Origin of the sequence: Micromonospora sp. NPDC052213 (assembly GCF_040679695.1) — a bacterium.
In the GTDB taxonomy this organism is placed as follows: Bacteria; Actinomycetota; Actinomycetes; order Mycobacteriales; family Micromonosporaceae; genus Micromonospora.
Window position 1 is genome coordinate 42,091 of record NZ_JBFAVI010000006.1, and the last position, 54,994, is coordinate 97,084.

52 protein-coding genes and 1 pseudogene are annotated in these 54,994 nt (G+C 72.8%); 28 read left to right on the forward strand and 25 right to left on the reverse strand.

The genetic code is table 11. The features are described 5' to 3' along the window. Nucleotides 1-91 precede the first annotated feature (91 nt). Nucleotides 92-1,348 (reverse strand): serine hydrolase, encoded by a 1,257-nt coding sequence (locus AB0L34_RS03195; RefSeq protein WP_363701434.1) that lies wholly within the window; start codon nt 1,346-1,348, stop codon nt 92-94. Between the two features lie 77 nt (nt 1,349-1,425). Continuing rightward, nucleotides 1,426-2,961, reverse strand: coding sequence for a gluconokinase (locus AB0L34_RS03200; RefSeq protein WP_363701436.1), 1,536 nt, complete (start codon nt 2,959-2,961; stop codon nt 1,426-1,428). A 183-nt stretch (nt 2,962-3,144) separates the two neighbouring features. Between AB0L34_RS03200 and AB0L34_RS03205 the strand changes: the two genes are divergently transcribed. After that, on the forward strand, nt 3,145-5,523 hold the full coding sequence (locus AB0L34_RS03205) for an acylase (protein ID WP_363701438.1): 2,379 nt from the start codon (nt 3,145-3,147) through the stop codon (nt 5,521-5,523). Nucleotides 5,524-5,763: 240 nt separating this feature from the next. Further along, nucleotides 5,764-6,909 carry a hypothetical protein gene (locus AB0L34_RS03210; protein WP_363701440.1) on the forward strand — a complete coding sequence of 382 codons (1,146 nt, stop codon included), beginning with the start codon at nt 5,764-5,766 and terminating at the stop codon, nt 6,907-6,909. Nucleotides 6,910-7,018: 109 nt separating this feature from the next. Here AB0L34_RS03210 and AB0L34_RS03215 read toward each other — a convergent pair whose 3' ends face one another. Beyond that, a complete protein-coding gene (locus tag AB0L34_RS03215) occupies nt 7,019-7,339 on the reverse strand; it encodes a hypothetical protein (RefSeq protein WP_363701442.1) in 321 nt (106 codons plus the stop codon). A 114-nt stretch (nt 7,340-7,453) separates the two neighbouring features. On the opposite strand from AB0L34_RS03215, the gene yidD reads away from it, so the two are divergent. Beyond that, the gene (yidD, locus tag AB0L34_RS03220; RefSeq protein ID WP_363701444.1) at nt 7,454-7,909 is read left to right on the forward strand and encodes a membrane protein insertion efficiency factor YidD; all 456 of its coding nucleotides are present in this window, start codon (nt 7,454-7,456) and stop codon (nt 7,907-7,909) included. Nucleotides 7,910-7,977: 68 nt separating this feature from the next. Then, nucleotides 7,978-8,469: a hypothetical protein gene (locus AB0L34_RS03225; protein ID WP_357454997.1), complete on the forward strand. Its 492-nt coding sequence runs from the start codon at nt 7,978-7,980 to the stop codon at nt 8,467-8,469. Between the two features lie 79 nt (nt 8,470-8,548). On the opposite strand, the gene AB0L34_RS03230 is transcribed toward AB0L34_RS03225, so the two are convergent. The 5 genes and pseudogenes from AB0L34_RS03230 to AB0L34_RS03250 all read right to left on the reverse strand — a co-directional run bounded on the left by AB0L34_RS03230 (nt 8,549) and on the right by AB0L34_RS03250 (nt 11,470). Further along, nucleotides 8,549-9,001: a SitI3 family protein gene (locus AB0L34_RS03230; protein ID WP_363701446.1), complete on the reverse strand. Its 453-nt coding sequence runs from the start codon at nt 8,999-9,001 to the stop codon at nt 8,549-8,551. A 16-nt stretch (nt 9,002-9,017) separates the two neighbouring features. Next, nucleotides 9,018-9,440: a hypothetical protein gene (locus AB0L34_RS03235; protein WP_363701515.1), complete on the reverse strand. Its 423-nt coding sequence runs from the start codon at nt 9,438-9,440 to the stop codon at nt 9,018-9,020. A 180-nt stretch (nt 9,441-9,620) separates the two neighbouring features. Next, a pseudogene (locus AB0L34_RS03240) lies at nt 9,621-10,145 on the reverse strand (DUF6244 family protein); the annotation flags it as partial. 74 nt (nt 10,146-10,219) lie between these two features. Continuing rightward, nucleotides 10,220-10,756 (reverse strand): VOC family protein, encoded by a 537-nt coding sequence (locus AB0L34_RS03245; RefSeq protein ID WP_363701448.1) that lies wholly within the window; start codon nt 10,754-10,756, stop codon nt 10,220-10,222. Nucleotides 10,757-10,921: 165 nt separating this feature from the next. Beyond that, nucleotides 10,922-11,470, reverse strand: coding sequence for a heme-binding protein (locus AB0L34_RS03250; RefSeq protein ID WP_357454982.1), 549 nt, complete (start codon nt 11,468-11,470; stop codon nt 10,922-10,924). A gap of 173 nt (nt 11,471-11,643) precedes the next feature. Between AB0L34_RS03250 and AB0L34_RS03255 the strand changes: the two genes are divergently transcribed. The 3 genes from AB0L34_RS03255 to AB0L34_RS03265 are packed head-to-tail and all read left to right on the forward strand — an operon-like array spanning nt 11,644 to nt 14,083. Continuing rightward, nucleotides 11,644-12,774 carry a sensor histidine kinase gene (locus tag AB0L34_RS03255; protein ID WP_363701450.1) on the forward strand — a complete coding sequence of 377 codons (1,131 nt, stop codon included), beginning with the start codon at nt 11,644-11,646 and terminating at the stop codon, nt 12,772-12,774. Further along, nucleotides 12,771-13,403, forward strand: a complete 633-nt coding sequence (locus AB0L34_RS03260) for a response regulator transcription factor (protein ID WP_357454977.1) — start codon at nt 12,771-12,773, stop codon at nt 13,401-13,403. The genes AB0L34_RS03255 and AB0L34_RS03260 overlap by 4 nt, the downstream gene beginning before the upstream one ends. Next, a complete protein-coding gene (locus tag AB0L34_RS03265; RefSeq protein WP_363701452.1) occupies nt 13,400-14,083 on the forward strand; it encodes an ankyrin repeat domain-containing protein in 684 nt (227 codons plus the stop codon). The genes AB0L34_RS03260 and AB0L34_RS03265 overlap by 4 nt, the downstream gene beginning before the upstream one ends. Before the next feature lie 166 nt (nt 14,084-14,249). Here the strand turns inward: AB0L34_RS03265 and AB0L34_RS03270 are convergent, their stop codons facing one another. Then, nucleotides 14,250-14,639, reverse strand: a complete 390-nt coding sequence (locus AB0L34_RS03270) for a hypothetical protein (protein WP_363701454.1) — start codon at nt 14,637-14,639, stop codon at nt 14,250-14,252. 132 nt (nt 14,640-14,771) lie between these two features. Here AB0L34_RS03270 and AB0L34_RS03275 point away from each other — a divergent pair, with 132 nt between their 5' ends. Both AB0L34_RS03275 and AB0L34_RS03280 read left to right on the forward strand, forming a co-directional pair. Next, nucleotides 14,772-15,977, forward strand: coding sequence for a histidine kinase (locus AB0L34_RS03275; protein ID WP_363701456.1), 1,206 nt, complete (start codon nt 14,772-14,774; stop codon nt 15,975-15,977). Further along, nucleotides 15,974-16,735: a response regulator transcription factor gene (locus AB0L34_RS03280; protein WP_363701458.1), complete on the forward strand. Its 762-nt coding sequence runs from the start codon at nt 15,974-15,976 to the stop codon at nt 16,733-16,735. Before AB0L34_RS03275 ends, AB0L34_RS03280 begins: the two co-directional genes overlap by 4 nt. Before the next feature lie 126 nt (nt 16,736-16,861). Here AB0L34_RS03280 and AB0L34_RS03285 read toward each other — a convergent pair whose 3' ends face one another. From AB0L34_RS03285 to AB0L34_RS03300, 4 genes are all read right to left on the reverse strand, one after another. Beyond that, nucleotides 16,862-19,012 carry a peptidase domain-containing ABC transporter gene (locus tag AB0L34_RS03285; protein ID WP_363701460.1) on the reverse strand — a complete coding sequence of 717 codons (2,151 nt, stop codon included), beginning with the start codon at nt 19,010-19,012 and terminating at the stop codon, nt 16,862-16,864. Beyond that, nucleotides 19,012-20,070 (reverse strand): TIGR04500 family putative peptide maturation system protein, encoded by a 1,059-nt coding sequence (locus tag AB0L34_RS03290; RefSeq protein WP_363701462.1) that lies wholly within the window; start codon nt 20,068-20,070, stop codon nt 19,012-19,014. Before AB0L34_RS03290 ends, AB0L34_RS03285 begins: the two co-directional genes overlap by 1 nt. Next, nucleotides 20,067-21,047 carry an MvdC/MvdD family ATP grasp protein gene (locus AB0L34_RS03295; RefSeq protein ID WP_363701464.1) on the reverse strand — a complete coding sequence of 327 codons (981 nt, stop codon included), beginning with the start codon at nt 21,045-21,047 and terminating at the stop codon, nt 20,067-20,069. Before AB0L34_RS03295 ends, AB0L34_RS03290 begins: the two co-directional genes overlap by 4 nt. Nucleotides 21,048-21,208: 161 nt before the next feature. Continuing rightward, nucleotides 21,209-21,370, reverse strand: coding sequence for a putative ATP-grasp target RiPP (locus AB0L34_RS03300; RefSeq protein WP_357454953.1), 162 nt, complete (start codon nt 21,368-21,370; stop codon nt 21,209-21,211). A 451-nt stretch (nt 21,371-21,821) separates the two neighbouring features. Between AB0L34_RS03300 and AB0L34_RS03305 the strand changes: the two genes are divergently transcribed. Further along, the gene (locus AB0L34_RS03305; protein ID WP_363701466.1) at nt 21,822-23,003 is read left to right on the forward strand and encodes an aminoglycoside phosphotransferase family protein; all 1,182 of its coding nucleotides are present in this window, start codon (nt 21,822-21,824) and stop codon (nt 23,001-23,003) included. A 37-nt stretch (nt 23,004-23,040) separates the two neighbouring features. Here the strand turns inward: AB0L34_RS03305 and AB0L34_RS03310 are convergent, their stop codons facing one another. Then, nucleotides 23,041-23,250, reverse strand: coding sequence for a DivIVA domain-containing protein (locus AB0L34_RS03310; RefSeq protein ID WP_363701468.1), 210 nt, complete (start codon nt 23,248-23,250; stop codon nt 23,041-23,043). Between the two features lie 35 nt (nt 23,251-23,285). On the opposite strand from AB0L34_RS03310, the gene AB0L34_RS03315 reads away from it, so the two are divergent. From AB0L34_RS03315 to AB0L34_RS03325, 3 genes are all read left to right on the forward strand, one after another. Beyond that, complete coding sequence (locus AB0L34_RS03315) at nt 23,286-23,639, forward strand: VOC family protein (RefSeq protein ID WP_363701470.1); 354 nt, start codon at nt 23,286-23,288, stop codon at nt 23,637-23,639. A 53-nt stretch (nt 23,640-23,692) separates the two neighbouring features. Then, entirely contained in the window at nt 23,693-24,637 is a 945-nt protein-coding gene (gene sigJ, locus AB0L34_RS03320; protein WP_363701472.1) for an RNA polymerase sigma factor SigJ, read from the forward strand. A gap of 93 nt (nt 24,638-24,730) precedes the next feature. Next, the gene (locus tag AB0L34_RS03325; RefSeq protein ID WP_363701517.1) at nt 24,731-25,924 is read left to right on the forward strand and encodes an FAD-dependent oxidoreductase; all 1,194 of its coding nucleotides are present in this window, start codon (nt 24,731-24,733) and stop codon (nt 25,922-25,924) included. A gap of 309 nt (nt 25,925-26,233) precedes the next feature. Here AB0L34_RS03325 and AB0L34_RS03330 read toward each other — a convergent pair whose 3' ends face one another. From AB0L34_RS03330 to AB0L34_RS03360, 7 genes are all read right to left on the reverse strand, one after another. Next, nucleotides 26,234-28,225 carry a hypothetical protein gene (locus AB0L34_RS03330; RefSeq protein ID WP_363701474.1) on the reverse strand — a complete coding sequence of 664 codons (1,992 nt, stop codon included), beginning with the start codon at nt 28,223-28,225 and terminating at the stop codon, nt 26,234-26,236. 64 nt (nt 28,226-28,289) lie between these two features. Further along, complete coding sequence (locus AB0L34_RS03335; RefSeq protein ID WP_363701476.1) at nt 28,290-29,075, reverse strand: 5'-methylthioadenosine/S-adenosylhomocysteine nucleosidase; 786 nt, start codon at nt 29,073-29,075, stop codon at nt 28,290-28,292. Then, nucleotides 29,072-29,800: an NUDIX domain-containing protein gene (locus AB0L34_RS03340; protein WP_363701478.1), complete on the reverse strand. Its 729-nt coding sequence runs from the start codon at nt 29,798-29,800 to the stop codon at nt 29,072-29,074. Before AB0L34_RS03340 ends, AB0L34_RS03335 begins: the two co-directional genes overlap by 4 nt. Nucleotides 29,801-30,260: 460 nt before the next feature. After that, nucleotides 30,261-31,157 (reverse strand): phosphorothioated DNA-binding restriction endonuclease, encoded by an 897-nt coding sequence (locus AB0L34_RS03345; RefSeq protein WP_363701480.1) that lies wholly within the window; start codon nt 31,155-31,157, stop codon nt 30,261-30,263. Beyond that, nucleotides 31,154-34,228: a DUF3427 domain-containing protein gene (locus AB0L34_RS03350; RefSeq protein ID WP_363701482.1), complete on the reverse strand. Its 3,075-nt coding sequence runs from the start codon at nt 34,226-34,228 to the stop codon at nt 31,154-31,156. The genes AB0L34_RS03345 and AB0L34_RS03350 overlap by 4 nt, the downstream gene beginning before the upstream one ends. Nucleotides 34,229-34,298: 70 nt before the next feature. After that, nucleotides 34,299-35,057, reverse strand: a complete 759-nt coding sequence (locus AB0L34_RS03355; protein WP_363701484.1) for an inositol monophosphatase family protein — start codon at nt 35,055-35,057, stop codon at nt 34,299-34,301. Further along, complete coding sequence (locus AB0L34_RS03360; protein WP_363701486.1) at nt 34,987-36,156, reverse strand: DUF5919 domain-containing protein; 1,170 nt, start codon at nt 36,154-36,156, stop codon at nt 34,987-34,989. The genes AB0L34_RS03355 and AB0L34_RS03360 overlap by 71 nt, the downstream gene beginning before the upstream one ends. 196 nt (nt 36,157-36,352) lie before the next feature. On the opposite strand from AB0L34_RS03360, the gene AB0L34_RS03365 reads away from it, so the two are divergent. From AB0L34_RS03365 to AB0L34_RS03390, 6 genes are all read left to right on the forward strand, one after another. Further along, nucleotides 36,353-36,592: a hypothetical protein gene (locus tag AB0L34_RS03365; protein WP_363701488.1), complete on the forward strand. Its 240-nt coding sequence runs from the start codon at nt 36,353-36,355 to the stop codon at nt 36,590-36,592. Beyond that, on the forward strand, nt 36,589-36,882 hold the full coding sequence (locus AB0L34_RS03370) for a hypothetical protein (protein WP_363701490.1): 294 nt from the start codon (nt 36,589-36,591) through the stop codon (nt 36,880-36,882). Before AB0L34_RS03365 ends, AB0L34_RS03370 begins: the two co-directional genes overlap by 4 nt. Beyond that, on the forward strand, nt 36,879-37,949 hold the full coding sequence (locus AB0L34_RS03375) for an FAD-binding oxidoreductase (protein WP_363701492.1): 1,071 nt from the start codon (nt 36,879-36,881) through the stop codon (nt 37,947-37,949). The genes AB0L34_RS03370 and AB0L34_RS03375 overlap by 4 nt, the downstream gene beginning before the upstream one ends. Beyond that, nucleotides 37,949-38,221 carry a DivIVA domain-containing protein gene (locus AB0L34_RS03380; protein ID WP_363701494.1) on the forward strand — a complete coding sequence of 91 codons (273 nt, stop codon included), beginning with the start codon at nt 37,949-37,951 and terminating at the stop codon, nt 38,219-38,221. The genes AB0L34_RS03375 and AB0L34_RS03380 overlap by 1 nt, the downstream gene beginning before the upstream one ends. A 55-nt stretch (nt 38,222-38,276) precedes the next feature. Next, nucleotides 38,277-39,503 (forward strand): HNH endonuclease, encoded by a 1,227-nt coding sequence (locus AB0L34_RS03385; protein WP_363701496.1) that lies wholly within the window; start codon nt 38,277-38,279, stop codon nt 39,501-39,503. Between the two features lie 78 nt (nt 39,504-39,581). After that, nucleotides 39,582-40,244 carry a hypothetical protein gene (locus tag AB0L34_RS03390; protein WP_363701498.1) on the forward strand — a complete coding sequence of 221 codons (663 nt, stop codon included), beginning with the start codon at nt 39,582-39,584 and terminating at the stop codon, nt 40,242-40,244. Nucleotides 40,245-40,319: 75 nt separating this feature from the next. Here AB0L34_RS03390 and AB0L34_RS03395 read toward each other — a convergent pair whose 3' ends face one another. After that, on the reverse strand, nt 40,320-40,775 hold the full coding sequence (locus AB0L34_RS03395) for a hypothetical protein (protein ID WP_363701500.1): 456 nt from the start codon (nt 40,773-40,775) through the stop codon (nt 40,320-40,322). A gap of 141 nt (nt 40,776-40,916) precedes the next feature. Here AB0L34_RS03395 and AB0L34_RS03400 point away from each other — a divergent pair, with 141 nt between their 5' ends. Next, the gene (locus AB0L34_RS03400) at nt 40,917-41,159 is read left to right on the forward strand and encodes a hypothetical protein (protein ID WP_350703024.1); all 243 of its coding nucleotides are present in this window, start codon (nt 40,917-40,919) and stop codon (nt 41,157-41,159) included. A 58-nt stretch (nt 41,160-41,217) separates the two neighbouring features. On the opposite strand, the gene AB0L34_RS03405 is transcribed toward AB0L34_RS03400, so the two are convergent. Further along, nucleotides 41,218-44,511 carry an NACHT domain-containing protein gene (locus AB0L34_RS03405; protein ID WP_363701502.1) on the reverse strand — a complete coding sequence of 1,098 codons (3,294 nt, stop codon included), beginning with the start codon at nt 44,509-44,511 and terminating at the stop codon, nt 41,218-41,220. Between the two features lie 183 nt (nt 44,512-44,694). On the opposite strand from AB0L34_RS03405, the gene AB0L34_RS03410 reads away from it, so the two are divergent. Then, a complete protein-coding gene (locus AB0L34_RS03410) occupies nt 44,695-46,035 on the forward strand; it encodes an AAA domain-containing protein (protein ID WP_363701504.1) in 1,341 nt (446 codons plus the stop codon). 57 nt (nt 46,036-46,092) lie between these two features. On the opposite strand, the gene AB0L34_RS03415 is transcribed toward AB0L34_RS03410, so the two are convergent. Beyond that, nucleotides 46,093-46,314, reverse strand: coding sequence for a hypothetical protein (locus tag AB0L34_RS03415; RefSeq protein ID WP_357454803.1), 222 nt, complete (start codon nt 46,312-46,314; stop codon nt 46,093-46,095). Nucleotides 46,315-46,864: 550 nt separating this feature from the next. Between AB0L34_RS03415 and AB0L34_RS03420 the strand changes: the two genes are divergently transcribed. From AB0L34_RS03420 to AB0L34_RS03430, 3 genes are read left to right on the forward strand one after another with little or no spacing between them, the layout of a single operon-like run. Then, nucleotides 46,865-47,272, forward strand: a complete 408-nt coding sequence (locus AB0L34_RS03420; protein WP_363701506.1) for a hypothetical protein — start codon at nt 46,865-46,867, stop codon at nt 47,270-47,272. A 17-nt stretch (nt 47,273-47,289) separates the two neighbouring features. Continuing rightward, the gene (locus AB0L34_RS03425; protein WP_350703007.1) at nt 47,290-47,550 is read left to right on the forward strand and encodes a hypothetical protein; all 261 of its coding nucleotides are present in this window, start codon (nt 47,290-47,292) and stop codon (nt 47,548-47,550) included. Beyond that, nucleotides 47,547-47,948 carry a hypothetical protein gene (locus AB0L34_RS03430; protein ID WP_357454796.1) on the forward strand — a complete coding sequence of 134 codons (402 nt, stop codon included), beginning with the start codon at nt 47,547-47,549 and terminating at the stop codon, nt 47,946-47,948. The genes AB0L34_RS03425 and AB0L34_RS03430 overlap by 4 nt, the downstream gene beginning before the upstream one ends. Before the next feature lie 61 nt (nt 47,949-48,009). Here the strand turns inward: AB0L34_RS03430 and AB0L34_RS03435 are convergent, their stop codons facing one another. After that, complete coding sequence (locus tag AB0L34_RS03435) at nt 48,010-48,738, reverse strand: DUF981 domain-containing protein (RefSeq protein WP_357454793.1); 729 nt, start codon at nt 48,736-48,738, stop codon at nt 48,010-48,012. 210 nt (nt 48,739-48,948) lie between these two features. Here AB0L34_RS03435 and AB0L34_RS03440 point away from each other — a divergent pair, with 210 nt between their 5' ends. The 4 genes from AB0L34_RS03440 to AB0L34_RS03455 all read left to right on the forward strand — a co-directional run bounded on the left by AB0L34_RS03440 (nt 48,949) and on the right by AB0L34_RS03455 (nt 54,973). Next, on the forward strand, nt 48,949-49,644 hold the full coding sequence (locus AB0L34_RS03440) for a hypothetical protein (RefSeq protein WP_363701509.1): 696 nt from the start codon (nt 48,949-48,951) through the stop codon (nt 49,642-49,644). Between the two features lie 72 nt (nt 49,645-49,716). Beyond that, nucleotides 49,717-53,055: an AAA family ATPase gene (locus AB0L34_RS03445; protein WP_363701511.1), complete on the forward strand. Its 3,339-nt coding sequence runs from the start codon at nt 49,717-49,719 to the stop codon at nt 53,053-53,055. 86 nt (nt 53,056-53,141) lie between these two features. Then, the gene (locus AB0L34_RS03450) at nt 53,142-53,666 is read left to right on the forward strand and encodes a SigE family RNA polymerase sigma factor (protein ID WP_350702999.1); all 525 of its coding nucleotides are present in this window, start codon (nt 53,142-53,144) and stop codon (nt 53,664-53,666) included. Beyond that, nucleotides 53,663-54,973: a hypothetical protein gene (locus AB0L34_RS03455; RefSeq protein WP_363701513.1), complete on the forward strand. Its 1,311-nt coding sequence runs from the start codon at nt 53,663-53,665 to the stop codon at nt 54,971-54,973. The genes AB0L34_RS03450 and AB0L34_RS03455 overlap by 4 nt, the downstream gene beginning before the upstream one ends. Nucleotides 54,974-54,994 lie beyond the last annotated feature (21 nt).

Genomic DNA, 54,994 nt, shown 5'->3' on the forward strand with positions numbered 1-54,994 from the left:
GCGGCCCCCTCCCGGGCCCCCCCCGGGCGCCTTCGCGCCCGCCCGGCCCCGGATCCCCGGCGAGCACCCTGGAGCCGCCGGCCTGAGCCGCTCACCGTCCATCGGTGACGTGGTCGTAGACGGTGCGGGCGAGGCGGCGGACCACCTCGTCGCCGGTGGCGATCGGGCCGGAGGTGAGGAACGCGACCGCGACCTCGGAGCCGGGGATCAGGTAGTACCCCACGTCGTGGGAGGCGTCCGGCAGGTCGCCGGTCTTGTGGGCGACCGGGACGCCGGGCGGCAGCGCGGCGGGGATCTTGGTGTTCAGGGTCTGCCGCCGCATGAAGTCGATCAGCAGGTCCCGGGAGCCGGGCGTGAGGATCTGCGCGTCCCAGACCGCGCCGAGCAGCGAGACGACGTCGTCCGGGCTGGTGTAGTTCTCCTCGCCCCGCCGGGCGGCGTCCTCGTCGAGGAACTTGCGGGCCAGGACGGTCTGCCACTGGTTCATCGAGTCCGCCAGGGCGTTGACCGGCCCGAACCCGCGCAGGTGGCCGATCAGCACGTTCGCGGCGGTGTTGTCGCTGTAGACGATCGTGTACTCGGCGAGCCGACGCAGGCTCACCACCTGCGGGAACGTCTCGTGCTGGAGCTCGCCCGTGCCGTCGACCACGTCGGCCGGGGTGACCAGCACGCCCTCGTCCAGCGACACCTGGCCGCAGTCGACCCGGCGCAGCAGCTCCACGAGGATCCACAGCTTGATCACGCTGGCCGCCTTCGGCCGGAACGTGCCGTTCACCGCGACCTGCTGGTCGCCGTACCGGCCGGAGAGATCGCGGACCGCGACGCCGGCCGGGTTGGTGCCGGCCGTGGCGTCGACCACCTGCCGGAGCCGGTCGGTCAGCGGCAGCAGCCGGCGGCCGGCGACCGGGTCGGTGGGCGGCGGGGGGTCGGTGACCACCGGGCCGGCCAGCCGCTGCGGCCGGGCGCCGGGGCGGGCCACCTCCAGGATGCCCCACCGGCGGCCGACGAGCGGGACGTCGTAGGCGTAGGTCGTACCGTCGAGGGTCAGCGTGCCGCGCGCGGACCGGCCGACGACCCGCATGTCCGGGTCGGTGGCGCGGCCGGTGTCGCCGTCGCAGGCCCGGTAGCGCACGGTGCGCGTGCCGGTGTCCACCGAGAACGCCCCGCCGGGGAAGGGCAGCCAGGCCGCCGTGCTGGCCGGCGCGCGCCCGGGCCCGGGCCCGGGCTCCGGTCCGCCGCCGTCCGCCGCCGCCGGCCCCGCCGCCAGCGCCAGCAGGGTGACGACCGCCAGCGGTACGCGCACCGCGCCCCGCCAGGAAGATGAGCGCCTCTTGTCGGTTTTCCTCACGTTTGTACGATATGGAGGCGGGCGGGGCGCCCGGCATCGTGCCCAGCGGTGTCACCCGTCCGGGGCGCGGGCGGCGGCTACCGCGGCGGCGGTTCCGGCGGCAGGCCCGGGGCGAGCCGGCGCAGCGAGGTGAACGTGGGGACCAGCGCGTTGTACAGCTCGGAGAACAGCGGCAGCAGGGCGGCGTACGTGGCGGCGGCGGCCGGATCGGGGCGGACGGTCTCCTCGATGTGCACCAGGTCGGCGGCGACGTCGACGGAGGCGACCAACCCCAGCGCCTCCATGCCGAGCAGCGCCGCCCCGAAGCTGGAGCCCTCGCGCTCGACGGGAAAGCGCACCGGCATGCCGAGCACGTCGGCGAGCATCTGCCGCCACAGCGGGCTGCGGGCGAACCCGCCGCTGGCCCGGATCTCCCGCACCTCGTTGCCGGCGGCCCGCACCGAGGCCAGCACCAGCGCCAACTGCTGGCAGACCCCCTCCAGCCCGGCCCGCACCAGGTGCGCGCGGCGGTGTCCGTGGGTCAGCCCCACGTACGCGCCGCGCGGCAGCGCGCTCCAGTGCGGCGCCCGCTCGCTCAACAGGTACGGCAGCATGATCAACCCGCCGGAGCCGACCGGGGCCTCGGCGGCCACCGCCAGCAGCTCCTGCTCGGCGTGCTCGCCCAGCTCCGGGGCGAGCGCGTCGCCGGCCCAGTCGAGCACGAGGCCGCCGTTGTTGATCGCGCCGCCGACCACCCAGCGCTGCTCGGTCAGCGCGTAGCAGAACACCCCGCCGAGCGGGTCCACGCCAGGGCGTTCCACCATCACCCGCATCGCGCCGCTGGTGCCGATCGTGCAGGCCATGACGCCCGGGGCGACCGCGCCGAGCCCGAGGTTGGCCAGCGGGCCGTCCCCCGCGCCGACGACCACCTTCGTGTCGGGCGGCAGTCCGGTCGCGGCGGCCGCCTCGGCGGTGAGCCCCGGCAGCACGGTGGTGGTGGGCACCAGTTCGGGCAGTTGCTCCTCGGTGATCCCGGCGATGCCGAGCGCCTCGGAGTCCCAGGAGAGCTGCTGGATGTCCATCAGGCCGGTGGCGGAGGCGACCGAGTGGTCGGTCACCAGCGCCTCGCACAGCCGCAGCATGATCCAGTCCTTGATGCCCACCCAGTACGCCACCCGCCCGAACAGCTGCGGATCCTGCTCGGCCAACCAGAGCAGCTTGGGCAGGGGCGCCATCGGGTGGACCGGGGTGCCGGTGCGGCGGTGCAGCGCCAGCCCGGACGGGACCCCGCGCAGCCGCTCGGCCTGCCGGCTGGCCCGCGAGTCGGCCCAGGTGAGCGACGGGGTGAGCGGGTTGCCGTCGGCGTCCAGCCCGATCAGGCTGTGCATGGCCGTGCTGAACGCCAGGCCGGCGATCGGCCGGCCCAGCTCCGCCACGACCGCGCGGATCGACTCCAGGACCGCCGTGTGGATGCGGCGCGGATCCTGCTCGGCCCAGCCGGGGTGCGGCTCGTCGAGCGGGTAGCCGACCGAGCGGTGCAGGAGTTGCCTGCCGTCGACGTCGTACGCGACCGCCTTGGTGCTGGTGGTGCCGATGTCGACGCCGACCACGACGGCGCGGAGCGGCTCGCTCACCGACTCCACCCCCTCGCCGTGCGCACAGTGACACCGGCTGCCGCTGACGTTACCGAGCGTCCCGACGCGCCGCAGGGGGAACAGGCAGTCCACGATCAGCCCTTCCCCGGGCCGCCCCCGCGGCACCAGAATGCCGATCAGCGTGAATGTTCTGCACGTTCACTCCGACGGGGAGGAAACAGGATGAGGCTGAAGCCGGCCGGCGCGGTGCTCACCGCACTCGCCACGGTCCTCACCACGGTGGTCACCGGCGTCCCGCCGGCCGCCGCGCAGCACGGCGACGGCGGCTACTCGGCGGAGATCCGCCGGGCGTCGTACGGCGTCCCGCACATCACCGCCCACGACTTCGCCTCCCTCGGCTTCGGCGTCGGATACGCGCAGGCCGAGGACAACATCTGCGTCATCGCCGAGAAGATGGTCACGGTCAGCGCCGAGCGGTCCCGCTTCTTCGGCGCGACCGGCCCGACGGACGCGAACGTGCGCAGCGACCTGTTCTTCCGCAAGGCCATCGACGAGCGCACCGCCGAGCGGCTGCTCCAGGGGCCGCGCGACGGCGTGCACTCCCCGTCGGACGAGGTCCGCGACCAGATCCGCGGCTTCGTCGCCGGCTACAACCACTACCTGCGCCGCACCGGCGCGGCGAACCTCACCGACCCGGCGTGCCGGGCGAAGCCGTGGGTGCGCCCGCTGACCGAGCTGGACGTCTGGCGTGCGAGCTGGGCCAGCATGGTCCGGGCCAGCTCGCGGGCGGTGCTCGACGGGATCGTCGCCGCCGCCCCGCCGACGGCGACCGGCCCGGCCGCCGCCCTGGACGCGCCGGGCGCGGCGGCGGTGGTCGCCTCCGTCGACGGCGCGCCCGCCGGGGTGGGCAGCAACGCGTACGGGCTGGGCGCGCAGGCCACCACGCACGGCGGCGGGATGGTGCTGGCCAACCCGCACTTCCCGTGGGAGGGCGCCGAGCGCTTCTACCGGATGCACCTCAAGGTCCCCGGCCGCTACGACGTGGAGGGCGCGGCGCTGGTCGGCGACCCGATCGTCGAGATCGGGCACAACCGCACCCTCGCCTGGAGCCACACCGTCTCCACCGCCCGCCGCTTCGTCTGGCACCGGCTCGCGCTGGTCCCCGGCGACCCCACCTCGTACTACGTGGACGGTCGGCCCCGGAAGATGACCACCCGCACCGTCACCGTGCGGGTGCCCGGCCCGGGCGGCGGGACGGTGCCGGTCAGCCGCACCTTCCACGACACCCACTTCGGCCCGGTGGTCGTGGTCCCCGGCACGTTCGACTGGACCGCCACCAGCGCGTACGCGATCACCGACGCCAACGCGACCAACAACCGCGCGTTCGACGGCTGGCTCCAGACGGGCCGGGCGAAGACGGTGCGGGAGCTGAAGCAGGTGCTCGACCGGCACCAGTTCCTGCCCTGGGTGAACGTGATCGCCGCCGACGCCCGCGGCGAGGCGCTCTACGCCGACCACTCGGTGGTGCCCCGGGTCACCCACGAGCTGGCCGCCGCCTGCATCCCCGCGCCGTTCCAGCCGCTCTACGCCGCCAGCGGCCAGGCCGTCCTCGACGGCTCCCGGTCGGCCTGCGCGCTCGGCCGGGACCCCGACGCGGCCGTGCCCGGCATCCTCGGCCCGGCCGACCTGCCGGTCCGCATCCGCGCCGACTACGTGACCAACTCCAACGACAGCCACTGGCTGGCCAACCCGGAGGCGCCGCTGGAGGGCTACCCGCGCATCATCGGCAACGAGCGCACCGAGCGCAGCCTGCGCACCCGGCTCGGCGTGGAGCAGGTGCGGGGGCGGCTCGCCGGCACCGACGGGCTGCCGGGGCGGGGCTACACCACGTCCCGGCTCTGGCAGACCGTCTTCGGCAACCGCGCGTACGGCGGCGAACTCGTCCGCGACGACCTGGTGGCGCTGTGCACCGCGCGCCCGACCGCGACCGCCTCGGACGGGACCACGGTCGACCTGCGCGACGCCTGCGCGGCGCTGAAGGGCTGGGACCTGCGCGTCGACCTGGACAGCCGGGGTGCGCACCTGTTCACCGAGTTCGCCCTGTCCGGCGGCATCCGCTTCGCCGACGCGTTCGACGCCGCCGACCCGGTGCGTACGCCGAGCCGGCTGAACACCGCCGACCCGCGCGTGCTCACCGCGCTCGCCGACGCGGTCCGCAGGCTCGCCGGCGTCCCGCTCCACGCGCGCCTCGGCGACGTCCAGACCGAGCCGCGCGGCGACGGGCGCATCCCGATCCACGGCGGGCGCGCCGAGGCCGGCGTCTTCAACATGATCATCAGCCCGCTGGCGCCCGGCGTCGGCTACCCCAAGGTGGTGCACGGTTCGTCGTTCGTGATGGCGGTCGAGCTGGGCCGGAACGGCCCGTCCGGGCGGCAGATCCTCACCTACTCGCAGTCGAGCAACCCGAACTCCCCCTGGTACGGCGACCAGACCCGGCTCTACTCGGGCAAGGGCTGGGACACCATCAAGTACACGGAGGCGCAGATCAAGGCCGACCCCAACCTGCGCACCTACCGGGTGGGGGAGGGCCACCGACACTGACCCGTCCCCGCGCCGCGCCTGCCGGATCACGCGGATCCGGCGGGCGCGTGGCCGGGTGTCGGCCGCGCCCGTCCGGCGACACGCCCGACGGGTGCGGTTCGGCCCGGCGAAACCCGCCTATCGTCCGATTTGGTCCGTCGATCGGCCATTTTGCGCCGTTGCGTCGTGTCCGCGCCGGCCGTTATCACCGTTGACACCGGTGACACCCCGGTTGGTGGCCTGCGCGGCGAAGGAGTCGGCGTGGCAAGGACTGAATCGACGGGTTCCACGTGGCGGTACCGGTGGGCGCACCGGCAGAACGAACGACTGCGGCGCGAGTTCCGCGGCGCCGAGCAGGCATGGCGACGACGCGACGACGAACTGCGCCGCCTGCGTACCCTCGCCGAGGAGTTCCACGGCTCGACCGCCGCGGGCGCGGGGCTGCCCCTGGAACTGGCCCCCGACGAGGTGGTCTTCTGGGTGCTGCCGGCCGCGCAACTGGTGGAGGTCCGGCACACCGCCGTGCTGCCCGCGCCGGACCTGACAATCGCCCCGGAGACCGCCCCGCTGCGCGCTCGCAGGCCCGACGGCGTCCGCGTCGCCGACGCCGGGATGGCGGTGATCACCAACCGCCGGCTCGTGCTGCTCGGCGGGCGCGGCCGGCGCGACTGGGCGTACGGGAAGATGACCGGCCTGGCCCACGACCCGCACGCGCCGGTCACCCTGATGCAGGTGCTGGACCGGCGGCGCACCTCCGGGCTGATGCTCCCCGCCGACGTCGCCGCCGACTTCCGGTTCAAGCTGGCGCTCGCCTTCGCCGACGCCATCGAGCAGCGCGGCGCGGTGCTCGACCAGCTCGACGAGGCGATCGCCGAGCACGCGCAGCTCAAGCCGTTCCCGCCGACGGTCGCCACCCCCGGGCAGGCCCGGCCCTTCGCGTTCGTGCCCGGCGGCCGGCGCACCGTGGCCGTCGCCGCCGGCATCGCCCTGCTGGTGCCCGCCGCGCTGCTCGACACCGACCCCGCCGACCCGACCGGCTCCGAGGTCGCCGTCGCGGCCACCCCGGCGCCCAGCGGCACCGCCGCCCCGAAGACCGCGCCGCCCGTCGCCCCGCCGAAGGCGGCGAGGGTGTCCGCGCCGCGCCGCGACACCACGTCGCCCTCGCCGACGCCCGCCCGGGAGCGGCGGTGCGGCGCCCCCGCCAACCCGATGGGGTACGACTTCTGCGGCGGCAACCGCATCCGCAAGCCGGCGGTGGGCATCTGCGACTGGTTCGACTGCGTCCCCGAGTTCTGGGCCGGGCGGGGCTACCTGGTGCAGTGCCGCGACGGCTCGGTCAGCCTCACCGGCGGGCGGCGCGACGCCTGCGCCGAGCACGACGGGGTGCGCCGCACGGTCTGGAGCTGACCCCGGCGGCGGGTTCGGCCCCGCCGCTCAGCTCAGGTGCCGCAGGGGAAAACAGGCCGGAGGAGGGCCGCTCAGCGCAGGCGTTGCAGGGGGAGCAGGCCGGCGAGGATCACCGCGGCTGCGAGGGGCAGCAGGTCCAGGTCCACGCGGCCACCCCGACCAGCCCCAGCACGGCCGCCGCCTCGGTGAGGACCCGTTGCCGGGGCGCGACGGCCAGCAGCAGCCGGCGCAGCCCGACGACCAGCGCGCCGAACAGCAGGATCCCGACGAGGAAGAAGGTGTGGCCGACGTTCCACGCCCAGCCGTCGCCCCGGTCGCCGTCGAGGCCGTCGACCAGGCGGAGCAGACCGTAGAGCAGCAGGAGTGCCGGGCCGCCGACGGCGGCCGCCGGCACGAGTCTCGTCGACGTCCGCGCATCGGTGTCAGTCATCCACCCAGCGTCGCGGCCTGACCGGGCGCGCTCCATCCGGGACTTCCCGCGTCGGTCCCCGACCCGCCACCCCGAGCGCCGCCCGAGGGTCCGGGGTGGCGCGCCCTTCGCATGATGTTCCCCGTGATCAACGACAAGCACGACCGGCGCCGCAAGAAGAAGCGCGACTACTGTGGCGGATGCAGTTGCGACGTGCCCAACTGCGACGTGCCCAGCTGTAACTTCGGGCTCTTCTCCACGCTGCTCACCCTCGGCGCGCTGCTCGCCCGGCTCGTCGCGCCCGGTCGGCCGTCGGCACCCACGGCCGCTCCCGCCGGGCGGGCACCGCTGGCCGCTGTCCCCGGGCGGGCGCCGATGGTGGACCGGGCCGGCCGGGCCGCGATCCTCGGCTACCGGCGCTGGCTGTCGCACCGCTGGCCGGGGCAGTGCCGCTACACCCCCACATGCAGCGCGTACGGGCTGGCCGCCGTGGAGCGGTACGGGCTGGCCGTCGGCGGGCGGATGGCCGCCGACCGGGTGCGCCGCTGCCGTCCCGACGTGCCGCGCGGCACCCACGACCCGGTGCGCTGACCCGGGGATGCCCCTGACCTGCGGAATATCTGGCCCGCCCGCGCTCCCGGTTCGGCCATGATGGGGCCATGGAGATCCGCTCCGACGACGGCGCCCGGGTGAGGATCCGGCCGGTCGGCTACCAGCCGGGGGTCGAGCCGCCGGACGACCCGGACGAGGCGGCGGACTGGGACGACTGGCTGCTCGTCGAGACCGACGCCCGCACCGCCGACGGGCAGGCGTGGTCGCACTACACGCCCTGCCTGACGGTGTCCGAGGCGTACGCGCTGGCGGGCTGGCTGCGGCAGCAGGCCGAGACGACCGGCGACCCGGCGGAACCCTTGGCGGTGGTGCGCTTCACCGAGCCGAACCTGGCCTTCCGTACGCGGGTGCTGCGCCGCCGCCGGCTGGCGCTGACCGTCGAGTTCTCGTACGAGTCGCTGCCGCCGTGGATGCGGCGGCAGCCGCTCAGCGCGGTCTACCCGCTGACGCTCACGGTCTCCGCCGGGGCCCTCGCGGTGGCGGCGGAGCAGTGGGCGCGGGAGGCCGGGGCGTACCCCCGCCGGGTCGCCGCCTCCTGACTGCCGCCGACCCGGCCGCGACCGTGCGCCGTGCTGCCCGCGGCGGTGTGGGCCCATTCCCTCCGCCCGGTTGCGGCGGCTACGGCCGGACGATCTCATCGTCCGCCTCATGGTGGCTCCACCACGTCGGCCGGTGTTTGCTCAACCTTCCCGCGACGCGGGTCAGCAGCAGCAGGTTGTGGTTGAACACGAGGGCCGCGTCCTCGCTCCGTTCGTCCAGGACCCGCGCAGTGGTCGCCAGCACGTTGGGGATCCCCTTGTCGGCCAGGACGTCCTTGCGCATGTAGAAGTTGATGTCGACGTACGTTTCCGGCTCCCACACCCACAGCGAGCCGTCGTCGTCCTCGGCGTCGTAGTAGCCGTGGCTGCCCGACGTGATGTCGACGACGAAGCCGCGTTCCTCGTTGAGCGCGGAGGTGAGCATGCGGTTGCCGGACAAGGTGCGCGTCTCGACGGCGTCCGGTGCGGCGATTTCAGCCACCTCGTCGAGGGGGATTTCGCCTGCCAGCGTCAACCGGAACTCAACAGCCATCCTCGCAGTCACTCCCTCAGTTCCGCCGTACGATTTGCACGATCACACCGCTCCGCTGCACCGCTACGAGTTCCTTCAGCCCGGGCACGGGCCAGTCGTCGAATTGCTTCTGTAGGGCGACGAGGTCCCCGTTCCAGTCCTCCAGGTTCAGTACTACGCGTTGAGTCTGCCCTTTCTCGACTTTCTCGGAGACCGCGGCCCAGATGCCGCGCACCGCCTTGGGAGGAGTGGGAGCGTAACAATCGAAGACGTGGCCTTCGATGAGGTAATCAGGGGTCTTCTCCGGATTGCCCGTGTCGCCAGCGCTGAGCCTGGCTGCCGCGATCTCCGGCTTGGTGGGGTTCTGGTGGATCCGATAACCCCGACCGGCGACAGTGTCGGCGCACTCGTTCTCGAGTTCTAGTGAGCGCCGTACCTCATCATCCTCCTTGGGGGGAATCCTGGTCCGTGGTCCCGTCGGCGATCCGCCGACAACGCCGGTGGGCTGCCTGGTCCAGCGCGGAGTTGGGCCATGCCCAGCGGAGGCGGCGGTTCCACCGGTCGCGGCTGTCGACGGCGGGTCGTCGGTGGCGGCAGGCACGGGGCTGGTCGGTGTGGGGGCGCCAACCTCCATCGGTTTTCCGGCGACCCCGAACTGGCGCACTGCGACGATCGCCGTTTCGACGGACTGCCGGGCGGTGTTGGTGCGCTGCGCCACCGGTAGCAGGACCCGCTTGATGCTCTCCAGAGCGTCAAGCAGCGGCCCGGGCTGCCCGCCGTGAAGGATCACGGCGACGACTTGCTGCGCCCGTGCGATCCGGGCGATGGCCTCGACCGCCGCGTCGCGGGCCCTGTCGACCGCGCTCAGTACGGCTTCCAGAACGGCAACCGCTTCCTCAGGTGTGGCGGCGCGGGGCGCGGTGGCGGTGGTGGCCATCATCGCCGCGGTGATCGAGTCGGCGAAGACTGCCAGCCCGTTCTGGAGTTCCCTGATCGCGTCGCGCACGCGAGCCGTGCCTGCTGCCACGGAGGTGAAGCCGGCACCCGCGGCCCGGCCGCCGACTTCCTGTGCCCTGCTGTCGGCGGCGGCTGCCAACCCTCGCGCTCGCTCTACGCCGGCCAGCAGGTTACGGAATTCGCCGTTGAGCTTCTCGATGTGCGACATCTGGCCGGTGCCCCCGATCGAAGGCGGTCAAGGTCCGGAAGGCTGGGGCCCCGATACAGCCCGTGCCTTCCAGGTCACTCCGGGGTGTTGCCGGCTTCCACCTCGTCGGCGCCCCGGCCGAGGTCGGGGACGGTCAGCGAGCCGTCGTCGGCGAGGGGGAAGCCCGGGTTCCAGGCGATCTCCCAGACGTGCCCGTCGGGGTCGGCGAAGCAGCCGGCGTAGCCGCCGTAGAAGGTCTCGCGTGCCGGCCGGGTCACCTCCGCCCCGGCGTCGGCCGCCACCGCCAGCAGGTCGTCGACCTCGCCCCGGGACCGGACGTTCTGTGCCAGCGTCATCCCGCCGAACCCGCTCCCGTCGGGCACGCCGGCGTCGGCGGCCAGCTTGTCGCGGCCCCACAGCACCAGCGCCAGCCCGCCGGCCTGGAAGAAGACGGTCTCCTCGACCTCCTGGCCGCGCCAGCCGAGCCGCTCGTAGAAGGCGCGGGCGCGGGCCACGTCGGCGACGCCGAGGGTGACCAGGCTGATCCGCTGCTCCATCGCCAGGCCCCGAGGGGCGTCGCCCGGGTCGTGGACCTCATCGATCATCGCGAGCCTCCAGGGGACGATCGGCATCGTCGCCACGGTAACGCGGGCTCACGACAGGCCGGGTCGACGGCACGCGAACGGATGGTGCCGCCGCCGCAGCCGGTGCCCGACCGGGCACCGTGCGTCCGACGCCGCAGGGGGCGGGCCCCGGTCGGTGTCCCGGAGGCCCGCCCCCTTACGGCGGTGCCGCGCTCAGCGCAGGGTGGCCGCGCCGGCGTTCGCGTACTGCTCGTCGAGGTCGCCGGAGGGCGCGCCGCCGACGCCGATGGCCCCGACGACCTGCCCGTCGGCACTCACCGGCACGCCACCGCCGAGGAACAGCGTCCCCGGGATGTCGCGCAGGGTGGCGCCCTCCCCGGTCACCCGGCCGGCCAGCGCGGAGGTGGGCTGGCCGAAGGAGACGGCCGTGAACGCCTTGCGGTGCGCGGACTCGGCCGTCTGCGGGCCGGCGCCGTCACCCTTGAGCTGCACCTGCACGGTGCCCGACCGGTCGAGGACGACCACGGTGACCCGGTGGCCGCCCTTCTCGGCGGCCTTCACGGTCGCCTCGGCCGCGCGCAGCGCCGCGTCGAGGTCGAGCGACGGGTTCGCCACGACGTTGCTCTTCGCGGCGGTCGCGGCCTGCGGCTTCGCCACCGGCTCGGCGGCGGAGGCGGTGACGGCGACACCGGTGACGGCGGCCACGGCCACGGCGCCGGCGCCCAGGCCGAGCGCCATCCGGCGGCGGAAGTTGTGGATCATCACGATGCTCCCTGAGGTCTTCGGATCGAGGTGACGGTCTCCAGCCTGGCCGCCGCGCGCGGCGCGGTCATGGCACGCCGGATGCAACCGGGATACCTCGAATGGTTGAACCGGCCACCCCGTTCCTGCCGTACGCTGGACAGTTGTCAAGATCAATTGATCGGAGGTGGGCGGTGGGACGGCAGGACCGGCTGCGCCCGGCGATGCGGTGGGGGTTCCTGCTCCTGCTCGCCGCCGCCGCCTCCCGCTACGGCTTGCGCCACGGTTGGGGCGCCGACACCGGCGTGGTGCTGGCGCTGGCCGGGGTGCTGCTGGCCGCGTACGCGATCAACGAGCTGGGGCGGCGCGCGCCCGGCGCGCGCTTCGCGGCGGTGCTCGTCGCCTTCCTCGCGCTGGTGCTCGCCGCGCCGAGCTTCGCCCTGGTGGCGATCCCGCTGTTCTTCGTCGGCCTGCGCCAGCTCCCGCGCCGCGCGGTCTGGCCGCTGGTGGGGCTGCTGACCGGCGCGGTCGTCGTCGCGCAGATCCGGCTGGCCGATCAGCTCGACCCCAGCCTGGTGCTCGGCCCGGTGGGCGTCGCCGCCATCACCACCGTCGTCTTCCTCGAACTCGACCGGCAGAACCAGGCCCGGCAGCGCGCGCTCGACGACCTCCTGGCCGCGCGCGACGAGCTGGACCGCAGCCAGCGCGAGGCCGGGGCGCTGGCGGAACGCGCCCGGCTGTCCCGGGAGATCCACGACACCCTGGCCCAGGGCCTGTCCAGCATGAACCTGCTGCTCCAGGCGGCCGACCAGGAGTGGGACACCGAGCCCGGGCAGTCCCGCGCGCACGTGCGGCAGGCCGCGGCGACCGCCCGGGAGAACCTGGCCGAGGCCCGCCGCTTCGTCCGCGGCCTGGCCTCCCCGGCGCTCGACGGCGCCACGCTGACCGACGCCCTGCGCCGGTTGTGCGCGGCGACCGAGCGCGACACCGGCATCCCGGTCCGGTTCGCCGTCGTGGGGACCGTCGCGCCGCTCGGCGTCGACGACGAGGTGGCCCTGCTGCGGGTCGCCCAGGGCGCCCTGGCCAACGTGCGCCAGCACGCCCGCGCGCGGCGGACCGCCGTGACACTGACCTTCGGCGACCAGGAGGTGACGCTCGACGTGTACGACGACGGAACCGGCTTCGACCCCGCTGCCGTCACCGGATTCGGGCTGACCGGCATCCGGGAGCGGATCACGCCGCTCGGCGGCACCGTCGCCGTCGAGAGCGCACCCGGCGAGGGCACCGCGATCGCGGTCAGCCTCCCGCTGCGGGAGGCCCGATGAGCACGCCGCTGCGGCTGATCCTGGTCGACGACCACCCGGTGGTCCGCGCCGGGCTGCGGGCCCTGCTCGGCGGCCGGCCCGACATGACCGTGGTCGCCGAGGCGGCCACCGCTGGGGAGGCGCTCCGGCAGGCCGCGGCGCTGCGCCCCGACGTGGTGCTGATGGACCTGCAACTCGGCGACGGCGTCGACGGCGCCGCGGCCACCGCCAACCTGCTCGCCCTGCCGGAACCGCCGCGCGTGCTGATCCTGACCACGTACGACAGCGACGAGGACATCATGCGCGCCGTCGAGGCCGGCGCGACCGGCTACCTGCTCAAGGACTGCCCGCCCGACGAACTCTTCCGCGCCGTGCACGCCGCCGCCGCCGGACAGACCGTGCTGTCCCCGCCGGTCGCCGCCCGGCTGATGGGCCGGATGCGCGGCCCGCAGCCCACGCTCAGCGCCCGCGAGGTGGAGATCCTCACGCTGCTCGCCCGCGGCCTCGCCAACAAGGAGATCAGCCGTCAACTCTTCATCAGCGAGGCCACCGTCAAGACCCACCTGGTCCGCATCTACGCCAAGCTCGGCGTCGACTCGCGGACCGCGGCGGTGCACGCCGCCGTCGAGCGAAAGCTGATCCGCCGATGAAGCGCCGCGCCCTGCTCGCCCTCGCCCTCACCCTCGCCACGGCCGCCGGCTGCGCCCGGCCCGCCCCGACACCACCCCCGGAGAAACCCATGCCCCGCCCCGCCGACCAGGACCTGCTCACCGCCGCCGACGCCGGGGACCCCACGGCGGTACGCGCCGCGCTGGCCGCCGGCGCCGACATCGAGACCCGCGACGCCCGACGGCGTACGCCGCTGCTGCTGGCCGCCGCGAACGACCACGTCGAGGTCGCCCGGATCCTCGTCGAGGCGGGGGCCGACCCGGACGCGCTCGACGACCAGCACGACACCCCGTGGCTGGTGACCGGGGTGACCGGCAGCGTGGCGATGCTGGAGGTGCTGCTGCCCGCCGACCCCGACCTGACGATCGTGAACCGCTACGGCGGGATCTCCGTCATCCCGGCCAGCGAACGCGGCCACGTCGAGTACGTCCGGCGCGTGGTCCGTACCGGCATCGACGTCAACCACGTCAACAACCTCGGCTGGACCGCGCTGCTGGAGTGCGTGATCCTCGGCGACGGCAGCCGGCCGTACCAGCAGATCGCGGAGATCCTGGTGGGCGTCGGGGCGCGCGTGGACGTGCCCGACCGGGACGGCGTCGACGCGCGGGAACACGCCCGCCGGCGCGGGTACGCCGAGATCGTCGCCATCCTGTCGCGCTGAGCGGCGGCCGGGGCGGGAGGCCGAGGCGGGCCCCGCCGTGCCACCTGTTGACCTGCGGGCGCCCCGGCCGTCCGCTGCTTGGGGCGGCCCTTCGTCCCAGAACAGCCGAAGGACTCCATCCACGGGTGGACGCGGGCCGCGGCGATGCTGTTGGGATCGCGTCGTTTCAGCGCCTCGTGGCCCGCCAGGAGAGCGCCAGGAGCAGGAACAGCACAGCGTCGAAGACCAGGAAGACGAGACTCTCCGACTCGCTGTAGGCGGTAATTTTCACGAGCGTCAGCACGATCCCGAGCGGGAACGCCACGAAGCCCATTCCGATCCGCCGAGCTGCGGACAGTCCCGGCAGGAAGGCGATCCCCAGCTTCAGGAGGATGCCCGACAGGGTGAGAGCCACGATCGGGACATCGAGCCAGAGGTTCACCCAGACAGCCTCCTCGGGGGCGATGAACAAGAAGTAGGTGGCCCCCGCGAGCTGGACGCTGCCGAGCAGGCCGGCGACCACTCGGGCGGTGACGAGTGCGATGTTCCGGGTGGGCGCGGTGATGGTCGTGGTCATGGCGTTCCTCTCGGTCGGTATACGCCGAGATGCTAGGTCGGCGAGAGCCACCGCCACCTGGCATCAGGGGCTGAAGTTCGGCTCATCCCGCGGGTTGAGGACTGCGGTTCCGAGGAGTCCTACCCTTACCTCGTGACGATCCGTGCAGGGCTGACGAAAGGTGTGCGTCGCTCAGACGCCCTGCTCACCGGTGCTCTCCTCACGGTGAGTCTCGTGCAGGTCCTCTGGATCCAGCCCATCGGCAGCCTCTGGCTCACGAACAGCACCTGGATCGGTCCCGCGTTCGCGGTCGTCTCGGTCGTTCCGCTGGCATGGCGACGTGCTCGTCCCGTGGCGGCAGCCGTCGTGGGCAGTTCGCTGTGGTGGGTGCCCACGGATGCGTTCCTGTTCCTCGGTTACGTGTGCGCCGTGTTGCTCTTCTTCTCCCTGGGCCGCTGGGCCACGAGTCTGCGAAGGGGCTGCCTGGCCTGTGCGTGGGCCATCACCACCGGGACGTTCGGGTGGCTGGCGATCGAGCATGCGGAGAACCGGCTCATCCATCTCGTCCTCGACATCGATGTCCAGCAGCGGGCCGCGGAGCTGAGGATCCCAGGGGCCGAGACGTTGCTCGGCATCCTGGGCTTCTGGCTCATCGTGCTCGTCCCCTACGCCGTCGGCCGGTTCATGGTGACGAAGGACCGCGAGGCGGAGCAGCGGATCGCGGCCGAGCGGGAGGCGGCCCGCCGCGAGGCCGTCGAGGAGGAACGGGCCCGCATCGTCCGCGAGTTGCACGACGTCGTCGGGCACGAGGTGACGCTCATGTCGATCCAATCCGAGGCGGCTGCCCAGGCCCTGGCCCTCGCGCCCGATCGCGCGGCCGGGCCCATCGCAGCGGTACGGGAGACTGCTCACAAGGCCAGCCGTGAGCTCCGGGCCATCCTCGACCTCCTCGGTGACGAGGAACTCGCCGTCGCTCCCGACGGACGGGGGCTGGCGGAGCTGACCGACCGCGCAGCACGCCTCGGGGTCGCCAACAGCCTCCTCGTCACCGGCGAGCCCTGGGTCGATGCCCCACGACACTGGCTCGCGGTCAACCGCATCGTGCAGGAATGCCTGACCAACGCCGGAAAGCACGCCCCCGGGGAGAAGGTCGACATCACCCTGGAATGGCGCGACGAGGGCGTGCGGGTGCGGGTCGGCAACCTGTCCGTGGCCGAGCCCCGCGTCGGCCTGGGACACGGCATCCCGGGCATGACGGAGCGCGCACGCGTTCTCGGCGGCACGCTCGACGCGGCGCACGTCGACGGGCGCTTCGAGGTGACCGCATGGCTACCAGCCGCCGGGAAGGAGCAGCGGTGACACGCGTACTGCTCGCCGACGACCAGGACCTGGCCCGCAGCGGGCTCCGGTTGATCCTGGAACTGGCCGGGATCGAGGTGGTCGGTGAGGCCGGCGACGGGGCCGAAGCGGTCGCGCTCGCTGCCGAACTGGAGCCGGACGTCGTATTCATGGATGTGCGCATGCCCGGCACCGATGGTCTCGAAGCGACCCGGCGGATCGTGGACGCCGGCCTGCCCTGCCGGGTGGTCATCCTGACCACTTTCGATATCGACAGGCATGTGTACGACGCACTGACGGCCGGCGCCGCGGGTTTCCTGCTCAAGGACGCGTCAGCACAACAGCTGGTGAGCGCCGTCGAGCGGACCGTCGCCGGTGAGGCACCGATGGCGCCGCAGGTGCTGGCGCGGATGATCGACCGATACCTTGAGCGCGCGGCCCCGAGCACGCCCGAGCCGCCGCGCCTGCAGTCCCTCAGCCCCCGCGAGCGCGAGGTCCTGGGCCTGATAGGCGCCGGCCTGACCAACACCGAGATCGCCGAGCACCTGGTGGTGTCGTTGGCGACCGTCAAGACGCACGTGCGCAGCATCCTCGCCAAGCTCGACGCCCGCGACCGCGTGCAGGTCGTGCTGCTCGCGCACCGGTACGGCGTGACGGGACAGGACGCCCTGCACCGCGCGGCTTCCGGGCGCGGTCCGTCCTCTCACGCTGAGCCCGGCACGGACCAGCGCCCGGGCGTCGGGACGATCAGGTCGCCGCGGTCGACTGCCCGGCGGTAGCGTGCGCGTGTCCTCGACGGGTTCGTCAACCCCGCCGAGGGTTCGATCCGCGCCGGCAAGACCATTTCCGGCCTGCTGCGCTGGACGACGTCCATCGCCGACGTTGCCCGTGGACGGCTCTGCGAGTCAGGACATCGCCGGCGCGGGCACCCCGGAGGCGGCGACCATGGCGGCGAACCGGCCACCGGCGGCGACGAGTTCCGCCGGGGGGCCGCATTCGATCAGGCGACCCCCGTCGAGCACGAGCACCAGATCCGCGTCGACGACCGTGGAGAGCCGGTGGGCGATGACCACGCGGGTCATCGGCAGGGACCGCAGGTTCCGCTCGACGGCCGCCTCGGTGACGACGTCGAGGGCGCTGGTGGCCTCGTCGAGGATCAGCACGGCCGGCTCGTCCAGCAGCGCCCTGGCCAGGGCGAGCCGCTGGCGCTGCCCACCGGAGAGGCCGGTGCCGCCGTCGCCGAGGTGTGTCTGGAGACCCATCGGCAGGGCGTACAGCTCGTCGCGGATGGCGGCCAGGGCGAGCGCGCGGTCGATCTGCGCGGCGGTGGCGTCCGGGCGGGAGAGCAGGAGCGCCTCCGCGACGGTGCCCGCACCCACGTACGGGTCCTGGAGCACGACTCCCAGTTGGCGGCGCAACGACGACAGGTCGACCTCGGCCACGTCGTGCCCGTCGTAGCGCACCGTCCCCTCGGTGGCCGTGTGCAGGCCGGTCAACAGGGACACCACGGTGCTCTTGCCGCTGCCGGAGCCGCCGACCACCGCCACCTTCGTGCCCGCCTCGATGGTCACCGTGACGTCCCGCAGCGCGTACGGCGAGCGCCGGTCGTAGCGGAAGCCGACCCCCTCCAGGGTGATCCGGCCGGTCAGCCGTGGGGCCGGCGGCCGTGGTCGGGGCTGCTCCGCCGGAGCCTGGGCGATGTCGGCCAGCCGTTCGAGGGTGGGCGCGAGCACCGCGAACGCCGGCAGCCGCATCGCCAGCATGGCCGCCGGGGCGGTCGCGGCGCCGGCGAGCGCGGCCAGTCCGACGGCGGTGCCGGGTGAGGTGGTGGTGCGTGCGGCGACCAGCAGGATCAGGACCGGGCTGGCGACCTGCCAGGCGGACAGCACCGCCGCCGACACGGCCTCCATCCGGCTCTTGCGGTGGTCGGCGTCCAGCCCACGGTCGAACGCCTGCGACCAGCGTCGCAGGACGCGATTCTCCGCGCCGACGGCCCGGACGGTGGCGATCCCGCGTAGCGCGTCGCTGAGCTGACCGGCCTGCTCCCCGCTGGCGAGCAGCTCCTCCCGTTGCAGCGCGGCGATCCGGTGGGACAGCCACGCCGCGACCACGAGTTGCACGACCATGCTGACCGCTGTCATCGCGGCGACGGCCGGGGCGAGGACCGCCACGACGACCAGGTAGCCGGCCGCCAGCAGGGCGTCGATCCCGCTGGCGATGAACTGGGACGCCAGCAGGTGACGGATCCCGAGCGACGACTGGACCCGGTCCACGAGGTCGCCGGCGAAGCGCCGTCCCAGGAACCGGTAGCTGGCGCGGAACAGGTGCGCGACGGCGTCCCGGCCCAGCTGCGCGCCGATGCGCCGCTGGAGCAGGGCGACGCACAGGCCCCGGGCCAACGACAGCGAGCCCATGGCCAGCGCGAGGGCGGCGACGGCCGCGAACCAGACGGTGTGCGGGGCGTCCTGCCGGGTGAGGCTGTCGACGATCGTCTTGGTGGCCAGCGGCACGGCCAGGCCGAGGACGGCCATGAGCACCGAGGCGGCGGCGAGGAGGGCGAGCAGTCGCCACTGGCGGCGCAGCAGCGGCACGGCGAGCAGGCGGACGGCGCCGGCCGGCCGGGCCGAGGACGCCGGCGCCGGGCCGTCGGGCGCGAACAGCAGGACGGCGCCGGTGACTCCGGCGGCGAACTCGTCGAGGGTGAGGCGCCGCCGGCCGACGCCCGGGTCGATCACGTCGACGTGGCCGCGCCGGGCCGCTGTCACCACGACGTAGTGGTCCCCGCGCCAGTGGGCGATCAGCGGCAGGGCGAGTTCGCGGACGCGTTCCGGTCGGGTGCGCAGGGCGGCCAGCGCGACGGCCCGGCAGCGCAGGCCGTGGTCGATGGCCGCCGCGCGCAGGTCGCGCATGCTGAGGCCGTCGCGGCCGACGTCGAGGTCGGCCCGCAGGTGCGCGACGGGTACCGGCCGCCGGTGCGCCGCCAGGATCATGGCGAGGGCCGCGACGCCGCAGTCGGAGTCCGCGGTCTGCAGGATCACCGGTACGCGGCGGCGCATCAGGTCCCTACCGCGGCCGTACGCTCGGCGTCGAGCCAGCACCATTCGATGTCGGCGCCGACGCGCGCGTCGGCGAGCCACTGGTCGAACACCGCCCGCTCGGCGTGCCGGCGTGTCTCGTCGTCCAGTTCGGTGGACAGGCGGTCGAGGACGACGGCGTGGGCGGGCGTGCCGTGGATGCGCGTCGTGACGGGCTCGCCGACAGGGGCCGACCGCAGCTCCTCGGGGGCGTCGACGGCTGCCAGGCGCAGCAGGCCAGCGGATTCTCCGCGCTGGATCGCTTCCGTGACGGCGGCGAGCGCGGCGGCCCGGTCCGCCGGGACCGGCGCCGGTCCACCCGTCTCCTGCGCGGCGATCCAGGCGACGGAGAGGGTGGCGAGTTCGTCGCGGTGCTCGGCGAGCCACGACTCGATCCGGCCGGCGGTCACGCGTCGCCGCAGGGCGGCGGCCTGTGCCGTGTGCCTGACCAACTCGACGAAGCCGTCCTGGTCGAGCCCGACGGCGTCGAGCCACCGGCGGGTCCGCTCGGCGTCGAGCAGGCCCTTGGCCCGGCGGAACGCGTCGGCGGCGTGCTGGATCTGGGCGTCGTCGAGCGGGATCGGCGCACGCTCCAGTTCCGCCTTGATGACGCAGGTGTCGATCAGCCGGGCCAGCACCTCGGCTTCGCCCCAGAGGTAGTCCAGCGCGCCCAGGCCCTCGCCGACACCGAGGCGGGTGGTCCCGACCCGGAGCAAAGTGCCTTCCGTGTAGTGCATGGCGCCGCGCAGCGGCCAGGGCTGGGCGGGCGCGGGACTGAACGCGACGGAGACCGTGCCGGCGGCGCCGCGGATGAGCAGGTCGTAGCTGACCGTGCCGTCCACGCCACGGTCGTGGACCAGGTCGAGTCGGGCATCGGCCCACCGGGAACGCAACCCGGCCACGACCGAGGCGGCCCGGTCGCCGCTGCCGTCGCCCTCGACCTCGGACAGCCGGATCATCGTCTCGACCGCGTCGGCGAGCATCGCCGGATCCGGTGCCGCCGTCTGCTCCACGGGCGTCCAATCGATGGTGCTGGTCACGAGTCTCCTCCGGTTGTCGCGGTGGCCGTCGCCGACATCAGCAGGTCGACGATCGCGGCCGTGATGGGCAGGCCGGTGGCGTCCTCGACCCACAGGTACTGGCCGCTGGGGTTGATCTCCAGGAACACGTACCGGTCGTCGGGGGTGAGCACGAGGTCGATGGCGCCGTAGCGCAGGCCCAGTCGTCGGGTCAGTTCGACGCACCGGGCGGCGACGTCCCCGGGCAGGTCCCAGGGGCACATCCGGCTGTTCTTGTCGTCGTAGCGACGCCAGTCGTAGCGGGTGTGGTGGGCGTGCTGCGAGTCGATGGCCGCCGCGTAGACCCGCTCACCGACCACCGTGACGCGCAGCTCCAGCCGTTTGGGCACGTACGACTGGACGATGACCGGGCACTGCCGGATGCCCTCGACGTGCACCAGGTCCCGGTGGCGTACCGGCTCGGTGTAGCGCACCAGGCCGCCGCCCAGCCTGTTCAGACCGACCTGCTTGCTGATGAGGTGCCCGCCGTGGGCGTTGAACAGGTCGAGGACCGCGTCGGGGTGGTTGCCCGCGACGGTCTCCGGCAACTCGAAACCGAGCTGGGCGGCGAGCTGCAGCTGACGAAGCTTGTACTGGGCACGTTGGACCACCGGGCGGGGCGCCGGCACGGCCAGCGCGTCCAGGGTCTCCCACGCGTCGCCCACGAAGGTGGCGCTCTCGCCGGCGACGAAGTCGGCCAGGTACCCGGTCAGGTGCGCGGGCGGCACCGGACGGCCGGGCCGACGGAACCACACGGCGCTGACCTCGTCGAGGTCCACCTGCCCGCCGTCGTGGTGCAACGTCCGCCGTACGCGCCCGTCGGCGAAGTGGACGGCGATGCTCGCCCTGGTGGGCACCTGCGCGGGGTCGAACCGCAGCCACCGGGCGTCGCGGCGGCCCAGTTCCGCCTCGGCCGCGTCGGCGTGCACGTCGTCGGCCTGGGTCAGGATCAGAATCATCGGTGTTTCTCCTGCCGGCGGCGCGGGGCGGTGCCTTGCGGCCCGCCCTGCCCGAGCGTCGTGGACGGAAACTGCCGGTGACCGGTGTCGAGCGGCCAGCCGGCCGGCACTCGCTGCTCAGCTGCGGGCACCGGCCGGCTGGACTCGACCCGGTGACGGGATCAGAAGTCCTCGTCGGTGTCGGTGTAGCCGGGGTCGATGTTGATGGTCTTCGACGACCGGTGCCACGACGGCGGGAGACCGCCGATCAGGTTGGCCAGCTCGTCCTCGGTGAGCTCGACCCCGTCGGCCGGGATGTCGTCGATACGCACGGACTTGCCCATTCCGTTTCCTCCATGGTTGTTCGGGGCGGTCGTCGCCGCCCTCAACTGCCGGCTGAGCCAGCCCAGCCGGTGGATTCCGCCGACAGGTTTTGCCCCCCTCACCTCGTCGGCGTGATCGAGTCTCCGCATCCCGATGTCCCAGGATCAATTGGCTGTCGTCCCGGGAAAGTCGGGATTTTCGTCCCGGATCGGCCAGGAACTGTCCCCGGTGCCTGTCGGGCACGGCCGACAGTCGGGCACTGTCCGCCGTGGAGCTCGACGATGAAAGACGCTAGATGCGCGGCACGTCGCGGTCTTCGGCCCACAGACTGATCGGCGGGTGGAGATCAGCGCCAGCGGCTCCGCCCGCGGGTGGAGAGCACAACCAGACGTTCCACCCGCAGGTGGAACCGCGCCCGGGTGCCGGGCAAACCCGGTCGCCGCGGTCGCTGTCCGGCGGTAGCGTGCCGGCGTGTCCCGCACCGTGACCCTCGCCCTGCTCGACGCCGCCGGAGCGCCGCTGGGCGCCCTGCCGCCGTTCGACGTGCCGTCGCCCTGGTGGCAGGACGTCGGCCCCGTCGTGGCCGAGGCCCGCCGGCGGTACGGGGTCGAGGTGGCCGTCCTGCGGCTGCTGACCGGCGACGCGCCGCGGGCGGTGGGCGGCGCGGTGACGTACCTCGGACAGGTGAGCGACCCACCCGCCATGCCGCTGGTCCCGGCGGAGGTGGACCTGTCAGCGGACCCGCTGCGCGCCCCCTACGCCGAGCCGGGCGGCCCGGCCCGCAGCCTCGCCTGGGCGACGGCCGAGCTGGAGCGGCTCGGCCGGCCGGCGGAGACGGCCGCGCAACAGCGCACCTGGAACCTGTCGGCGGTCTGGCGGTTCGACGGGCCGGGCGGGACGGCCTGGCTGAAGCAGGTGCCCGCGTTCTTCCGGCACGAGGCCGCCGTGCTGCGCTGGCTCGGGCGGGCGGTGCCGGGGAAGACGTCGACGCTGCTCGCCGACGACGGCGACGGCCGGATGCTGCTCGACCACGTGCCGGGCGAGGACCGCTACGGGGCGCCCATCGAGGAGCGGCTGACGATGGCCGCCGACTTCCACCCGGTGCAGGTGCGGTCCGTCGCGGACGTGGCGGAACTGGTGGCGGCGGGCGTGCCGGACCTGCGTGCCCCTCATCTCGCTGGCTGGATCCGCGACCGGCTCTCCGGTCACGACACCTCGTCGGTGGAGCCCCTGCTGGCGGGGCTGGAGGCGCGGCTCGACGAGGTGGCCCGGTGCGGGCTGCCGGAGACGCTGGTGCACGGGGACCTGCACCCCGGCAACGTCCGGGCTCGTGCTGGCAGGCATGTCGTCATCGACTGGGGCGACGCGTTCGTGGGGCATCCCGCGTTCGACGTGCTGCGGCTGGCCGAGGGGCTTGATGCCGCTGCGTCTCAGGCGGTCGTTGCGGAGTGGTGCGCGCGGTGGCGGGCCGACGTGCCGGGGTGCGAGCCCGAGCGGGCCGTCGAGCTGCTGCGGCCCGTGGCGGGCCTGCGGATGGCCGCCGTGTACGCGATGTTCCTCGACGGGATCGAGGCAAGCGAGCGGGTGTACCACGCGACGGACGTCGACGCCTGCCTGAAGCAGGCGCTCGGGGACGTGGCCGCGCCGGCGTGACACGCACGTCCGGCCGGACCCGCCGAACGCGACCCACTCACTCGGGCTCGGCGCCCTCGTCATCCCAGCGCGCCAGCGTGGCGGAAAGCTCCTCCAGCAGCGCGTCGACCTGTGCGCAGTTGTATCCGCGCGTGGCGACAGGCAGGGCGATGCGCGCCTTGTCGAGCTCGGCCTTGGCCGGCGTTGAAAAGCTGGATGCAGCACAGCCGGCGCTTGGGCGTGCCAGCCGCGCGACAGGGGCAGGCATGGTTGGCGAGGCTGCCACCTGGCACCATGGCCCTCATGGCCATAAAGCGCGTAATGCCCGACCTCGCAACCGAAGACATCGCGACGGCCACCGCCTTCTACGTCGAGGTGCTTGGCTTCGAGGTCGTCATGGACATGGGCTGGATCGTCACCCTGAGCGATCGTGCCAACCCGAAAGCCCAGCTGAGTCTCATGACCCACGACGCCACCGCACCGGTCATCCCCGACGTGTCCGTGGAGGTCGATGACGTCGATGCCGCGTATCAGGCCGCCCGGAACGCCGGCGCCGAGATCGTGCACCCACTCACCGACGAACCATGGGGCGTCCGACGGTTCTTCATGCGTGACCCCAACGGCAGGGTCATCAACGTCCTCACCCACAGGAGCTGACGACCCGTGAGCGGCGGCGGTGCGGAGTCGAGGTAGCTGGTTAGGCTCGAACCATGCCTCTTACCGCGGACGATGTCGACCGGTTCGTGGCCCTCAGGCCGCGCCTGGAGGCCATCGCCTACCGCCTCCTCGGATCTGCGGGGGAGGCCGAGGACGCCGTGCAGGAGACGTTCCTGCGCTGGCAGGCCGCCGACGTCGACCGCATCGAGGTCCCGGAGGCGTGGCTGACGAAGGTCCTCACCAACCTGTGCCTCAACCAGCTCACCTCCGCACGGGCGCGCCGCGAGACCTATGTGGGTCAGTGGCTCCCCGAGCCGCTGCTCGCCGGGGACCCCATGCTCGGCCCGGCCGACACCGCCGAGCAGCGCGAATCTGTCTCGTACGCGGTCCTCACCCTTCTGGAGCGCCTGTCCCCGAACGAGCGGGCGGTGTACGTGCTGCGGGAGGCCTTCGACTACCCGCACCGGGAGATCGCGGAGATCCTCGACATCACCGAGGCCGCCAGCCAGCAGATCTTCCACCGCGCCAAGAAGCACGTCGCGGACGGCAAGGCGCGCACCGAGATCGGCGAGGCCGCCGCCCGGCGGATCGTCGAGGAGTTCCTGGCGGCCGCCACCAGCGGCCAGACCGAGCCGCTCGTGCGCCTGCTCACCGCGGACGCCATCGCGATCGGCGACGGCGGCGGGAAGGTCCCGGCCCGCGCCAAGGCGTTCGAGGGCGCCGTCGCGGTCGCGAAGTTCCTGCGGGGCCTGTTCAAACCCGGCGAGGTCAAGCGTGCCCTGGTCGGCGGCGCGCCCGAGGTCTACGCCTGGACCGCCAACGGTGACCCCGCCGTCGTAGCCGTCGTGGGCGGCCGGGTCATCGGCGTCATGTGCCTGGAGGTCACCGCCGAGGGCATCGCCGCGTTCCGCAGCCAGGTCAACCCCGACAAGCTCGAACGCGCGACCGCGCGCTGGGCGGCCGCCAACCACGGGGAGCCCCTGTTCAACGCCTTCTGACCGTCGTGTGAGGTGCTTCACATCCTGTTCCTGTCAGGAAGCGGCGGGCCGTCCGGTTCAAGTGGCGAACCCGCGGAAGACAGGAGCAGGGAAATGCAGCATCGCATCGTCGTTCTCGGAGCCGGGTACACCGGAGCCGTCGCCGCCGGCCGGCTCGCCAAGCGGCTCCGCCGCGAGGACGTCGCCATCACCCTCGTCAACGCCGAGCCCGACTTCGTCGAACGCGTCCGGATGCACCAGTTGGCGGTGGGCCAGGACCTCAAGCCCCGGCCATTCAGCGAGATGTTCGCGGGCACCGGCGTCGAACTGAGGCTCGCGAGGGTTACCGGCATCGACGTCGACCGCAAGACCGTCGCCGTCCTCGACGCGAACGGCTCCGCAGAACTCTCCTATGACACGCTCGTCTACGCCCTCGGAAGCGGCTGGAACGCCCAGGGCGTCCCCGGGACCGTCGAACACACCTATGAGATCGCCAGCCGGCCCGGTGCACTCCGACTGCGCGAGCGCCTGGCCCGCCTCGACGCAGGGCAGACCGTGGTCGTCGTCGGCGGCGGCCTCACCGGCCTGGAGGCCGCGACCGAGATCGCCGAGGCCCGCCCGGACCTCGACGTCGCCCTCGCCGTCCGCGACGGCCTCGGCGACTGGCTCTCGCCAAAGGGCCGCGCGCACCTGCGGAAGGTCTTCGGCAGGCTCGGAATCACCGTGTACGAGCACGCCGCCGTCACCGGCGTCGAAGCCGACCGCGTCGCCACGGCCGACGGCAAGACCATCCCGGCCGCAGTCACCGTGTGGACCACCGGCTTCGTGGTGCATCCGATCGCGAAGGCGACCGCTCTGGAGGTCACCGGCACCGGCCAGATCGTGGTCGACGCAACCATGCGCTCGGTCTCGCACCCCGACGTGTACGCCGTCGGCGACGCGGCCCACGCGATGGGACCGGGCAACAAGCCGTTGCGGATGTCGTGCGCCTCGGGCATCCCCACAGCCTGGCAGGCCGCCGACGCGATCGCGGCGCGCCTGACCGGCGGGAAGCTCCCGGACACGCCGCTGCGCTACTTCAACCAGTGCATCTCGCTGGGCCGCAAGGAGGGCTTGATCCAGTACGTCACCGCCGACGACCGCGCCGTGCAGGTGGTCCTGACCGGACGACTCGCCGCCCTCTACAAGGAGTTGGTCTGCAAGGGTGCCGCCTGGGGCGTCGCCAACCCGACGCTCGGGCTGCCGACCCGCCGCCGCGTCACGCGGGAGCGGGCCGCGACGGGCCCGGCCGTCGAGGCGCTGGGGTAGGGCTCGACGCGAGGCGGGCGCCCAGCCACTCCTCGGACGGGCAGTGTCTGCTGTCTGCCGTCCGCTGGCGGTGGCGGCGGCCGTCGGTGGATCTGGCGGTCCTCTGGTCGCGTGGGCGCTACTGATCGGGTCGGCATTCGGAGCGTCCCGGACCCCTTGGCAGCTGATGGATACGCCGACCGTGTTGCCGTAGCAGTATTCGAGACCTGGCCGGCAGCCGCAGACGCAATGAGCTGTTTCAACCTGAGCGGGCGGGGAGGACACGGCCCCGATCGTTGACGTGCTGATCGTCGAAGATGGACTGAACTCCTAGTCGAGTAGACCTCGAATGGTGCTCGCGAGGTTGGCGAGTTTTTCGTCGGCGCGGTGGCGTCGGTGTTTCACCCATTCCTTGCCTTCGGCGGCGATGCCTTCGAGGACGTGCAGGGTGTGATTGAGCCCGGCGGCGTCCAGCGACAGTTCAGCGATCTTGGTCGGGTTTTCGTCGTGCTGGAGTGTCTCGTTGTCAGGTTCGCTCACTCGGATGGAGATGGGTTCTCCGTTGAAGAGCGTCAGCTCGAAGGTCTGCTGTCGGGTGGCGATGCCGTCGATCCGTACGGCGGCGACGGCGTCGAAGCGGTAGTTGAGTCGTTGGGTGGTGTGGCTTGCGGCGGTTTCGAAGTCGAGATCGATGTTCACCTGGCGGACGCCGTCGTCGGTGAGTAGGAACAGGAGCAGACGGTATCGGGAGTACCGCCACGGACCCTGGGGGTACCGGGCCTTCTTGCAGGAGGGTGCTGGTGCCTCGATGAAGGCGTGTGCGATTACGTGGCTGGGACGAAGCCGGTATTGCTGTATGGCTTCGTCGACCAGGACTTTGCGGTCGCTTTCCAGCCACGCTGCCATCTCGGTGTCCGACGGCTTGTCGGACAGCTTGTGGCACCACCGGTCGTATGCCGCCCAACGGGCGGTGTCCTTGTCGTCTCGTTCCGCCTGGTCGTCGGCGATCCTGCGTCGCTCGGCGATGATCCGGAACGACGAGCGCACTGCTGGCACCGCGGACGCCCCCGCGAGCAGGAGCCAGCCTGCGCCAGACAAGGGGGCGCTGACCACGACGGCAGGAACAACCCAGAGGCCCCCAACAGCAAGGAGAGCCAGTCCACCCACGTAAAGAGCCTTGGTCCTGGCGGGGATGCGCAGTTGCTGGCGGTACGCCGTTAGCGTGTCCCGCTCCCATTGCTCTCGGACATCGCCGACCAGGTATCGGACGAGCCAGGCGATGCGGTCGACCTCGATGCGCTGTTCCCGGTAGAGCTCGACCACCTCGTCGCGGAGGTGCCGCCGAATCCCCGCCGTCTGCTTAAGCCAGTACATTCGGTCGGTTCCTTTGGGCACGTACCGGCCGAAGTACCGGTCGAAGAGCCGGTCCACCTTGCGGGCAAAGCCTCCCGGTGGAGCCTCTCGTCGCCGCTGACGGGGTGGACGAATCTGTGCTTCCTTGGCGTGGAGTCGTGTCCTGCGGTAGTACCGGTCCGCTCCGCCGACGCAGAAGGCGGCCAGCCCGATCAGGCCGGCGAGCAGACCAAGGAACGGATTGAGCGTGCCGCGAGTCGCCACCAGCACGATCATCTGCACCACGGCGATGGTGAACATCACTGCGCCGGCGCCAGCACGTAACCAGTCGCGGAGCGGAACAGCGGCGGGCTGCACCGGTAGGGTCCGAGGCTGCGCGGGCGCGGGGTGGAAAAACTTCCAGACCCTGCTGAATCGATCGCCCGCCGTGCGCTGCGACTCCGCCAGGGCGACGGACTTCCGCCACATCTCATCCTGCATCGCACCCTCGAGCAGCGCCTCAAGGTGGCCGTAGATCCCGACGCGTTGACGCTGGTTCAGGGCGTCGATCTCCTTGACGACCAATTCCGTCTCGGTGGCGCGGACCGGCTCCAGCAGGCGGATGATTACCTTCAACCCCGCAGCCCACTCGTCATGGTCGTCGAGGTGGGGCAGGCTCGCGCAGATTGCGGTGAGGCGATCCAACTCCTCGGTGGCGAGTTGGCGCAGGGTGCGTCCACTCAACAGGGCGATGAGCCGGTAGAACTGAACCTCGGTGGTGACATACCCGCCGGCAATCGCCTCTTCGATGAGCCTGCGCGCCTGATCACGAACTCGAGCGTCGAGATACTTCAACGCGGAGGCGAACTGCTCTTCTGGACTCGGGTTTGGCGGCAGCCGGTAAAAGTTGACGTCACCGTGTACTACCCCTGCCTGTACGTCGACGTGCGCATCTCCCTGGGCGACGTTGGTCGCGGTCGGGGTCGTCATGACATGCCCCGCACCACGGCGATGATCGCCGCGAGCCGCGCCGCCAGCTCAGACACGTCGGCAATCAGGCCCCGCAACCGCTTGAGCGCGACGCCGGCCCGTCGATGATCAGTTCTCGCGCCAGTGCGGTGGCGAACGCGGCGGCGTGACGTGCGGCCTTCGGTTGCCAGTTCTGTCCGTCGGTGGCTGCCTTGCTGCCGTCGGCGTGGTCGCTGATGCCGCGCACGACCACAACGGGGAGGGCACGGTTGAGATGGCCCGCCTGGGCCACACCGGCCGCTTCCATCTCGATCGCCACGGCGTCGTTGTAGTGCTGGCGGATCCAGCGGGCCTGGTCGGAGATCCCCGAGTCCTGCACGACTTCCCCAGCGGCGATCGGCCCGAAATGGACAGCAGGGGTTGAGCCGTCGGGAAGACCTCGGGACCAGGCGGTGGACCTGGCGACGTGATGGGCGATCTGGTCGGCCTCATGGGGGATCTCCCACGCCTTCGGCCGGGCCTTCAAACCGTCGTCCTCGCTGGTGCCGCCGTGGTAGGCGTAGATTTTGCTGGCGACGACGACATCGCCGAGCCGGATGTTGGGCCACAGGCCACCGGCGACTCCCACGAACAGCACGGCTGCTGGGGAGAACTCGGCCATCGCCCGCTCCGCGAGCACGGCAGCCGGATGATTGCCCTTGCCGACCAGCCCCAGCGCGACCCGGCAGTCACTTCGGTCGATCCCGCCGACCTCGAAGCGGGTGCCGGCCGGGTGCCGGCGCACCCGTAGGTCGGTCAACTGGTCGCGGACCGCTTCGTACTCGAGGTTCAGCGCCGTGAGGATCACGACGAGACCGCTGTTCGTGCTCACGCTGTCTCCTTGTCTGCCTGGCCATGGGGTCGGGTCATCGGAGGGTGAAGAGTCGTGCGGGGCCCGGAGCGGAATAGCCGAGCGGGACGCCCCCCTTCGGTCTTGCGACTCGGGCCAGCAGGGACGATGAAGCCGTCCACGCTCTGCACTTTTCGGTAGAAGTTCCGTGGATCCAGCCGCACGCCCCACACCGCTTCGTAGACGTCCTGAAGCTCCGCGATCGTGAAGGTCGGACCGCAAAACGCGGTGGCGAGCGCCGACCGCTCCAACTTCTCCCGCGCCCGGTCGACCCCGTCGGTCAGGATCTGCTCATGATCGAAGGCCAGCTGCGCGTCACCGGACAGCGCCTGCGCTACCGGGGTCCAACGCGCCTGGGACGCGTCGGTGCCGGCAACCGGCTCGGGTAGCCGAGGGGCGATGGCCAGGTAGGCCGCGGAGACCACCCGCCCTCGGGGGTCACGATTCGGCGCACCGTAGATGCCGAGTTGTTCGAGGTGCAACTCATCCGGCCCCAAACCAGCCTCCTCGGCAAGCTCTCGTTGGGCGGCCGTCGCGAGGTCTTCCTTCTCATGGCTGAGGAAACCGCCGGGCAGGGCCAAGGCACCCTGATAAGGCTCGATCCCGCGCTCGATCAACAGCACATGCAGGCGCGACTCCCGCAAGGTGAGGATGACGAGGTCAACCGCAAGAAGAACGGTCGGTGGAACCCATCGATCGTCAGACATGAATCGACCATAGGCTTACTGTCATCCTGACAGGAAGACCACCGAGTGTCGGATTTCAGCACCCGCATAAGCTGGTGGGTTCTTTCGAGCTTCCCCAGAAAGCCTGCCAGGTGCCTGTGTGCGCCGGCCCAACGGACACCTCGACAGCAGCCCGAAAACACCCCTGCGACTTGCGGGCCGCTGCACCCTACGCTTCTCCGGCGATCTGGGAAGAAGTAGACAGGGGGCTAGTTCCGCGGCAGATCGTCCAGCCTCCCGGCTGAGGATGGCCGCCAGTCTGCCCCATTCCCTGGAAGGTGCCAAGGACTGCGGCGCCGGTCGGGGCCAAGGGTGGCCGTAGGCCATCGGTGTGCCGACACGCAGCGCCCTGAAGGCCGGGCGGGTGGCATAGAGGATCAGGCAGCTGCAAAGAAGACGAAGTCCGCCAACCCCGCCCACGCCGCACGGGTTAAAGATCAAGTTAGGCGGCGAGTGATTCGCCCTTGAACACCTCACGACGGTGCCAGGAGATGTGTTCGACGGCGGGCACCTGCGTCCCGGGGCGCGGCCGCAGCGTCCTGCCGTGCAGGTCATAGGTCGACCGGCCGGCCGGCGTACGAGCCGTGAAGGCGGCCGACACCTCGATACGCAGGTCGGCGTCGAGCCCGAGCGCGCCGAAGTCGAACAGCTTGTGGTGCAGCACGCAGAGCGCCAGGCCGTTGTCGGGGCTGTCCGGGCCGTCGAAGGCCCACCAGCGCACGTGCGCGGCCTCCACGCCGACCGAGGCGTGGCCGAGCTGGCCGTCGTACCCGCAGAACGCACACTGTCGGTCCCACGCCTGGAGCACCGCCACCCGCCAGGCCGCGTCCCGCCGCCGCGCGGGGACCGGGGTGACGCCCGGCGCCTGGAGGATGTCGTCCGGGTCCAGACCCGCCGCGGCCAGCACGTCGGGCGCGATGGTGGGCGGAAAGTGCCGCTCCACCAGGGCGCGGGCGACCCGCCGCACCAGCTCGGGGTCCCGGCGCAGCGCCGACTCGGTGGCGGCATCGAGACGCCCTGCCACGTCGTGCGTCGCCAACGGCCCGACCAGATCCATTGGTACGTCCCGGTTCAGCGTCCACACGCCGTCACTGCGGAGCCGGGTGAACGGGTACGCGGCACTCTGCGCCCGCCCGGTCTTCGACGCCGGCCCGAACTCGACGATCAGGTCGCTCAGCCGTTCCTGCACCGCCGACCACGGCAACTCGCTCGACCCGCTGTGCGTGAGCTGCCCGAGCGCCAGCAGCACCAGCAGCGGCTTGTGCGGCGCGCGCCGCCCGCGCTGCTGGTGCAGCCGCAGCGAGGTCAGCCGGTCCAACACCTCCTGCCGGATGCTCATGCGGCGATGGCCCGGGCGGCCGCGTACATGTCGGCGGGCAGCGGGTGGTGCAGGCGCCAGATGATCCGCATGGGCCGGTCGCCGGTGTGCTCCCGGTAGGTCATCGGGCCGGCGTAGAGGTAGGCCGGCGCGCCCAGGTCGCGGTCGGCGATTCGGGTCTCCCGCACGAAGAGGTGCACCGTCGACCCGCGCGAGGCGTGGTGGATGTAACGCTGGCCGGTCGCCGACGCCGACGACGTGGTGCTCTGCGACTCCCACTGGAACAGGGTGTCGGTGATGGCGCGGTCGGCGTACATGGTGGTGGGGGAGTAGTGGGCCTCCGACTTGACCAGCGTGACGAAGAAGAGGTCGGCCTGGGAGTCCGGGAGCCACTTCACGCCCTCGCGCAGCGACCCCGGGTTCGGCATCCCGAAGGCGGCGCACGCCTCGTTGCGGCTGTATCGGGCGTGCACCCGCAGCGGCACCGCCGCCGACAGCGGCTCCGGCGTGACCCGGTGGATCCGGTCCCGCAGCACCTCGGCCACCTCGCGCAGCTCGGCGCAGCGGGCCGGCTCCGCCTGGAGCCGCGTCAACCGCTCCTCCCGAGAGGTCAGCGGGGCGTTCGGCCCCCACAGGTCGAAGTGCAGCATGTCCCACAGCCGCCCATCGCCCGGCCGCTCGCCCGCCGCCACCCGAGCCAGCAGGTCAAGCCGGTCCGGGTCGTCGAGGTGCAGCATCCGCCCAATGGCCCGGCCCAACTCCCGGTCGTCCGGCCCGGGCGTCGAGGCTTCCAGCCCGGCGAGCCGGCGCAGTCCGGTCCAGCCGCCGACGCTCGCCGAGCGGTACACGTCCTCGATCTCCACGCCCGTCTCGCGCAGGAACTCGCCCAGGCTGACGTCCCCGAGCAACCTCAGCTCGGCCAGCAGGCCCCGCTTCGACGTGGGCAACGCCGAGCGTAGGTTGCCGAGCACGATGTCCCTGGCCACCCGATCCAGCTCGATGTGGCAGCCGCTCGGCAGGCTCGGGAAGTCCTGGTCGACCGCGTCGTAGACGGACTTCCGGCTCACCCCGGTCAGGGCCCGCCAGCGCAGGTCGAAGCGGAAGTTGGCGTGCTGCCCACCGATGAAGTCGAGCACGGTCAGGCAGGGCTTGTCGTCGTCCAGGCGCAGCCCGCGGCCGAGCTGCTGGAGGAAGATCGTCGCGCTCTCGGTGGGCCGCAGCATCAGGACCGTGTCGACCATCGGCAGGTCGACGCCCTCGTTGAAAAGATCAACGGTGAAGAGCACCCGCAGCGTGCCCTTGCGAAACTCGGCGAGCAGCGCGTGCCGATCGGGCGTGTCGACCTTCGAGGTCACCGCTGCCGACGGCACGCCGTGCTTCGTGAACCAGTCCGCCATGAACCGGGCGTGCCCGATGCTCACGCAGAACCCGAGCGCCCGCATCCGGGCCACGTCGACCTTGTCGCGTACCGCCCGCAGCACCGCCCGCGCCCGCGCGTGGTTGCCGGTGTAGACGACGTCCAGCTCCGCCGGGTCGTACCCCTGCCCGCGCTTCCAGCGCAGCTGCGACAGGTCCACGTCGTCGTGCAGCCCGAAATACTGGAACGGCGCCAGCAACTGCCGCTCCAGGGCGTCCCACAGGTGCAGCTCCACGGCCGTGCGTCCGCCGAAGTGCCGGCGCACGTCGCCGCCGTCGGCCCGGTCGGGGGTCGCCGTCAGCCCCAGCAGTACGCGCGGTCGCAGCCGCTCCAGGAGGCTGGCGTACGTCGGTGCCTCCGCGTGGTGGAACTCGTCGACGATCACCATGTCGTACGCCTCGGGGTCGATCTCCCGCCGGTGCAGCGACTGGATGGAGGCGAAGACGTGCCGCCAGTGGGTCGGCTCCTTGCCTCCGACCAGCATTTCGCCGAAGCTGCCGTCGCCCATCACCTGCCGGAACGTCGCCAGGCTCTGCCGCAGGATCTGCTCCTGGTGGGCGACGAAGAGCAGCGAGTCCGCCTTGCCCGTCTTGTGTAGCCGGCGGTAGTCGAGCGCGGCGACCACCGTCTTGCCGGTGCCGGTGGCCATGACGACGAGGTTGCGCCAGCGGCCGTGCACGTGCCGCTCGGCGTCCAGGTCGGCCAGGATCTCCGCCTGGTACGGGTACGGCCGCACGTCCAGGTTGGCGATCTGGATCGGCGCCTCGCCGGGACGCTCCCCGCTGAGCGCCTGCCTGAGCCGATCCGCGTCCCTGCTGGCGTCGTAGTCCTCGAACGCCGGGTCGTTCCAGTAGTCCTCGAACGTGGCCGTGAACGTGTCGATGACGTGCGGCTGCTCGACGTTGGAGATCCGTACGTTCCACTCCACGCCGTCGACCAGCGCGGCCTTCGACAGGTTGGACGAGCCGACGTACGCGGTGGTCATGCCGTTGCCCCGGCGGAACAGCCACGCCTTGGCGTGCAGGCGGGTGGTCCTGGTCTCGTAGGACACCTTGATCTCGGCACCCAGCTCGGCCAGCCGGTCGAGGGCCCGCTGATCGGTCGCCCCCAGGTAGGTCGTGGTGATGACGCGCAGCTTGCCGCCCCGGACGATCAGGTCGCGGATGGCCGGCTCGACGATGCGCAGGCCGTACCACTTGATGAACGCGCAGAGCAGGTCGACGGACTCGGCGGAGGCCATCTCGTGCGTGACTTCGTGGCCGATGCGCGGCTGGTGGCGGCCGTTGACCAGCAGCGCGCCGGTGGAGAGCGGGGTGGTGGGGCGCTGCGGGAAGGTGGGCTGCGCGGGTGGGGTCGGCGGTGCGGCGATGGCGTGCAAGAGGTGCTTGGCGTCGGTGACCTGGTCCTGCGCCGTGGCCGCCTGGGGGCTTACGGCGGCGATGGCGTCGGCGATGCGGTTGGCCAGGTCTACTTGGCGTTGGAGCTTGTCGTCGCCGCCGGGGAGGGCGTGCAGGGCACGGTGGGCCAGCGCGGCGATGTGGCGGGCGAGGGTGTCGGGGGCGTCGGCGGGGTCGAGCTTGTGGTGCTGGACGAGGGCGGGGTCGACGTGCCGGAGGCGATCCGCCAGCTCGCGGGTGATGAGGTGCTCGTAGATACCCCGCCCAAGATCCGTCACCCAGGCAAGGTAGCTGCGTTCGCGCTGCGTTGTTGCTCCGGAACTGGTGTCGGGTCCATGACAGTTTGCTCTACTGTCGGCCCGCATCCCTGAGCAGCCCGAGCGTGTCGTCGATCAGAGCTGGCGTGACGCCCAGGGTCATGGACGAGTTCGCGCCATGTCTGGTGCCGTCCCAGTCCACCACCTGAGCTCCTGCCTCCCGTGCGATGGCAACTCCTGCTGCCATGTCCCACGGATGGTTGGACAGGGTGAGCGCAGCATCGAGTTTTCCCTCTGCCAGCCACGCCAGGTCCAGCGCCGCAGTGCCGGTCATCCGCACCCGCTGCACAGACTCGGCGAGCCGAGCGGTCAGTGCGAGCCGGAGTTCGTTCTTGGCCGGAGCATCTTCGCCCACGGCGTAGTCGCCGATGGCCACGATCGCCTCGCTCAGCCGGTCCGTCCTGCTCACCTGGATCGGCTTGCCGTCGACAGTGGCACCGTCGCCCTGGGCGGCGGCGTAGCGGTTGCCGAGGAAGGGCAGCTCGATGACGCCGAGAACGGCCTCACTACGGTGCAGCAGCCCGAGCGACACCGCGCAGAGCGGGATGCCTCGCACGAAGTTGGCCGTCCCGTCGATCGGGTCCAGCACCCACTGCATGTCACCCGCCCCGCTGACGCCGTGCTCCTCGCCGAGGAATCCGATTTCGGGAGTCGCCGTGCGGAGAAGCTCACGGATGTCGCGCTCGATCTCGTAGTCGAGTGCGGATGCCATGTCGCGGTCACCCTTGACGGTCAGCGCGCCCGGTGGTCGACGTCGCATTGCCTCGGCCGCCCGCGCAACTGCGTCCATCGCAACTGGCAACAGGTGCCCATAGTCGCTCACAGTTGCCGCCCCCGTCGCCACTCTGTCTCGAAGAACTGCTCGAACACCGGATACAGCCCCCCCCCCGGCCCGGTCTCCGCCTGACGACGAACGCGGGGGAGTCGACTCCTCGACTCTCCGCCAAGTACGGCTGGGTGACACAGAGACCGTCGACCAGGACCACGTTGAAGCGGAGCGTGTCGTCGTAGACGGCCAGTTCCATGCGGTCCTGGAGCCCATCGGGCAGCCTGTCGCGTACCCGCATCAGGGTTTCGATGTTGAGCTTCGTCAGCCCGGACAACTGCCCCGCCGGAAAGCCCTCCTCCGCCTCGCGCGCCTGAACGGCCTGCCCGTCGGGGTCGAGGAACAGAAGGCGGACGTGCGCACCGGCCGCGACCAGGTCGTGCCACCGGCGATCGGCATACCCCTGCGATAGCAGGTTGAGTGACAGCCCGATCGCCCGCACCTCCTGCGCTCCGCCGAGCAGTTGGTCAGCGGGCAGGTCTGTGGAGAACTCGGACCGGTTCGGGTAGACGGCGACGAGGTCACCAAACCGGCCCGTGTCCTCCTTGGCGGCGGCGGACGGGCCGAGAATCGCGGAGAGCGCGAGTACGACGTCCCCGGGTGGGACCGAGTTCGTTTCCCAACCGGTGACGTCGTCACCGGTGGGCTGCCACGTCAGCGTGCGGGACAGCACGACGGCGAAGTCATCGGCGCTCAGGCCGAGGGCCTGACGAGCCCACGCAACCTGCTCACGTGCGGCGGCCCGCAGGTCGCGTCCTCCAGGCGTGCCTGGTGCGGCCGTCTCCTGCTGGTGCAACGCCGATGCGAACCGGCGTCGCGCCTCTTCGGCGGCCTGGGCGAGGGCGGTGTCCAGGGCCGACTGCATCTCAGGGCGGGGGTTCACGCTCTCCCCGCCCGCTTCCCACTTCGACACGGTTCGTTCGGCCACGCCGAGATGCACGGCGAAGTCACGAATGCTCATGCGGAGCGCGTGGCGAAGTGCCTTCGTTTCACGGCCGGTCCATCGCTGCACGGGTGTCATCGTGCCGCCTTCGATCATGTGGAGATCGGTCGTCGTGCACATTACCGGCAGTAGATGCAGTGCAGTTACCGGCCAAGTGCAGTACGTGGTCATTCCGGCCTTTTCGCAGCTCGGAAAGGGTGGACGCATGGCCCGGGGCGGGTGCCGGCTCCGGAGCTGCGTCGACCCGAACGACGCAGCTCCGCCCCCGCCCGCCCCGGCGCCGTTCCACAAGCCGCAACCCGAGGGGCAGCAGAACGTGACCACCCTGCTCGACGACTTCCCGGTCCTCACCCCCGTCACCGACGAGGACCTCGCCACCGCCGTACGGGCGGTGCGAACGCATGTGCCCGAGAGCTGGCCGGAGGGCGATCTGTGCCGCAGCGAGCGCGTCCCGTACCCCTGTCGCCTCGCTCGCTGGGGCCGGGCCACCCTGGAAGCCGCCGGCCTCACCGAAGCTGAAGCCGAGGCCGGGGCCGAGCAGGGCGGCTGGGCATGACCGCACAGGAGGCGGTCGGCCAGTGGCTGCGGCTGGTGGTGGCGGACGCGGAGCTGTCGCCGTACCTCGTCGGGGTCGACCTGGACCGGCTCGGCGCGCACCTGGCGGCGAGCCTTGCCACCGCGCTCGAAGGCCAGCCGATTCCGGACCCGTGGCACGGGCTCGGCCTGTCGGAGGGGCAGCAGCGGCGGATCGTCGACTACCTGGCGGGCGTCCTGTGGGCGCTCGGCCTGCCGGACGACCGGGTCGCCCGCGCGCGGCGCGCCTTCGCCGGCGAGGTGGGCGTGTGACCCTCACCGCCGCCTGGGAGGCGGCCGTCGACAAGGGCGCCGACGACTTCTGGTGCACGCTGGAGGACGGCCGCCCCGGCGTGCTCCCCGAACGGGACGCGCCGCTGCTCTTCGCCGCGCTCGGCCGCCTGACGAGCGGCGGCGACGACGCGGCCGGGCGGGCGGCGCTGCTGGCGGTGCTCGGCCGTGCGTACCGCCGGCACGACCTGTTGCCGCACGAGGCCGCTATCGGCGAAGCGCTGCTCGCCGCCGTCGCCAGGCAGGCCCGCCCGCTGTGGACGCCGCTGCTCGCCGGCGCCTGGGAGCGCGCCGGACGCCGCGCCGCCGAGGCCGTGCGCGACGCCGCCGCCCGCGCCGACGACGGCCCGGCGTGGTGGCCCGCCGAGGTGGTCGACCGCGACCGGCCGTGCGACACCGTCGCGATCCTGACCGTACGCCCCTGGCGTCGCCTGCCCCACCGGCCCGGCCAGGCGGTCCCCGTCTGCACGCCGCGCCGGCCCGGCCGCTGGCGGTGGCTCTCCCCGGCCAACGCCCCGCGCCCGGACGGCACCGTCGAACTGCACGTCCGCGCCCTCGCCGCCGGCACCGTCTCCCACAGCCTCGTCCACGACGTACGCCCCGGCGAACTGCTCTGGCTCGGCCCGCCCCGCGACGCCGGCCTGAGCCTCGACCCGCACTCGCAAGCCGACCTGCTGCTCGTCGCCGGTGGTACCGGCCTGGCGCCGCTGCGTGCCCTGGTCGAGCAGGTCGCCCCCGCGCCGGACGGCCGGCGGGTCACCCTGGTCGTCGGCGTCCGCACCTTCGCGGACCTCTACGACGCGATCGCCCTCGACAAACTTCAGCATGCCCACGACTGGCTGACGGTCGTACCCGCCTTCAGCCACGACCCCTGCGCCGAGCCGGCCGAGCAGGGCGACGCCCTCACCGTCGCCCTCGACCACCATCGTCCCGACCACGACGTGTACGTCTGCGGCCCACCGCCGATGCTCGCCGGGGCACGGCTGCGGCTGCTCGCCGTCGGGGTGCCCGCCGACCGCATCCACCTGCCGTCGGAGATGGTGCCCTGATGGCCGTCTACCGCAGCCGGCACGCCCCGCCCGGCCCGCTGACGCCGGACCGGATCATCGGCGTCGCGCTGCCGCGCACGTCGCTCTGCCGGCGCGGCTACCGGGTCGACGAGGTCGATGCCCTGCTGCACCGCCTCGCCCACGAGCTGCGCGACCGCACCCGCCAGCTCGACCTCACCCGCGCGGAGAACCACCGCATCAAGGAGGCGCTCCGCACCTGGCAGACCCGGCAGGCCGATGAGCGGTCGCGGGCCCGGCAAGCCGTTCGATGAGCGGCCGACGTTTCGAAGGACGGCGGGACGGCACGGTGGCCGGTAGCGTCCGGGGATGGTCGACACCCCGCACGATGACCTGCTCACTGGTTTCAGCTCCGCCCAGCCGTACACCAGGGAGGTGGCCGCCGAGGGGCCCCGGACGCTCGGCGTGCACGTGGTCCTCGACGGCGACGAGATCGTCTACGTCGGCAACACCACGAAGCAGCCGCTGCGTGACCGGCTGCGCCAGCACCTGACCGGCAACCGGGGCTCGTCGGCGCTGCACAAGAACGTCGGCCGGTGGCTCGACGAGCAGCTCGGTCGGGAGGCGTCGGCCGACGAGATCGCCGACTGGCTGGGCGGGTGCGAGGTCCGCTGGCGGGAGACCGACGACCCCGACGGCCTGAAGGACGCCCTGCTCCAGCGGGTGCGTCCCCGCTTCAACCGGCAGCTCCCCGGGCAGGGCCGAGCCGACGACGCACCAACCGGCAGCCCAGCGGACTGGATCTACCCGGTCAACGAGCGCGGCCCGCAGTGGGGCGACGACCGCAGCGTCTGGGAGTACTTCACCACCACCGAGGGCGTGGTCGACTGGCGGTTGGCCTCCAGCTACCACCAGATCGCCCCCGGCGACCGGATCTGGGCGTACGCCACCGAACCCTTCGGCCGGCTCGTCGCCGGCGGAGTCGTCTGGGACGAGCCCTACCAGCAGACGGGCGGTGACAAGCCCGAGTGGCGGGTGTCGATCCGTTGGGATCACGAGCTGACCCGGTTCCTCCTGGCCGAAGGGCACGCGGTGCCCGGTGTGCCCACGACGTCCGTCCGCCGGGTGCGCGGCATGCGTCCGGAGGAAGTCGAGCGCCTCGCCGCCGTGCTGGACGGCCGCCGCGCGCCGGAACCGGAAGGGCTGCCGGAGGGGCGTCGCCGGCGGCTCGCGGAGGTCACCACCCGCCAGGGGCAGCCAGGCTTCCGGCGCCGGCTCATCGAGGCGTACGGGGGACGCTGCGCGATCACCGGCTGCGACACCGAGGCCGCCCTCCAGGCCGCCCACATCTCGCCGTACGACGGACCCGCCACGAACCAAGTGACCAACGGCCTGCTGCTCCGGGCCGACCTGCACAACCTCTTCGACCGCGGCGTGATCTGGATCGACGAGCAGCTTCGCGTCCGGGTCAAGGCGGGGGCCGCGCACTACGCCGAATGGCATGGCGAGCGACTGCGCCCGCCGGCCCGTACGGCGGACCGTCCGGACGCCGCAGCGCTGCGCGCCCACCGCCGCGAGGTGGCCGGGATGCCGTGACAACCCTTGGCCCTACATCGAACCTCGTGAGACCGTCTATGTCGGAGCGTGTGCGGTACGACACGAGGAGTGATCGGTGTGGGCGTTGGGGACGGGCCGTCGCAGTGGTCGATCGAGAAGTTCGGGTTCGCCCAGGCGGTGGCGCTGCGAAAGCGCGTCCCGGCGGCCCTGAAGCGGGCGGTCGAGCGCGCGATGGACGCCCGCGAGGCGTCCGAGATGACCAGTGATCACGCCTTCGGAACCGTGCGCTGGTTGGTGCAGTACGAGGAGCTGCACCAGCGCCTCCGGGATCTGCCCGACGTGACGGACCTGCGGCCACCGGGTGCCCAGTTCAGGATCACCCTCTGCGCGGGGCACTTCCTGCTGCCCTGGCATTACTCGACGAAGAGCGACATCGAGATCGCACGGGCCAGGCCGGGGCGCACATTCAGCCGCTTCGCCCGGGACCTCCTCGTCCTGTACGGACCGAAGTCGCGCTACCAGCAGGACACCCTGCCGCTCATGCCACTCAGCGACCAGGAGGCCCGCGACCGGTCGGAGCTGCGGGAAGCGGTCGAGCGGCTGCCCGTCGAGCCGAAGGTGTTGCTGGTGGGCTACGCCTGCAATTCGGACGCGGGGCTGCTCCGCGTCTCCTGGGGCGAGGCGGCGCTGCGGCACAACGACGAGTTGGAGTGGCAGCACGTCGAGGACCTGCCGCTGCCGGGCGACACGTCTCAGGGCCGACGCGGCTTCGCCGCCTGACCGTGACGCCGTCCAAAATCGCCCGATGGTGATGCCACTCATCCGGAAATGTAGGGACGACGGCCTGGCTGGCCCTCAGTCTGCTGCGGGGCGGGTAGTCGTCTTGCGCTCGGGCACCCGGATGATGTCCGTGTCGATGCCTGGTCGCCGGGGAACGTAGAACCAACCCTCCTCGGTGTCCGGGTCGTAGTGCAGAACGGAGTTCTCCCTCGCGAGCCGCCTGAGCCACGCGTCCAGCTTGACTTTCTCCTCGTCCCGCAGTTGCTTGCCGGCGCGTCGGCGCGCTTCGGTGCGCAACATCTGGATCGGGAAGAGCCACCGGTGCTCGTCCTTGAGAAGCCACGGGATCAGCTCGTCGTCGCGGATCGTCCGCCGCTGGAGTCCTCGCCGTCGGCGGAAGTTTCCCCAGAGCGAGGGCACGGTGTCGATGCCGTACTTGCGGCGGTACTCCTCCACCATCCACTGGTAGCTTCGCCCCTCCTCGAACCATCGCAGGACCTCTTGCTCATTCTGGATCTTGCTAGCGGGCATCCCGATTCGTTCGACTTTCTTCCGGGCTGGACGCGCCAGCTGATCAACAACCTGCGGGGAGAGTGAACATCCGGGTGGTCCACACGTCAACCACGGTCAGTAGGCTGCGGTGCAGCATCGGCGACATGAACAGGAACGGTTGTGAAAGTCACCATCACCGTGTGTGACGTGTGTCAGGACAGGCAGCGTGAGGCCAAGACGTACGAGGTCGTGTCGGAGGGCCGGACTGCGGAAACCGACCGCTGCGCGGAGCATGCGGCTCCGTTCGAGGCGCTGTTCGCAGTGACCGAGCCGCGTCCGGGGCGACGCCGGTATCAGGTCACCACGATGGAAGAAATCGAGGCGCGCAAGGCAAGCCAGGCCGGCACCCGCGCGCGGGCCTGAGCAAGCCGTTCTCCACATCCTCGGAGTTCGTGGCCACCCGCACCTGCCGTGCCTCTGCTCACTTGCGCCAGGCGGGGGCCATCCGCTCGGACATCTCGCGCCAGAAGGTCCGCAGGTCGTCCCGGTTGACCGCCTGCCAGTCCGCCCGCCCCGGCGAGCGGAACCAGCGCCCCACGAGGTCGATCTGGTGGGCGCAGAACGCCTCGTCCATCTGGTACGGCAGCTCGTCGCCCTTCGGCGGCAGCGGGCACAGCCGGAACGGGCAGTCGTCGATGCAGGTGGAGCCCGGCTGGACGTCGTGGGCCTGGCGGCGGCTGAGGGTGACCCGCATGGCGGTGCGGTCGATGGTGAGGCACGGGGGCAGGTCGGCGCGGCTGGCCCGGCTGAGCCGGCGCGCCCGCTCGTCGTTGTCCCGGCCCCGGTCGGCGAGGTTGAGCAGCAGCATCACGTCGGCCAGCAGCCGTTGGGCCCGAGGTTCCAGGACGGCCCAGCCGTGCGACGGCGGCAGCCAGGAGTCCTGGAGGCGGCGGATGCCCGGCTGCGGGCTGACCGCCCCCACCCGGCCGACGATCTCCCGCTCGTCCACCCAGCAGTGGCGCTCGGGGTGGCGGTCGATGAGCGCCTCGACGCACAGGTCCGCCACCTCCAGGACGAGCGGGTGCGCCGTACCGCTGCCGGGTTGCGGGGCGCGGTGCCCGCCGCCCGCGATGGAGGTCCAGAAGGCGACCAGCCCGCGCGGGTCCGAGCCCTGGCCCCGCTCGTGCAGCGTCTCGCCGGGGTCGCGGGGCAGGGCCAGCAGGGTGAGCGCCTGGATGAGCACCAGGTGGGAGTACCAGAACCGGGAGTGCCGCAGCGCCTTCTCGGCCTCCTCGACGAGCAGGCTGCGGTGCGCCGGGTATGTGCGGCAGTTGGCGGCGAGCCGGAAGCCCTGGGCGAGGGTGAGCTCGTAGACGCGGGCCCCGTCGGTGGCGTCGGTGGCCAGGCGGTGGACCCAGCGGCGCAGGGTCTCCCGGGCGATGTGCTGGCAGGTGGGTTCGCCGGGGGCGTGCGCGCTGTCGGCGTAGAGGAACAGCGACGGCGCGATCCAGGTGCGCAGCTCCTCCAGGCGTTCCCGGCCCGTCGGGTCAGCCGCGTGCGGCGGCTCGTCGAGCAGGTCGCGCAGCGCGCGGACGGCCGCGTTGCCGCCGCTGGCGATCTCGCGGGCCGCGGCGAGCCGGGGAAGGTACGACGTCTCGTCGGCCATCATCTGGAACAGCTGCCGGTACTGCGGCGTGGGCTGCCGCGACCGGATCCCGGTGGGCTCGGGTGGCCGGTCGGCGAGTTGCCGGGCGGCGTCGCCGTACCGGTGCACGAGGGCGATCTTGGCGTCTTCGAGGGGGCGGTCGGTGACGGACCCGTCGCCCTGGTAGCGGGGCCAGGCGTTGCGAATGGCGTCGGCCACCTGCCGGTGCGAGGCGTGCCCCGTGGCGACGTCCATCTCCAACGCGGCCGCGAACATCTCCAGCGCCCGGGTGCGGTTGCGGGTCACGGTCGCCGCGTCGAGGAGCCGGTGCACGAGCGCGATCGACCGGTTCCGGGTGGCCCTCTCGTCCCGGCCGCTGGTGGGCAGGCCGACCGCCCGCCGGGCGGTGTCGGCGAGACGGAGCAGGTCGGCGCGGCGGACGGTGGCGCTGCGCCGCCCGTCCAGTCGTTCGAACGCGCCCGCGCTGCGGGTGTGCAGGGTGAGGGCGGACAGCAGTTCCCGCCCCGGGCCGTGGTTTCGGGTGAAGGCCTGCGTGAGGTAGTCGTCGTCGCGCATGGCGGCGGTGAGGAAGCGCGAGCCGAGGTACGCCTGGATCACCCCGTGCTGGAAACGCACCCCGTCCTGCCGCTTCACCACGATGTTCAGCGCGTCCCCGGTGGTCTCGGCGAGGCCGATGTCCTGCGGGTTGTCGGCGCTGAGTTTGTGCAGCCGGGCGCGCAGCTCGGTCAGGATCCACCGCCGGCCGGCGTCGGTCGCGCCGTCGCCGCCGGTGAGTTCCGTCGTACGCACCGACAGCCGGTTGTTGCGCAACCCGATGCAGGCGAGGGCGGAGAGCACCTCGATCGCGTCGGACCGTTCGGTCTGCGGCATGCCGTAGTCCTCGTACAGGTCGCCGGCGACGGTGGCGTCACACCACTCCTCCAGCAGGCTCCAGCGCAGCGCCGACCTGCCGGGGCCCGCCGGCTCGACCCGGTCGAGGCGGTCGACCTCGTGGAGCTGCCCGATGACCCGCAGATAGAACGGTGAGTCGGCGACGTCGGCGGCCTTGACCAGCCCGGTGATGCGGTCCCACCGGTGCCCGGGGTCCGAGCGGCGGCTGTGGGCCCGCACGTACTCGAGGGCGGCGCCCTGGGAGAGCGGTTCCAGTTGCAGCAGCAGCGCGTCCAGGCCGCGCAGCGGGTCGTCGGGCCGCGACGCGACCACCAGGGGGAGGCGCTCGCGGACCGCGCCCCGGACGGCCTCCCGGAGCACGCTGTCCCGGTCGGCGGGCTGGGCGGCGTCGGCGAGGACCTCCTCCAGGCCGTCGGCGAGCACCACGATGCGGTTGTCCAGCCAGAGCCGCCGCCACATCCGGTCCGCCTCGCCCGCGGCGTGGAGCTGGGTGTCGATGGTGCGCTGGAACTGTTCGAGGGCGAGCTGGTGGAAGTTCAGCTTCTCCGGGTCGGTGACCGTCCGCAGGTCGATCCCGATCGGCACGACGCCGGTGGCCATCAGCATCTCCGCGAGGCGTGCCAGGGTGGCCGTCTTGCCGGTGCCGATGCCGCCCACCAGCAGCAGCGGGCGCCGGGTCGTCTCGTCGCGCAGCCGCTGCATCATCAGTTCGCACAGCTCGTCGCGGCCGACGACCCTGCTCGGGTCGAGGTCCCGTTCGGCGGTGGGCAGCAGCATGCGGCTGTTGCGCAGGACGTTGCGCCGGTACCAGCGACGGACCGGCACGTACCGCCAGAAGAGGAAGAGCGCCAGGCCCAGCGCCGCGACCATGGGGGGCTTGACGAAGCCCTCCACCTGGCCGCAGTAGTACGACCTCGGCGGTTCGCCCGCGCACCACGCCGACACCCGGAGGAAGCCGGGCTCGGTGTCGAGGATCATCAGGACCAGGGAGAGGGCGGTCCACGCCAGGAACACCCCGGCGATGGCGACGATCGCCCACCGCAGCCCGCGGTGGTGCCGCCAGCTCATCCGGTGGTCGCCGCGCTCGTCCGTACGCCGGCGGCGGTGCCGTTCCGCCTGGCGTTCCCGTCGGGTGCGCCACCGACGCCGCCGCTGGCGCAACCACAGCTGGGCCGCCCAGACCGGACCACGTTTCGGCCCGTGCATGGACACCCCCATGATCGACATGGTCGGCTACCGGACGGCGGTGCCTGCCCTCCACCCCACGCCAACGCTAGTGCCGTCGCGGCAGGCCAGCGCCCGGTTCCGGCATTCCCGCGCCGGCCCCTCGGCCCCGGTCCTCGCCCGCCGTCGGTCGTCTGGCGTAAGGTCCCGTAGACCTCGTTGGGGGAGGTGCAGACGATGCGTACCGGGTTGGAGATGCCGCCCGCGGTCGAGGCGGAGCGGGTCATCACGGCCGTCCTGGCCGACCTGCGCTCCGGCGACCACCGGGGAGTCGTGGTCGACTCCCCGCCCGGGGCCGGCAAGTCGACCCTGGTGGTGCGCGCGGCCGTCGAGCTGGCCGCCGCCGGCGAGCCGCTGATCATCGTCGCGCAGACCAACGAGCAGGTCGACGACCTCATCGACCGCCTCGCCCGCAAGGCGCCCGAGCTGCGCATCGGCCGCCTCTCCGCCGCCGACTACAAGCCGTCCGAGCGGGTGCGGGGCCACGAGACGGTCCGGGTCGCCGCGAAGGTCGCCGACCTCGGCGGCCCGGCCGTCATCATCGGTACGGCCGCCAAGTGGGCCACGGTCGCGGAGGGCTCCTGGCCGTGGGCGATCGTGGACGAGGCGTACCAGATGCGCTCGGACGCCCTGCTGCGCGTGGCCGGCAGGTTCGAGCGGGCGCTGTTCGTCGGCGACCCCGGTCAGCTCGACCCGTTCTCGACGGTGGAGACGGCGCGCTGGACGGGGCTGACCTGGGATCCGATGCAGTCCGCGGTGGCGGTGCTGCTGCGGCACAACCCGGAGCTGCCGGTGCACCGGCTGCCGGTGTCGTGGCGGCTGCCCGCCTCGGCGGCCCCGGTGGTGGCGGCGGCGTTCTACCCGTTCACCGGGTTCCGCGCCGGCACGGCCGCGCCCGACCGGGCGATGTCCTTCACCGAGGCGGGGCCGGGGGACGCGCTGGACCGGGTGGTGGACCTGGCGGCGTCGACCGGCTGGGCGCTGCACGAGCTGCCGGCCCGGCACACGCTGCGTACCGATGCGGAGGCCGCCTCGGCGTGTGCGGCGCTGGCGCTGCGGGTGTTGCGGCGCGGCGCGGTCGCCGTCTCCGAGCACGCGCCGGCGGGCGCGCCGGTCACCGCGGACCGGATCGCCGTCGGGGCCGCCCACCGCGACCAGGTCGCGGCCATCCGCGCGCACCTGGGCGAGGCCGGAGCCGGCATCACGGTGGACACCGCCAACCGCCTCCAGGGCCGGGAGTACGACGTGACGATCGTGCTGCACCCGCTGTCGGGGCGGCGGGACGCGACGGCGTTCCACCTGGAGTCGGGGCGGCTCTGCGTGCTGACGTCCCGGCACCGGCACGCGTGCATCGTGGTGGCGCGCGCCGGGATCGGCGAACTGCTGGACGCCCACCCGTCCACCGAGATCGTGCACCTCGACGTGCCGGTGAAGTTCCCGGACGGCTGGGAGGCGAACCAGACGATCCTGGCGCTCCTGGCCGGCGTGGCGACCCCGGCGGACGGCCGCACCGGGTAACGGATCCGCGCCGCTCGGTGACGACGATCAGGGCCTCCCCGAATTGTCGTCCAGGGTTCAGCGCGTTCCCTGTCGTTGGATCCGCTCGGCGCCCTCGACCTTGGCCCGTCCCTGGTCGCGTTCCGTGCCCGCTGACCCGCTGGCGGTACGCAGGTGGCGGGCCTTCGGCGAGTGCTCGGTTGACGAGCCCTGGTGGCCCCGGGCGCCGCTGCCGGGATGTTGCCGGCCGCGCGCCGACTCGCCGCCGGGATCGTGCTTGTTCTCCTTGTGACTACCCATGCGCCGCGCGTACCCGGTCCGCCGGCCGCTAGTCATCGCCAGGCCGTCGCCGGTGGTCCTACCGACGGGGCAGCTCGACAGGGCGCGAGAAGCGGGCATCCGACCCGGTCCGGGCACAAAGCCGACCGACAGCACAAGACCCCTGTCCACGCCGCCGTCGATCACCGGAATTCGTGTCGGCCTACCGATAGAGCGACGATTCATCTGATCAATGTCGGTCGATAGCGTGACGGGCAAAGGCCGTCCATGAAAGGCGGGCCATGACACATCCCATCACCTCACCGTCCCGGCGGGGGATCCTGCTCGGCGCCGCCGCGGCCTCGGCGGTCACCGTCACCGGGGCGAGCGCCGCGCACGCCGCACCACCCACCGCACCACCCGCCGGGGGAGCATCCCCGGCGCGACCCACCCAGCCCCTCGTGGCCCGGACCGGGTCGCCACGGCACGGCTGGCCGGCGGGCCGGCCCGCTTCCAGGCCGACTTCCACGAACGCCTCGACGCCTGGCTGGCCTTCTGGTCGGCCAACTCGCCCCGGAGCTGGAGCACGCCGGTGGAGGTCGAGGGCACGGTGAGCGCGGACGGCGACGCGTTCACGCTGCACGTGATCCGGATCAGCCGCGACGACCAGACGCGGGACGCCTTCGCCGCCCGGCGGGTGGACGCCGCCCACCTGGCCACCCTCGCCAGCCTGCACCACCACTTCCCGTCGGTCCGCGTCGAGGCCGGCGGCGCGTTGCGGGTGACCGACGGCCCCGCCGGCTGGACCGGCTCGGCCGAGCAGGTCGCCTTCGCCGTCACCGCCTGCCGGGAGCTGTGGGGGCTGCGCGTTGCCGACGCGACCACCTGGCGGGCGCACGCGAGCCGGGCCGGGCTCGCGGCCGACCCCGCCTCCCGCTCCGGCTGGGCGGCATTCACCAGGGCGGGTCTGCGGCACGGGCTGCGGACCGAATCGTACTGACCTGTGGAGGTAAGGACATGGCACGAAGCGAATTCCGTTTCGTCGTCGACGGCGTCGAGCTGACCACCGAACAGCAGAGCCTCATCGCCGGCGAGATCCAGAAGGCGGGCCTCAACGCGCTCTCCGTGGCCGGCAGCAAGCTGACCAACCCGCTCGCCGTCGGGCACGCCAACATCAAGCTCCGTCCCGAGTGGTACGGGCTGTGGCTGATCGACGGCCCGTTCGCCGAGGAGCTCGGCCAGAAGATCAACGACATCGGCTTCTGGATGCAGCGGTGACGGACCCCGTCCACCGGCCGGACCCGCCGGAGCGGATGTGCCCGAGCACCCCCGCGGCCAACGCCACGGTGTTCCTCGGCATGATCACTCCGGCGGGTCGGGTCGCCTACGTCACGCCGCCGCTCCCGGCCGAGGTCGCCCTCGCCCAGGCCGGCACGGACGCGCCGGTCGAGTCCCGGTACCGGCTCGCCGGCCCGTGCGTCACCGCGAAGTGCGGCTTCTGGACCGGCGAGCACTGCGGTCTCGGCGAACGGGTCGCCGCCTCGTACCGCGACACCGCCGGCCCGGCCGAGGCCGACCTGCCGCGCTGCGCGATCCGACGGAGCTGCCGGTGGTACGCCGAGCAGGGCCGCGCGGCCTGCGCAGCCTGCTCCCACGTCGTCACCGACGCCCGCTGACCGGCGCCGTGGGTGACGTCGCCGGGGTCGTCGTCCGCCGCGTCGTGATGACGGTGTGGCCTCACATAGTGTTGACGATCAAGCCGATATGGGTGAAGTAGTTCAACGCCCCGAAGAGAGTGAAGATGGCGCCGGCGATCGCCCACGCCACGCCGATGATTCCCAGCAGCACGCGATTCAGCTTGAGCAGGGCGAACGGAGCGAGAACCGAACCGATCCCCACCAGGACGTACAGGCCGGAGATGAAGGCCGCCTCGACCTCCGGGTACTCCGCGAACTCCCCCGAGATCGGCTCCTGCGGCGGCGCCGCGAAGAGCGTGTACGTCCAGCCGGCTGCCGCGATGCCGAAACAGGCCAGGCCGAGCGCGAACACGAAGATCGAGATCGGCCACAGCAGTCGCCGCGCCTGCTCCGTGCGGAGGCCGCCGTTCTCCAGCGACGCCTCGGCGAAGATCTCACCCCGCCGCCACAGGATGATTGCCGCCCCGAGCATCAGCACCCCGAAGCCCAGGGACGGCTCGCCGAAGATGATGTTGTCGAAGGCGAAACCCCCGGGTGCCAGCGGCCAGGTCAGCGTCATGTGCAGGCCCGTGACGGTGAGGATCGTACCCAGGATCGCGAAGGCGATTGCCCACCCTTCGGTGACGAGCGGCCTGTCCTTCATCATCTGCCAACCGAGGGCCACGACCAGCAGCAGGCCGACGCCCGCGGCGAGCGCCATGATCGTGTTGTAGGTGGGCATCTGCGCCCAGTCGATCTTCAAGTCATCCTGGGCGGATATCTCGAACACGGCGTCTCCCTCCGTTCGCCGCTCCCGGCGCAGGTCGGCACGACCGCACGACAAAGCGGGCGGCCCGGCGAGTTCCCCCGATCACGCCGCAGAAACGCCACGCCAGACCAGCCGGAGCGCCTGCCGGTGGTACGCCGAGCCGCGCGCCGCCGGGCTGGCCGGCCCGGACGGGGTCAACGGGATGCGCCGCGCTTCACTACTGTCGGTGCGGTGACGGGGATGATGCTGCGCCGTGCCGGTCGGCTGGGTTTCGTGCTGTTCGCCCTCGCGGCGTTCGGGTTTTTCATGCTGCCGTGGTTCAAAGGCGACAACGGGGACGTGATCATCGGCTTGGATCTGGGCTACGTCGAGTCCGAGCTGCCCGGCAACCCGAACCCGTTGACGCAGTACTTCCTGGAGCAGGCGCCGCTGCCGGCGTACGTCGGTCTGTTGCTCGCGTTCACCGTGGCGGTGCGGCGGCGGTGGGCGCGGATCGTCGCGGTGGTGGTCGTCGTACTGGCCGCCGCGCTGACCGTGGCGGCGGCGGCCGCGCTGCTCACCGGCGTGGAGGACTACTGGGAGCCGACCGAGGTGCGTCGCTACCAGCTGTTCGCGCTGGTGACCGTCGCGCTGGCGGTGCTGCTGCTGGCCGCCGCCGGCACGCTGGCGGCCGGGTTGCGCCAGGTGTACCACGGGTTCGTGGTGGCGCTGCTGCTCGCGTTCACTGCCTTCCACCTGGTCAACGTCGCGATCCTCGCCGGGCAGGGGGTGGGGGAGACGATGACGGCGGCGGCGTGGTTGCCGGCGCCGGCGTACCTGCTGGCGGCCGGCTGCGCGGTCCTTGCCGCGACCGGCGCGGCGGCGGCCGAGCGGTCGGAGTCGGCCGCCGCCCCCGCACCGGTCCCTCAGCCGGCGGGGCGCGCGTAACCGAGCAGCAGCCCGCCGGCGGCGGGTCGGAGGCGGCGGGATGTCCGACGGTTCCGCTACGGTCGGGGCGTCATGGAGCCGCGGTTCGGCGAGGTCGTCATCGGGCGGGAGCACCCCGCGGGCCTGCTGCGCGCCGAGGTCGACCGGGCGGCCGTCAGCCACGGCGGCCTCGTCCTGGTCGCCGGCGAGCCCGGCATCGGCAAGACCACGCTGGTCACCGCCGCCGCCAGGGAGGCCCGCCAGCACGGCGCCCTGGTGCTCGGCGCGGCCTGCTGGGACTCCGACAGCGCGCCCGGCTACTGGCCGTGGGTGCAGGTGCTGCGCGGGCTGCGCCGCTCGCCCGACGACTGGGCGGTGGCGCGGGAGGCCGCCGAGCCGGGCCTGGCCGCCCTGCTCGGCGAGACGACCGGCGCGGCGGCTGACCGGGCCATCCGCGAGACGATCCGCGAGGCGATCGGCGGGCCGGCGGGCGGCAGCGGGGACGACCAGGCCGACCGGGAGGAATTCGACCTCTACGACGCGGTGACCGGCGCGCTCGTCGCGGTCTCCCAGCGCCGGCCGGTCATGGTCGTCCTCGACGACCTGCACTGGGCCGACCCGGCGTCGATGCGGCTGCTCCAGTTCGCCGCCCAGCACACGTGGTTCGAACGGCTGCTGCTGGTCGGCACCTACCGCGACGCCGAGGTGGAGGCCGCCGACCACCCGCTGCGCCCGCTGCTGATGCCGCTCGTGGCGAAGGCGACCAGCATCACCCTCACCGGCCTGTCCCGCGACGAGGTGGGCGCGCTGATGGCCCGCACCGCCGGCCGCGAGCCGGACGTCGACCTCGTCGACGAGGTGCACCGGCGCACCGGCGGCAACCCGTTCTTCGTGGAGCAGACCGCCCGGCTGTGGCGCGCCGACGGCCAGGTGAGCACGATCGCGCCCGGCGTACGGGAGGCGGTGCGGCGGCGGCTCGCCCAACTGCCCTCGCCGGTGGCCGACCTGCTCACCGTCGCCGCCGTGCTGGGCCGCGAGTTCCACCGCCAGGTCCTCGCGGCCACCGCGGGCGCCCCGGCGGCGCAGGTCGACCGCCTCCTCGACCGCGCGGTGACCGCCCGGCTCGTGCTGGCCCGCAACGGCGGTCGCTTCGCCTTCGCCCACGACCTGGTCCGGGAGACCCTCTACGACGGGCTCGCCGACGACGACCGGCGGGCCCGGCACGCCGCCGTCGTGCGGGCCGTCGACGGGTCGGCGGCGCTCGCCGAGCGGCTGATCCCGGCCGACCTGGCCCGCCACGCCCACCTCGCCGGCGACGCGCTCGACCCGGCCCGCGCGACCGACCTGCTGGTGGCCGCCGCCCGGGACGCGAGCGGCCGGCTGGCCGTGGACGAGTCGATCGTCCACTTCCGCCGCGCGCTGGAGGTCGCCGGCGACCCGACCCGGCGAGTGAAGATCATGGTCGAGCTGGGCCAACTGCTGCACCACTGCGGCGACAGCGCCGAGGCCCGACACCTCGTCGCCGAGGCCGCCACGCTGGCCCTGACGGTCGACGATCCGGTGGTGCTGGCCCGCGTCGCCCTGACCGTCCACCGTCACCGCCACCAGTCCGGCTCCGCGCGCACCCCGGACGCGGACGGCCTGCTGCGGGAGGCGTACCGGCGGCTGATCGGCGAGCCGGCGGCCACCCTCGCGGCCGGCACCCTCGTCACCGACCTGATCACCGCCACCGAGTCGCTCGCCCGGCGCGGCCGGGACGACGAGGCGCTCACCTTCAGCCTGTGGGCCCGGCACGACACCACCTGGGGGCTCGGCACGGCCACCGACCGGGCCGCGATCACCGCCGAGATCCGCGAGGTGGCGCGGCGGACCGGCGACCGCGAGACCCAGCTCTGGGCGACCTCGCTGCGCTGGGTGGCGCTGCTGGAACTCGGCGATCCGCGATACCACCACGAACTCACCACGTTCGTCACCGGAGCACGCGAGGGCGACGCCCGGCACCGGATCGGCGCGACCATCGACGACGGCATCATCGCCGGGTTCCGGGGCGACTTCACCCGCGCCGGCGAGCTGCTCGCCGAGCTGGACGAGCTGTCCGAGTGGGACCACTCCGAGAGCGCCTTCATGGGCCACCACCTGCGCTGGTCGTGGCTGCTGCTCCAGGGCCGGCACGACGAGGCCGACGCCCTGCTCGACGGGCTGGACCCGGGCGACCACCCCTACCTGCAGGTCGTCCGGGCCATCACCGCGGCCGAGCGCGGCGACGGCGCGACGGCACTGCGACTGACCGCCGGGATCGAGGCCGACGGCACCACGCACAGCCGGATGGTGGCGCCGCTGTGGCTGCGGCTGCGCGCCCAGGTCGCCGCCGCCACCCGCGACCCCGACCGCTGCGCCGAGGCCCGGCAGGCCCTGCGGCCGCACCGCGGGCAGTGGATGACGGCGCTGTTCGGCTGCGACGTCAGCGGCCCGGTCGACCACTGGCTCGCCGCCGTCGACGCGGCGGAGCAGCGCTGGGACGACGCGGTGGCCGGGTTCGCCGCGGCCCGCGACGCCGCCGACCGGATGGGCGCCCGCCCCTGGTCCGTGCTGGCCCGCGCCGCGCTGGCGGACGCGCTGGCCGGGCGCGACCGCCCCGGCGACGCGAACGCCGCCACCGCGCTGCGCGCCGCCGTCGCCCGGGACGCCGCCACGCTCGGCATGCGCCAGGTGGCCGGCCACCCGACGCCCACGCCGGTCCCGGCGGCGCGGCAGCACCCGGCCGTCGCGGATGGGCGGCAGCACGGGTTCTCCGCGCCCGTGCCGGCCGTCGCGTCCGTGCCGGCGGTCCCGGGGCCGCAGGGGCGGGCTCCGTCCGCCGGGCCCGTCGTCGGGCAGCCGTCCGTCGAGGCGTACGAGTTCCGCCGCGACGGCCCGGTCTGGCAGCTCGGGTACGCCAACATGGTCGTGCACCTGCCCGACGCGAAGGGCCTGCACGACCTGCACCTGCTGCTGGCCCGGCCCGGCGTCGACGTTCCGGCGGTCGAGCTGCTCGACCCGGCGGCGGGGCCGGAACTCGTCGCCGCCCGCCGGATGGGCGGCGACCCGGTCCTCGACGAGGAGGCGAAGGCCCGCTACCGCCGGCACCTGGAGCGGCTGGACGCCGAGATCGACCGGGCCGCCGGGCGCGACGAGACGAAGGTGGCCGCCCTCGACGCCGAGCGGGCGGCCCTGCTCGCCGAGCTGCGGGCCGCCGCTGGGCTGGCCGGCCGCAGCCGCCGCCTCGGCGACGAGGCCGAGCGCGCCCGCAAGACGGTGACCGCCCGCATCCGGGACGTGCTGCGCAAGCTCGACGACCGGCACCCGGCGCTCGCCGCCCACCTGCGCGACACCGTCTCCACCGGCGGCACCTGCCGCTACCTCCCGCCCGAGCCGCCGCCCTGGCGCCTCTAGATCCGGGGTCAACTGTCGACGTGGAGGACGGGTAAACCTCGCGGCCCGCTGCGGTGTCTTGCTGACTGACGAGACCAGGAGGCCAGATGCGAGACGCGCGTGGCGCGGAGTTCGACGACTTCGTCCGTACCCGGTCGGTGGCGCTGCTGCGGGTCGCCTACCTGCTGACCGGTGACCGGCATGCGGCCGAGGACCTGCTTCAGGAGGTGCTGGAGCAGGTGTACGTGCGCTGGCGTCGGGTGCAGGCGTCGCCGGAGGCGTACGCCCGGCGGGCGCTGGTGAACCGGTCGATCAACCGGTGGCGGTGGCGCGCCCGGCGGCCGGAGCAGGCGTTGGGTGACAACGACGGGGTCGCCCGGGATCACGCCGACGACATCGCGCTCCGCCAGGCGGTCGTCGCGGCGCTGCGTACCCTGCCGCCCCGGCAGCGCGCCGCCGTCGTGCTCCGCTACCTGGAGGACCTGTCGGTCGCCGACGTCGCGGCGACGCTGCGCTGCTCGGAGGGGGCGGTGAAGAGCCACGCCTCCCGCGGGCTGGCCCGCCTCCGGGAGGCGCTGGCCGGATCGAGTCTCGTCCTGCCCTTTCCGACCGGCACCAGGAGTTCGCGATGACCATCAACGAGAGTGATGTCCGGGCCGTCCTGCACCGGGTGACCGATGACCTCACCGGCCCGCCGACGCTGCTCGACGACGTACGGCGGGGTGGGCGTCGCCGGCTGCTGCGACGTCGGGTGGTGCTGGCCGCGGCGTGCGCGGCCGTGTTGGCCGTACCCGTGGGAGGTGCGCTGCACCTCACGGACCGCGGGGGCACGGTCGAGGTCGCCTCGCCGCTGTTCGACGAGCCCACCCGCGGCGACCTGGCCGGCGACGAAAGGTACCTACGGCAGGTGCGGGAGGCGTGGCGGCAGCGGGCGCGGGCGACCGACACCTACCTCCGGGGCGATCCGCACGTCATCTGGGCGGGCAACACCCCGGCCGGCCCCGCGGCCTACGTCGCCCAGCGGACCCTCAGGAACCCGGTGGTGTCCGAGCCGTCCGGCGACCGCATGATCGGTCTGGGCGGGTTCGTCGAGCCCACCGCCGACGGGCCGCGGGTCATGACGGTCGAGACCCTCACCGACGCCGGAACGGAGGGCAACTCCCAGGCCGCGCTGGTCGGGCCGCAGCGGGACGTGCTGGTCCTGCTCGACGCCGGACACCCGGTGGAGTTCTCACCGACGTTCCGGTACGCCGCCGACGGCCGGATCGAGCGCACCTTCCAGCGGGTGACGTTCCGGGACGGGGCCGCCGTCCTGCCGGTGCCGTCGCAGCGCCACAGGGTGACCGTCGCCCTGTCGCGGCCGCCGGTCAGCGTGGAGAACACCGTGCACATCAGCAACGCGAGCCAGATCCTCTTCCCCGACGGGCAGGACAGCCCTCAACCGCGCCAGCTCGTCCACACGTTGCCCGGCGCGGAACGGGCCTGGGGCCCCAACCCCGCCGGGCAGGCTGACCCGGCGGCTCACTACGCGGACCCGCTCGCCGCCTACATCGACGCCGGCGGCAACCACCGAGTGGGGGATTCGCCCCTGTTCACCCTCTACGGGGCCACGCCCGACGGTCGGCGGCTGCTGCTCCAGACCATCCAGTACGACGACGACCCCGCCCGCGTGATCGCCCTGCTCGCCCGCGACGGCGCCCCCTTCCAGGCGGCGGCCAGCGGGTTCGTCGACTGGCAGGCCCCGCTGCCGGTGCGGCTGCGGCTGCCGGACGGGCAGGGTGTACTCGTCGCCGCCGAGGGTGCGGGTTTGAGCTACCGGACCGGCTCCGGGCGGTGGCAGGACGCCGGGCGGGACGCGGCGCTGCTACCCGCCGACGCCACCGAAGTGCGCGTCACCGCCGCCGGCGGCGAGGCCGTCACCGTTCCCGTCGGCCGCTAGCCGGCCATCGACTCGGCGACG

Bases quoted from the DNA above. Each gene is read 5' to 3' on its own strand.
- AB0L34_RS03230 (WP_363701446.1), bottom strand. From the start codon at position 9,001: ATGGCTGTTGAGTTCCGGTTGACGCTGGCAGGCGAAATCCCCCTCGAC.
- AB0L34_RS03260 (WP_357454977.1), top strand. From the start codon at position 12,771: ATGAGCACGCCGCTGCGGCTGATCCTGGTCGACGACCACCCGGTGGTC.
- AB0L34_RS03295 (WP_363701464.1), bottom strand. From the start codon at position 21,047: ATGATTCTGATCCTGACCCAGGCCGACGACGTGCACGCCGACGCGGCC.
- AB0L34_RS03205 (WP_363701438.1), top strand. From the start codon at position 3,145: ATGAGGCTGAAGCCGGCCGGCGCGGTGCTCACCGCACTCGCCACGGTC.
- AB0L34_RS03355 (WP_363701484.1), bottom strand. From the start codon at position 35,057: ATGGACGCAGTTGCGCGGGCGGCCGAGGCAATGCGACGTCGACCACCG.
- AB0L34_RS03455 (WP_363701513.1), top strand. From the start codon at position 53,663: ATGACCATCAACGAGAGTGATGTCCGGGCCGTCCTGCACCGGGTGACC.
- AB0L34_RS03345 (WP_363701480.1), bottom strand. From the start codon at position 31,157: ATGAGCATCCGGCAGGAGGTGTTGGACCGGCTGACCTCGCTGCGGCTG.
- AB0L34_RS03340 (WP_363701478.1), bottom strand. From the start codon at position 29,800: ATGTCTGACGATCGATGGGTTCCACCGACCGTTCTTCTTGCGGTTGAC.
- AB0L34_RS03225 (WP_357454997.1), top strand. From the start codon at position 7,978: ATGGAGATCCGCTCCGACGACGGCGCCCGGGTGAGGATCCGGCCGGTC.
- AB0L34_RS03385 (WP_363701496.1), top strand. From the start codon at position 38,277: ATGGTCGACACCCCGCACGATGACCTGCTCACTGGTTTCAGCTCCGCC.
- AB0L34_RS03445 (WP_363701511.1), top strand. From the start codon at position 49,717: ATGGAGCCGCGGTTCGGCGAGGTCGTCATCGGGCGGGAGCACCCCGCG.
- AB0L34_RS03300 (WP_357454953.1), bottom strand. From the start codon at position 21,370: ATGGGCAAGTCCGTGCGTATCGACGACATCCCGGCCGACGGGGTCGAG.
- AB0L34_RS03380 (WP_363701494.1), top strand. From the start codon at position 37,949: ATGGCCGTCTACCGCAGCCGGCACGCCCCGCCCGGCCCGCTGACGCCG.
- AB0L34_RS03405 (WP_363701502.1), bottom strand. From the start codon at position 44,511: ATGGGGGTGTCCATGCACGGGCCGAAACGTGGTCCGGTCTGGGCGGCC.
- AB0L34_RS03410 (WP_363701504.1), top strand. From the start codon at position 44,695: ATGCGTACCGGGTTGGAGATGCCGCCCGCGGTCGAGGCGGAGCGGGTC.
- AB0L34_RS03270 (WP_363701454.1), bottom strand. From the start codon at position 14,639: ATGACCACGACCATCACCGCGCCCACCCGGAACATCGCACTCGTCACC.
- AB0L34_RS03325 (WP_363701517.1), top strand. From the start codon at position 24,731: ATGCAGCATCGCATCGTCGTTCTCGGAGCCGGGTACACCGGAGCCGTC.
- AB0L34_RS03425 (WP_350703007.1), top strand. From the start codon at position 47,290: ATGGCACGAAGCGAATTCCGTTTCGTCGTCGACGGCGTCGAGCTGACC.
- yidD (WP_363701444.1), top strand. From the start codon at position 7,454: ATGTTCCCCGTGATCAACGACAAGCACGACCGGCGCCGCAAGAAGAAG.
- sigJ (WP_363701472.1), top strand. From the start codon at position 23,693: ATGCCTCTTACCGCGGACGATGTCGACCGGTTCGTGGCCCTCAGGCCG.
- AB0L34_RS03330 (WP_363701474.1), bottom strand. From the start codon at position 28,225: ATGACGACCCCGACCGCGACCAACGTCGCCCAGGGAGATGCGCACGTC.
- AB0L34_RS03315 (WP_363701470.1), top strand. From the start codon at position 23,286: ATGGCCATAAAGCGCGTAATGCCCGACCTCGCAACCGAAGACATCGCG.
- AB0L34_RS03395 (WP_363701500.1), bottom strand. From the start codon at position 40,775: ATGCCCGCTAGCAAGATCCAGAATGAGCAAGAGGTCCTGCGATGGTTC.
- AB0L34_RS03415 (WP_357454803.1), bottom strand. From the start codon at position 46,314: ATGGGTAGTCACAAGGAGAACAAGCACGATCCCGGCGGCGAGTCGGCG.
- AB0L34_RS03245 (WP_363701448.1), bottom strand. From the start codon at position 10,756: ATGCCGATCGTCCCCTGGAGGCTCGCGATGATCGATGAGGTCCACGAC.
- AB0L34_RS03250 (WP_357454982.1), bottom strand. From the start codon at position 11,470: ATGATCCACAACTTCCGCCGCCGGATGGCGCTCGGCCTGGGCGCCGGC.
- AB0L34_RS03450 (WP_350702999.1), top strand. From the start codon at position 53,142: ATGCGAGACGCGCGTGGCGCGGAGTTCGACGACTTCGTCCGTACCCGG.
- AB0L34_RS03215 (WP_363701442.1), bottom strand. From the start codon at position 7,339: ATGACTGACACCGATGCGCGGACGTCGACGAGACTCGTGCCGGCGGCC.
- AB0L34_RS03265 (WP_363701452.1), top strand. From the start codon at position 13,400: ATGAAGCGCCGCGCCCTGCTCGCCCTCGCCCTCACCCTCGCCACGGCC.
- AB0L34_RS03310 (WP_363701468.1), bottom strand. From the start codon at position 23,250: ATGCCTGCCCCTGTCGCGCGGCTGGCACGCCCAAGCGCCGGCTGTGCT.
- AB0L34_RS03370 (WP_363701490.1), top strand. From the start codon at position 36,589: ATGACCGCACAGGAGGCGGTCGGCCAGTGGCTGCGGCTGGTGGTGGCG.
- AB0L34_RS03360 (WP_363701486.1), bottom strand. From the start codon at position 36,156: ATGTGCACGACGACCGATCTCCACATGATCGAAGGCGGCACGATGACA.
- AB0L34_RS03285 (WP_363701460.1), bottom strand. From the start codon at position 19,012: ATGCGCCGCCGCGTACCGGTGATCCTGCAGACCGCGGACTCCGACTGC.